This window comes from Paraburkholderia sacchari, from assembly GCF_000785435.2.
GTDB lineage: Bacteria > Pseudomonadota > Gammaproteobacteria > Burkholderiales > Burkholderiaceae > Paraburkholderia > Paraburkholderia sacchari.
On record NZ_JTDB02000019.1, the window covers coordinates 1 to 45942 of the forward strand.

Here is a 45942-nt window from a genome sequence, read left to right on the forward strand (position 1 = left end):
CCCACATCGAACGCGAGCTGATGCTGATCAAGGTAAGGGCGGTCGGCAAGGAACGCGAAGAGATGAAGCGGATGGCGGACATTTTCCGCGGCCGCATCATCGACGTCACCGAAAAGACTTACACGATCGAACTGACGGGTGCGAGCGACAAGCTCGACGCGTTCATCGAAGCGATCGACGCCGCTGCGATTCTGGAAACCGTCCGTACGGGCGGCTCGGGCATCGGGCGCGGAGAGCGCATTCTGAAGGTGTGACACCCGATCTATTGATCGCGCACCGCAACTCGACCGGGTGCAGAGCGCAAGAGCGACGCATCCGGTGCAGCGCAAGCTGATAGCAATACCGAAATTCATCAAGTATCTCGCCAAGGAACCAACATGAAAGTTTTCTACGACAAGGACGCCGATCTCTCCCTCATCAAGGGCAAGCAGGTCACGATCATCGGTTACGGCTCGCAAGGCCACGCCCACGCGCTGAACCTGAAGGAAAGCGGCGTGAACGTCACGGTCGGTCTGCGCAAGAACGGCGCATCGTGGAGCAAGGCTGAGAACGCCGGCCTGCAGGTCAAGGAAGTGGCCGAAGCCGTGAAGAGCGCCGACGTCGTCATGATGCTGCTGCCCGACGAGCAGATCGCCGACGTCTACGCGAAGGAAGTGCACGCGAACATCAAGAACGGCGCCGCGCTCGCATTCGCGCACGGCTTCAACGTTCACTACGGCCAGGTGATCCCGCGCGCGGATCTGGACGTCATCATGATCGCCCCGAAGGCGCCGGGCCACACGGTTCGCGGCACCTATTCGCAAGGCGGCGGCGTGCCCCACCTGATCGCTGTCCACCAGGACAAGTCGGGCGCGGCGCGTGACATCGCCCTGTCGTACGCAGCAGCGAACGGCGGCGGCCGTGCCGGCATCATCGAAACGAACTTCCGCGAAGAAACCGAAACCGACCTGTTCGGCGAGCAAGCCGTGCTGTGCGGCGGTACCGTCGAGCTGATCAAGGCTGGCTTCGAAACGCTGGTGGAAGCCGGTTACGCGCCGGAAATGGCGTACTTCGAGTGCCTGCACGAGCTGAAGCTGATCGTCGACCTGATCTACGAAGGCGGCATCGCGAACATGAACTACTCGATCTCGAACAACGCCGAGTACGGCGAGTACGTGACCGGCCCGCGCGTCGTCACGGAAGAGACGAAGAAGGTCATGAAGGACGTCCTGAAGGACATCCAGACCGGCGAGTACGCGAAGAGCTTCATTCTCGAGAACAAGGCCGGCGCTCCGACGCTGCAGTCGCGCCGCCGCCTCGGCGCCGAGCACCAGATCGAAACGGTCGGTGCGAAGCTGCGCGCGATGATGCCGTGGATCGCCGCGAACAAGCTCGTCGACCAGTCGAAGAACTAAATCTGACGGCGTTGTTCCGGGCGTGCGTACGGAATTGCCCAGTCGCACGCTACTCAGTATCAAAGAAAGCCGCCCAGGTGGGATGAACCCTGGGCGGCTTTTGTTATGCTACGGTTTTTAAAATAACAGCGAAGCCACCATGAATTACCCTCATCCGATCATCGCGCGCGAAGGCTGGCCGTTCATCGCCATTGCGGCCGTCGTTGCGCTCCTGATCCATGCGGTCGCAGGCTTCGGTCTCGCATGGCCGTTCTGGCTGATCCTGATCTTCGTCGTCCAGTTCTTCCGCGATCCGCCGCGCCCGATTCCCACCCAGGCCAACGCCGTGCTGTGCCCGGCCGACGGCCGCATCGTTGCGGTCGAAACCGCGCACGACCCGTACGCCAACCGTGAAGCGCTCAAGATCAGCGTGTTCATGAACGTGTTCAACGTGCACTCGCAGCGCTCGCCCGTGGACGGCGCCGTCGCCAAGGTCGAGTACTTCCCGGGCGCGTACCTGAACGCCGCCATCGACAAGGCTTCGACCGAGAACGAGCGCAACGCCGTCGTGCTCACGATGGCCGACGGCACGACCGTCACCTCGGTGCAGATCGCCGGCCTGATCGCGCGTCGCATTCTCTGCTACGTGCGCGCCGGTGAGCCGCTCTCGCGCGGCCAGCGCTACGGCTTCATTCGCTTTGGCTCGCGGGTGGACGTGTATTTGCCGGTTGGCAGCCGCCCGCGCGTGTCGATCGGCGAAAAGGTGTCCGCTTCGTCGACGATCCTCGCCGAACTGCCGACGCAATCGGCATAAGGAGGGCAGCGATGGCCGGACTCAAACCGCGTCGACCCCGCAATGCCGCTGGCGCGCCGCTGCCGCGCCCGTTTCGCCGCAACAAGGCGGTAGTTCAGGATCCCGTGGGCCTTGCCGCGAGCCGTCGCGCTGCGCGCCAGGACTTCCTGAAAAAGCGCGGCATTTACTTGCTGCCCAATGCGTTCACCACCGCGGCGCTGTTTTGCGGCTTCTTCGCGGTCGTGCAGGCCATGAACGTGCGCTTCGAGGTGGCGGCCATCGCCATTTTCGTGGCGATGGTGCTCGACGGCATGGACGGGCGCGTTGCGCGCATGACGCACTCGCAGAGCGCGTTCGGCGAGCAGTTCGACAGCCTTTCGGACATGGTCTCGTTCGGCGTCGCGCCCGCGCTCGTGATGTACGAGTGGGTGCTCAAGGATCTCGGGCGCTGGGGCTGGCTGGCGGCGTTTGTCTACTGCTCGGGCGCCGCGCTGCGTCTCGCGCGCTTCAACACCAATATCGGCGTGGTGGACAAGCGCTTCTTCCAGGGCATGCCGAGCCCGGCCGCGGCGGCGCTGATCGCGGGCTTCGTCTGGCTCGCCACCGACAACCGCGTGCCCGTGAAGCTTTCATGGCTGCCCTGGACGGCCTTCGCGCTGACGATCTACGCGGGTGTGACGATGGTTTCGAACGCGCCGTTCTACAGCGGCAAGGCGCTCGATGTGCGGCATCGCGTCCCATTCGCGGCCACGCTGCTCGTGGTGGTGGCGTTCGTGCTCGTGTCGTCCGATCCGCCGTTGATGCTGTTCGGCCTCTTCGTGCTCTACGGCCTTTCGGGCTACGTGTTCTGGGCCTGGCAGGGCGTGCGCGGGCGCACTAACCCGGCGCGTTCCTCGCCGCGCGAGCGATAGGGCATGGGCCGGCGCGGGGCGCCAGCGGCTGGCAGCAAGGCCAGCCCAATCTGCAAAGGGCTGCGCTTGCAAATGCGCGGCCCTTTTTATTTTGGTGCCGGCTGCCGGGCCGGTGCAATTGCGCTATCGCCGGATTCCCGCTATAGTCGGCGAATGGACACCATCCAGTTCCCCCTCTCTTCTCTTCAAGCCGGCGCGCGACTAAGCACGCTAGCGCTAGCGCGCCTGCCGCGCTGATCTCGCTCGCCCTCCGTCTGCTTCGTTCATTGTCAGCGTCGCCAACGGTGGCGCGAACACCCAAAATCCGTTTTTAGACACTGAACAAGTCCCCCTGGAGACCCGAAATGGCAGCAGACAAGCTCATCATTTTCGATACGACGTTGCGTGATGGCGAGCAATCGCCCGGTGCGTCGATGACGAAAGAAGAGAAGATCCGCATCGCGAAGCAGCTCGAACGCATGAAGGTCGACGTCATCGAAGCGGGCTTTGCGGCCAGCTCGAACGGCGACTTCGACGCGATCCACACGATCGCCGGCATGATCAAGGACAGCACGATCTGCTCGCTCGCCCGCGCGAACGACAAGGACATCCAGCGCGCCGCCGACGCGCTCAAGCCCGCCGACCACTTCCGGATTCACACGTTCATCGCCACCTCGGCGCTGCACATGGAGAAGAAGCTGCGCATGTCGCCCGAGCAGGTGTTCGAGCAGGCGAAGCTGGCGGTGCGCTTCGCGCGCAAGTTCACGAACGACGTGGAGTTCTCGCCCGAAGACGGCAGCCGCTCGGACATGGATTTTCTGTGCCGCGTGATCGAAGCGGTGATCAACGAAGGCGCGACCACGATCAATATCGCCGATACGGTGGGCTACGGCATACCCGAGCTTTACGGCAACCTCGTCAAGACGCTGCGCGAGCGCATTCCGAATTCGGACAAGGCGGTGTTCTCGGTGCATTGCCACAACGACCTCGGCATGGCCGTCGCTAACTCGCTCGCCGGCGTGCAGATTGGCGGCGCGCGTCAGGTGGAATGCACCATCAACGGTCTGGGCGAGCGCGCAGGCAACACTTCGCTCGAAGAAATCGTCATGGCCGTGAAGACGCGCAAGGACTACTTCGGCCTCGAACTCGGCCTCGACACCACGCAGATCGTGCCGGCCTCGAAGCTCGTCTCGCAGATCACCGGCTTCGTGGTGCAGCCGAACAAGGCCGTGGTGGGCGCGAACGCGTTCGCGCACGCGTCGGGCATCCACCAGGATGGCGTGCTCAAGGCGCGCGACACGTACGAAATCATGCGCGCGGAAGATGTGGGCTGGACGGCGAACAAGATCGTGCTCGGCAAGCTTTCGGGCCGCAACGCGTTCAAGCAGCGCTTGCAGGAACTCGGTATTGCGCTCGAGAGCGAAGCTGAGCTCAACAGCGCGTTTGCGCGCTTCAAGGAGCTGGCCGACCGCAAGGCCGAAATTTTCGACGAAGACATCATCGCGATCGTGACCGAGGAGTCGGCCGAAGCTCAGGAGAAAGAGCACTTCAAGTTCGTCTCGCTCGCGCAGCACTCGGAAACGGGCGAGCGCCCGCACGCTCGTGTGGTGTTCTCGGCGGACGGCAAGGAAGTGACCGGCGAAGCCGCGGGCAATGGTCCCGTGGACGCCACGCTCAACGCCATCGAAACCGAAGTGGGGAGCGGCTCGGAACTGCTGCTGTACTCGGTCAACGCGATCACGACGGGCACCCAGGCACAAGGCGAAGTGACGGTGCGCCTCTCCAAGGCGGGCCGCATCGTCAACGGCGTGGGCACCGACCCGGATATCGTCGCTGCCTCGGCGAAGGCGTATATCTCGGCGCTGAACAAGCTTTATTCGGGCGACAAGCTCAATCCGCAGCGTTCATAAGCGGTGCCAGCGAGGCGGGGCGATTTGCCCCGCATGCGCTACTCCTCTCAAATGTAAAGCCCCCGTGCTCGCGAGAGCGCGGGGGCTTTGTTTTGCCAGGCTGATGGCGATGCGCGAGGGAGCGCTTGCCGGACTTAGAACATGCTGCGCCGGTCGGGATCGTGAAGCGGATCGGGCGTCTTTTGCGTGAGCCGCAGAATGCCCTGGTCGTCGAAATAGAAGCTGTAGAGCATGTACCAGACGCCGTCTTCGAGGTAGCGGTAGGTCCAGGCGTCGCGCTTCATCAGCGGGAAGTAGGCGGTTTCGACCGGGCGGCCGAAGTTCACGAGCACGTCGGTGCGCGTCCATTTGCCGATCTCGGCTTTGTAGAACTCGTTGGGCTGCAGCACCTGGCGCACGCTCTGCACCTTGCCGCTGGCGTCGATGTCGGCGGCGACGGTGGTTTCGCCCATTGGCTGGGTGGGCCACATCAGGCGCTTGCCGCCGTTGGGGAGATCGTAGACTTCGCGCGGCGGGCCGAAGCGGGCGGTCACGGCCTGGGCGTCGTCGCCCGCGTGAAATTGTTGCCACGGCTGCACGCAGCCGGCGAGTGCGAGCGCGCCCATGCTGGCGGCGAGTGCGCGGCGCGTGGCGCGCGGCAGCCGCGCGGCGATGGCGGATGAAAGGCGCTTGAGCATGAAGTCCCCCGTTGGCACGCGTGCGATGGACGCCGTGCGGATTCGAACCTGGGTTCGAACTGTCTGGAACCCTCTCTGGAACCGTTATTTTGACACGTCGGGATCGCGATGGCTTGCCGGGGTGCGCATGGACGTCCTATGATCCGCGCTTCATATGTAGTGGGTAATGGACGAAGAGGCGGGCGCATGAAGACATGCATCAAGACACGATGGACGCGCGCGAAGGCGGTGCTGGCGGCGACAGGGTTGGGCGTGGCGCTGACGGCGGCTGGCGCGCATGCGGCCCGCGCGCCAGCGCCTGCTGGCCAGCCGATCCAGCTTGCGCTCATCGAAGGTATGTCCGGCCCATTCGCGGACGCGGGCGCGGCCGTCGAGCGCAATCTGCGTTTCGGTGTTGAGCGCGTGAATGCGCGCGGCGGCATCATGCTGGCCGATGGGCGCCATCCGCTCGAACTGGTGGTGCTCGACAGCAAGGGCAGCACCGAGGCGGCGCTGATGCAACTGCGCGCGGCGGCGGATCGTCATATCGGCTTCATCCTGCAGGGGAATAGCTCGGCGGTGGCGGCGGCGCTCGTCGCGGCGATCGATCGCCAGAACGCGCGCGAGCCCGATAACCGCGAGCTCTTCCTCAACTATTCGGCCGACGACCCCGCGCTCACCAATGCGAACTGCAGCTTCTGGCACTTCCGCTTCGACGCGCACGCGGGCATGCGCATGGATGCGCTCGCGGACGTGATCGCCGCCGATAAATCGGTGAAGAAGGTCTACCTGCTGAATCAGGACTACAGCTTCGGCCACGACGTGAGCACGCTCGCGCGCGCGGCGCTGGCGAAGCAGCGCCCGGACATCGCCGTGGTGGGCGACGAATTTCATCCGATCGGACGGGTGAAGGATTTCGCACCTTATGTCGCGAAGATTCGCGCGTCGGGCGCGGACGCCGTCATCACCGGCAATTGGGGCAGCGATCTCACGCTGCTCGTGAAGGCCGCGCGCGAGCAGGGTCTCGACGCCCGGTTCTACACGTTCTACGGCAACAGTCTTGGCGCGCCGGCGGCGCTCGGCGAGGCCGGCGTCAAGCGCGTGGTCGCCGTGGCGGACTGGCATCCGAACGCGGGCGGCGCCGCCTCTGACGCGTGGTATGCGGCGTTCCGGGCCCGCTATCCGGCAGCGCAGGACGACTATCCGGTGCTGCGCATGGGCATGTTCGTGGAGATGCTCGCCCAGTCCATGACGAAGGCCGGCTCGGCGCAGCCGGAGGCGGTCGCGAAGGCGCTCGAGGGCATGCGCTACACGGGAGGCGAAAGCAGCTTCCATCCGATGTGGATGCGCGCCGACGATCATCAGGTGATCCAGCCCCTTTACGTGATGCAGATGGACAAGCAGGGCGCGCCGGGCGTGCGCTACGACAACGAGGGCTCGGGATTCGGCTTCCGCACGGTGCTGGCGTTGCCGGCGGAGCGCACTGTGCCGGCGACGGTCTGCAAAATGAAGCGGCCCTGAACCGGGCCCGCGCAGGCCGGGTTCGCGGCGAATTGGGCCTGTGCTACAATGCGCGTCTTGTCGTGATTCACGCCAAGTCCACAACAGTCACAACCACGGCACGGCCATTCTTCCGTGACCGCTTGTTTGTTTTAAAGGAAAGCAAAATGTCCGTAGCAGATATCAAGAAGTCCGACATCGTCGCGCAATTCGCGCGTGGCACCGGTGACACGGGTTCGCCCGAAGTCCAGGTTGCGCTCCTGACGTCGCGTATCAACGAACTGACTGGCCACTTCAAGTCGCACCAGAAGGATCACCACAGCCGCCGCGGTCTGCTGCGCATGGTGAGCCGCCGCCGCAAGCTGCTCGACTACCTGAAGGGCAAGGACGCAGATCGTTACCGCGCACTGATCGAGAAGCTGGGTCTGCGCAAGTAATCGCAAGGTCTTGCCGAAAGATGCCTGTGTCAGTTCCACTGATGCAGGCATTTTGTTTTTGAACGGTCCGCTTCATGCGATGCGCGCCGGATAGCAGTACGAAGCAGCAACAGTAGCGGTAAAGCAGCAGTAAAGAGCAGCAGGGCCGGGCCTCGTGGCAGAGCTTTGTGTCATTCCATCGAATCGTGTGCGACAACACGCCGTAGGCGCGCTGCGTCGGCGTCGCATCCGCGCGGTCCGCTGGAATGGCATAACACTCCTCTACCTGCGCGGTGCCGGATTCTGTCTTGCCGTGTCGCTCGCGTGTGCGGGCGGCGCATAACAAATGAGTAAGGAGTGAGTGACCATGACCATGTTCAATAAAGTCGTGAAGGAATTCAAATGGGGCCAGCACAATGTGCGCCTCGAAACCGGTGAGATCGCCCGTCAGGCGAGCGGCGCCGTCATCGTCGACGTCGAAGACACCGTCGTGCTCGCGACCGTCGTTGGCGCGAAGACCGCGAAGCCGGGCCAGGACTTCTTCCCGCTCACCGTCGACTACATCGAGAAGACCTATTCGGCCGGCAAGATCCCGGGTGGCTTCTTCCGCCGCGAAGGCCGTCCGTCGGAAGGCGAGACGCTGATCTCGCGCCTGATCGACCGTCCGCTGCGCCCGCTCTTCCCGGAAGGCTTCTACAACGAAGTCCAGGTCGTGATCCACGTCCTGTCGATCAACCCGGAAGTCCCGGCTGACATCCCCGCGCTGATCGGCGCGTCGGCTGCGCTGGCGATCTCGGGTCTGCCGTTCAACGGCCCGGTGGGCGCCGCACGCGTGGCCTACATCAACAACGAATACGTGCTGAACCCGACGCGCGCGCAGATCAAGGACTCGCGTCTCGACCTCGTCGTGGCCGGTACCGAGCGCGCCGTGCTGATGGTGGAATCGGAAGCCGATCAACTGCCGGAAGACGTGATGCTCGGCGCCGTGGTGTTCGGCCACGAGCAGATGCAAACGGCTATCGACGCGATCCACGAACTCGTTCGTGACGGCGGCAAGCCCGAGTGGGACTGGCAGCCGGCACCGAAGGACGAGGCGCTCAACGCACGCGTCACCGACATCGCCTACAACAACCTGCTCGCCGCGTACCAACTGCGCGACAAGCAGCAACGTTCGACCAAGCTGAAGGAAGTCTACGCAGCTACGTCGGCGAAGCTCGAAGAAGAAGCGGCTGCGGCCGGCACGACGGCGGCCGACAAGGCCACGGTCGGCAACATCATTTTCGACCTCGAAGCGAAGATCGTCCGCTCGCAGATCCTCAACGGCGAGCCGCGCATCGACGGCCGCGACACACGCACCGTGCGCCCGATCGAGATCCGCACCGGCGTGCTGCCGCGCACCCACGGTTCGGCGCTCTTCACGCGCGGCGAAACGCAGGCGCTGGTCGTCGCGACGCTCGGCACCAAGGGCGACGAGCAGATCATCGACGCGCTCGAAGGCGAGTACCGCGACCGCTTCATGCTCCACTACAACATGCCCCCGTTCGCGACCGGCGAAACGGGCCGCGTGGGTTCGCCCAAGCGCCGTGAAATCGGTCACGGCCGTCTCGCCAAGCGCGCGCTCGTCGCGTGCCTGCCGGGCCCGGACGAATTCGGCTACTCGATCCGCGTGGTCTCGGAAATCACCGAGTCGAACGGTTCGTCGTCGATGGCTTCGGTGTGCGGCGGCTGCCTCGCGCTGATGGACGCCGGCGTGCCGATGAAGGCGCACGTCGCGGGCATCGCGATGGGCCTGATTCTCGAAGGCAACAAGTTCGCGGTCCTGACCGACATCCTCGGCGACGAAGACCACCTCGGCGACATGGACTTCAAGGTGGCGGGCACGGAAGCTGGCGTGACCGCGCTGCAGATGGACATCAAGATCCAGGGCATCACCAAGGAAATCATGCAGGTCGCCCTCGCGCAAGCGAAGGAAGGCCGTATGCACATCCTCGGCAAGATGACCTCGGCGGTCTCTGGCGTGAACACCGAGCTGTCGGCCTACGCTCCGCGCATGATCACCATCAAGATCAATCCGGAGAAGATTCGCGACGTGATCGGCAAGGGCGGTTCGGTGATCCGCGCGCTGACCGAGGAAACCGGCACGACCATCGACATTTCGGACGACGGCGTGGTGACCATCGCTTCGACCTCGAGCGAAGGCATGGCCGAAGCGAAGAAGCGCATCGAGAACATCACGGCTGAAGTGGAAGTGGGCCAGGTGTACGAAGGCGCGGTCCTCAAGCTGCTCGACTTCGGTGCGATCGTGAACCTGCTGCCGGGCAAGGATGGCCTGCTGCATATTTCCGAAATCGCCAACGAGCGCATCAAGGACATCAACGACTACCTGAAGGAAGGCCAGATCGTGAAGGTCAAGGTCATCCAGACGGACGAGAAGGGCCGCGTGCGCCTGTCCGCCAAGGCGCTGCTCAACGAAGCAGCCGCTAACGGCGCACCGCAGGGCGAGCCGCAGCAGTAAGGCGGTTTGCTGAAACGGCCGGCACGCGATGAGCGCGCCGGCCGTTTTTTTATGAGAATGTGAAATTGAGATTTACGCCCTACGGAGACGCGAGATGAAGGCAGTGGAAATTACTGAATTCGGTGCGCCGGACGTGCTCAAGCTGACCGAGCGCCCGATGCCCGAGCCAAAGGCAGGTGAGGTGCTGATCAAGGTGGGCGCGTCGGGCGTGAACCGTCCCGACGTGTTTCAGCGCAAGGGTTCGTATGCGCCGCCGCCGGGAATTTCCGATCTGCCGGGGCTCGAGGTGGCGGGCGAGATCGTCGGCGGGGCGATCGACGAAAAGAGCAATCCGTTCGGCCTGAAGATCGGCGACCGCGTATGCGCGCTGATCGCGGGCGGCGGCTATGCGGAGTACGCGGTCGCGCCCCTCGGCCAGTGCCTGCCGGTGCCGAAGGGGCTCACGGATATTGAAGCGGCTTCGTTGCCCGAGACCTATTTCACGGTGTGGAGCAACGTGTTCCAGCGTGCCTTGCTCGGCAAGGGCGAGGGCGGCGAGAACGAGACGCTGCTCGTGCAGGGCGGCTCGAGCGGGATCGGCGTTACTGCGATCCAGATCGCGCATGCACTCGGTTTTCGCGTCTTCGCGACGGCGGGATCGGACGACAAGTGCCGGGCCTGCGAGCAACTGGGGGCTGACCGAGCCATCAACTATCGCAACGAAGATTTCGTGGAGGTCGTGAAGGCGCTCACGAACGACCGTGGCGTCGACGTGATTCTCGACATGGTGGCGGGCGCTTATGTGTCGCGTGAGCTTTCGGCGCTGGCCAATGGCGGCCGCATCGTACTGATTGCGACGCTCGGCGGCTCGAAGGCGGAGATCAACATGGGCGAAATCCTGCGCCGCCGCCTGACGATTACGGGCTCGACGCTGCGTGCCCGTTCGGTCGAGTTCAAGGCGCAAATCGCCCAGGAGTTGAAGGCGCAAGTGTGGCCGCTGCTCGAAGCGGGTCGGATCAAGCCGGTCGTGTTTCGCGTCTTCCCGGCCGCGCAGGCGGCCGAGGCCCACGCGCTGATGGAGAGCAGCGAACACATCGGCAAGATCATGCTCGATTGGGGACAGGCGGCCTGATCGCGCGGCTGTGAACCCGCGCAGCCCGCTGTATGGGGCAATGGCGGGTTCATGCTTTGATTTTTCGGCATTTTTTTGATGCTTTTTTCGTGTGTCCGGAGCTGGCCGGTTTGACCCGCCTCGATTGCACGCAGTAAAATTCTGCGTTTTGCGTCCGCTTTTAACAGCAACCGGAACAATGACGAATCAACGATCGAAGCTCGTAGTCGGTAACTGGAAGATGCATGGTCGCCTCGCGGCCAATGCGGCATTGCTCGAAGGCGTCGCTCAGGGCGTGCAGTCACTGCCCGCCGAGGTGCGCGTCGGCGTGTGCGTGCCGTTTCCCTATCTTGCGCAGGCTCAGACGCTGCTCGGCGTCAGCCGCGTAGTCTGGGGCGCGCAGGACGTATCCGCGCACGAGCAGGGCGCCTATACCGGCGAAGTCGCAGCGGCCATGGTTGCCGATTTCGAGGCAGGGTTCGCGATCGTTGGTCATTCGGAGCGTCGCGCGTACCACGGCGAAAGCTCCGAACTCGTTGCGCGGAAGACGCAGCGCGCGCTTGCAGCCGGCCTCACGCCGATCGTCTGCGTGGGCGAGACGCTGGAACAGCGCGAAGGCGGCACGACCGAGCAAGTGGTCGGCACGCAACTCGACGCGGTACTGGCGGTGTTGTCGGTCGAGGAGGCGGCGCGCATCGTCGTTGCCTATGAGCCGGTTTGGGCCATTGGCACTGGCAAGAGCGCGACTTCGGAACAGGCGCAGCAGGTGCATGCTTTCCTGCGTGCGCGGCTTGCCGCGAAGGGCGCGCAGGTGGCGGACGTGCCGCTGCTGTACGGCGGCAGCGTGAAGCCGGAGAACGCGGCGGACCTGTTCCGTCAGGCCGATATCGACGGTGGCCTGATTGGCGGCGCTGCGCTGAAGGCTGGGGATTTCCTCGCGATTTGCGCGGCCGCTGGGGTGGGCGCGAGCGTTGCGGAATAAAAAATAAGGCTCGGCACGGCGCCTCTCGTGAGGCTAGTGCCGGCCGAACATGCGTATGCCTTTGGGCTGCGCTCAACAAGGACTCAGGTGAGTGTGATGCTGTATTTGAAAACGTTGATTATCGTCGTCCAGATTTTGTCGGCGCTCGGGGTGATCGGCCTCGTCCTGCTGCAGCACGGCAAGGGCGCCGACATGGGCGCCGCGTTCGGCAGCGGCGCATCGGGCAGCCTGTTCGGCGCGACCGGCGCAGCGAATTTTCTGTCGCGTACAACAGCAATTCTCGCAACGGTCTTTTTTGTCTCGACGCTTGCATTAACTTACTTGGGGTCTTATCATTCGAAGCCTTCGGCAGGCTTGCTGGGCGCTACGGCGCCGGCTCCGGTCGTGGCTTCGGCGCCGGTTGCCGCTTCTGTTCCGGCGGCTTCCGCGGCTAGCGCTCCAGCGGCAGCGCCGGCCGCCGCCAGCAACGACGTACCGAAATAATTCTGAAAAACTTGTTTTTGTGCATTGAACAAAGAGCGGGAACAAGTTAGAATTTAAGTCTTGAAGCGATTCGCGGGTTGCATAAATTGTTGTCCCGGATTGCATGTAGTGCCGACGTGGTGAAATTGGTAGACACGCTATCTTGAGGGGGTAGTGGCGAAAGCTGTGCGAGTTCGAGTCTCGCCGTCGGCACCAATGTTATCTAAAAAATGCCAGCCGCTTGCTTCAGCTTCGGCTGGCATTTTTGCTTTATACGTCGTGTTCGTTTCGTTCGTAGCGCGAAGTACGTAAAGTGATTCCCGCAGCGAGACTTGAAGTTCCTGCGGAACCTCAGAACCAACCGAAAGAGGATAGCCTTGAATCTCGCTACCTATTACCCCGTCCTGTTATTCCTTGTCGTAGGTCTTGGTCTGGGCGTGGCGTTGGTAAGCATCGGCAAGATCCTCGGTCCCAACCGGCCCGACAGCGAAAAAATTTCACCGTACGAGTGCGGCTTCGAAGCGTTCGAAGACGCGCGCATGAAGTTCGATGTACGGTATTACCTCGTGGCCATTCTCTTCATCATCTTCGACCTCGAAACGGCGTTCCTGTTTCCGTGGGGTGTTGCCCTGCGCGATATCGGCTGGCCGGGCTTCCTGTCGATGATGCTGTTTCTGCTCGAATTCCTGCTGGGCTTCGCCTACATCTGGAAGAAGGGCGGTCTCGACTGGGAATAAGGGGTTAATCGCCGGATAGCATGGGTGGCACTGCGGGCACACCGCAGGCCGTCCGTCTGGAGTGGAAAGCAAATGAGTATCGAAGGGGTCTTGAAGGAAGGGTTTGTCACCACAACGGCTGACAAGCTGATCAACTGGACGCGCACCGGCTCGCTGTGGCCGATGACGTTCGGTCTTGCGTGTTGCGCGGTTGAGATGATGCACGCGGGCGCGGCCCGTTACGACCTCGACCGCTTCGGCGTGGTATTCCGTCCGAGCCCGCGCCAGTCCGACGTGATGATCGTTGCCGGCACGCTGTGCAACAAAATGGCGCCCGCGTTGCGCAAGGTCTACGACCAGATGGCCGAGCCGCGCTGGGTGATCTCGATGGGGTCGTGCGCTAATGGCGGCGGCTACTACCACTATTCATATTCGGTCGTGCGCGGGTGTGATCGCATCGTGCCGGTTGACGTCTACGTGCCGGGTTGTCCTCCGACAGCGGAAGCCCTCGTGTACGGGATCATCCAGCTGCAGGCGAAGATCCGTCGTACCAGCACCATCGCCCGTCAATAACGGCCAAGCGCCTCCCCATAATATGGCAAGCAAACTCGAGACCCTGAAAGCGAACCTCGAAGCGGCCCTCGGTGCGCGCGTAGTCAGTCTCACCGAAGCGCTCAGTGAGTTGACCCTGGTCATAAGCTCAAAAGATTACCTCAGCGTGGCAAAGGAGCTCCGCGACAATCCGTCGCTTCGCTTCGAGCAGTTGATCGACCTGTGTGGCGTCGACTATCAGACATACGGCGACGGCGCCTGGGAAGGCCAACGCTTTGCGGCCGTGTCGCATCTGCTCTCCATTACGAACAACTGGCGTCTGCGCCTGCGCGTGTTCGCGCCGGATGACGACGTGCCCATCGTGTCCTCGCTCGTCGACATCTGGAGTTCGGCCAACTGGTACGAGCGCGAGGCGTTCGACCTGTTCGGCATCGTCTTCGAAGGCCACCCCGACCTGCGCCGCATCCTGACCGACTATGGTTTCATCGGCCATCCGTTCCGCAAGGACTTCCCGGTCTCGGGCTATGTCGAAATGCGTTACGACCCGGAGCAGAAGCGTGTGGTTTACCAGCCGGTCACGATCGAGCCGCGCGAAATCACGCCGCGCGTGATCCGCGAGGATCGCTACGGCGGTCTGAGGAAACACTAAGAGGGTCGCATGTCAGAGATCAAGAACTACACGCTCAACTTCGGCCCGCAGCACCCGGCAGCGCACGGCGTGCTGCGCCTCGTGCTCGAGCTCGACGGCGAAGTGATCCAGCGCGCCGATCCGCACATCGGCCTGCTGCACCGTGCAACGGAAAAGCTCGCAGAGAGCAAGACCTTCATTCAGTCGGTCCCGTACATGGACCGTCTCGACTACGTGTCGATGATGGTCAACGAGCACGGCTATGTGCTCGCCATCGAAAAGCTGCTCGGCATCGAAGTGCCTATTCGCGCGAAGTACATTCGCGTGCTGTTCGATGAAATCACGCGCGTGCTCAACCACCTGATGTGGATCGGCTCGCACGGGCTCGACGTGGGCGCGATGGCGGTGTTCCTCTACGCGTTCCGAGAGCGCGAAGACCTGATGGACGTCTATGAGGCGGTCTCGGGCGCGCGCATGCACGCGGCTTACTATCGTCCGGGTGGCGTGTATCGCGATCTGCCCGACGCCATGCCGCAGTACAAGGCTTCGAAGATCCACAACGAGAAGGCGCTCGCCCGCATGAACGAGGCGCGCCAAGGCTCGGTGCTGGACTTCATCGACGACTTCTTTACGCGCTTCCCCGCTTGCGTCGATGAATACGAAACTCTCCTCACCGACAACCGCATCTGGAAGCAGCGTCTCGTGGGCATCGGTGTGGTGACGCCGGAGCGTGCGATGCAGTTGGGCCTCACTGGCGCGATGCTGCGCGGTTCGGGCATCGAGTGGGACCTGCGCAAGAAGCAGCCCTACGAGGTTTATGACCAGTTGGATTTCGACATCCCTGTGGGAGTGAACGGCGATTGCTACGACCGTTATCTCGTGCGCGTGGAGGAAATGCGTCAGTCGACTCGCATCGCGAAACAGTGCATCGAGTGGCTGCGCAAGAATCCCGGCCCGGTGATGGTCGACAACCACAAGGTCGCGCCGCCGTCGCGCGTCAACATGAAGTCGAACATGGAAGAGCTGATTCACCACTTCAAGCTCTTCACCGAAGGTTTCCATGTGCCCGAAGGCGAGGCCTACGCAGCCGTGGAGCATCCGAAGGGCGAATTCGGCATCTACCTGGTGTCGGATGGCGCCAACAAACCGTATCGTCTGAAGATCCGCGCACCGGGCTATGCCCATCTGTCCGCGCTGGATGAGATGGCGCGCGGCCACATGATTGCCGACGCGGTCACGATCATCGGCACGCAGGACATCGTGTTCGGTGAGATTGACCGCTAAGCAGCAAATTGCCGGTGCGCCTGGTAAAAGGGCGCATGGCGAAATACCGGGAACGCCACCTCTGTCGCAGCGAGCAGGTACGCTTCACGCGCGACAGGAGTTTGTGTGGCGGGAATTGCAACGGTAGGAAATGAAAGAGTCGTGTCTGAAAATGATCTCAGCTGAAGGCCTGAAAGAAATCGATCGCGCGTTGACGAAGTACCCCGCCGATCAGAAACAGTCTGCCGTGATGGCGGCGTTGGCCGTTGCTCAGGAAGAGCATCGCTGGCTGTCGCCCGAACTCATGCAGTTCGTGGCCGACTATCTTGACATGCCGCCTGTCGCGGTCCAGGAAGTCGCCACCTTCTACACGATGTTCGAGACGAAGCCTGTCGGCAAGCACAAGATCACGCTCTGCACGAATCTGCCGTGCCAGCTCGGCCCGGATGGCGGCGCGGAAAGCGCGGCCGAATATCTGAAGCAGAAGCTCGGAATCGACTTCGGCGAAACCACGCCCGACGGCAAGTTCACCTTGAAGGAAGGCGAGTGCATGGGCGCTTGCGGCGATGCACCGGTGCTGCTGGTGAACAACCACCGCATGTGCAGCTTCATGAGCCGCGAGAAGATCGACCAGCTGCTCGAGGAGCTTTCGAAATGACTTCGCTGCACGATCGTCACATCCAACCTCTGATTCTCGCGGGCCTGAATGGCGAGAACTGGCATCTCGAAGACTACGTCGCGCGTGGCGGCTACAAGCAGCTGCGCCGCATCCTCGAAGAAAAGATTCCGCCCGAGCAGGTCATCGCCGACGTGAAGGCCAGCGGCCTGCGCGGCCGTGGCGGTGCAGGATTTCCCACGGGGCTGAAGTGGAGCTTCATGCCGCGTCAGTTCCCGGGGCAGAAGTATCTCGTCTGCAATTCGGACGAGGGCGAGCCTGGTACGTTCAAGGATCGCGACATCCTGCGCTGGAATCCGCATTCGGTGATCGAAGGCATGGCCATCGGCGCATACGCGATGGGCATCACCGTGGGCTACAACTACATTCACGGCGAGATCTTCGAGGTTTATCGCCGCTTCGAGGCCGCGCTTGAAGAGGCGCGCCAGGCGGGCTATCTCGGCGACAACATCCTCGGCACGGACTTCTCGTTCCAGCTGCACGCGCACCACGGTTATGGCGCGTACATTTGCGGCGAAGAAACCGCGCTGCTCGAGTCGCTCGAAGGCAAGAAGGGCCAGCCGCGCTTCAAGCCGCCGTTCCCGGCGAGCTTCGGCGTGTACGGCAAGCCCACCACGATCAACAACACCGAGACATTCGCCGCGGTGCCGTTTTTGCTGACCGTCGGTCCGCAGACGTATATGGAAATTGGCAAGCCGAACAACGGCGGCACCAAGATTTTCTCCATCTCGGGCGACGTGGAGCGTCCGGGCAACTATGAGGTTCCGCTCGGCACGCCGTTCGCGAAGCTCATGGAGCTCGCCGGCGGCATGCGCGGCGGCAAGAAGCTCAAGGCCGTGATTCCGGGCGGCTCGTCGGCGCCGGTCATTCCGGGCGATCTGATGATGCAGACGGATCTGGACTATGACTCCATCGCCAAGCAGGGCTCGATGCTCGGCTCGGGCGCGGTCATCGTCATGGACGAAACGCGCTGCATGGTGCGCTCGTTGCTGCGTCTGTCGTACTTCTACTATGAAGAGTCGTGCGGCCAGTGCACGCCGTGCCGCGAAGGCACGGGCTGGCTGTATCGCGTCGTGAACCGCATCGAGCACGGCCAGGGCCGCCAGGAAGACCTGGACCTGCTGAACTCGGTGGCGGGCAACATCATGGGCCGTACGATCTGCGCGCTTGGCGATGCAGCGGCCATGCCGGTGCGTGGCATGCTCAAGCACTATTGGGACGAATTCGAATATCACGTGCACAACAAGCGTTGTCTGGTCGGCGGACATGCCGGCTCGCCCGCGGCCTCGCAGACTGTGGCTGCATAAGGCGGCTTCAGGGCGAATGCAGGCAAAGGCGTGTTGGGCGCGAGCCGCGTGGCGGAACGCAACGGCGATGTGACGGGGCATGCCGCTGGGAAATTGAGCGGTAACAGGTTAGGGACGATTAACCATCATGGTTGAACTTGAAATAGACGGCAAGAAGGTGCAGGTGCCCGAGGGCAGCATGGTGATCCAGGCTGCGCAACGGGTCGACACGTACATTCCGCACTTCTGCTATCACAAGAAGCTGTCCATCGCGGCCAACTGCCGGATGTGTCTCGTCGATGTCGAGAAGATGCCGAAGGCCGTGCCCGCGTGCGCGACGCCGGTGTCGCAAGGCATGGTCGTGCGCACGATGTCGGACAAGGCCGTGCAGGGTCAGCAAGCCGTGATGGAATTCCTGCTGATCAATCACCCGCTCGACTGCCCAATCTGCGATCAGGGCGGCGAATGCCAGTTGCAGGATCTGGCGGTGGGCTATGGCAAGTCGGCCTCGCGCTACAGCGAAGAAAAGCGCGTCGTGTTCCACAAGAATGTCGGCCCGCTCATCTCGATGGAAGAGATGACACGTTGCATTCACTGCACGCGCTGCGTGCGCTTCGGCGACGAAATCGCCGGCGTGATGGAACTCGGCATGCTCGGCCGCAGCATGCATTCGGAAATCAGCACCTTCGTCGGCAAGACGGTGGACTCGGAACTCTCGGGCAACATGATCGACCTGTGCCCGGTCGGTGCGCTCACGAGCAAGCCGTTCCGCTTCTCCGCGCGTACGTGGGAACTGTCGCGCCGCAAGTCGGTGAGCCCGCACGATTCGACGGGCGCAAACCTCGTCGTGCAGGTGAAGAACAACCGCGTGATGCGCGTGCTGCCGTTTGAGAACGAAGCTGTCAACGAGTGCTGGATCTCGGATAAGGACCGCTTCTCGTACGAAGGTCTGAACGCCGAAGACCGTCTCACGCACCCGATGATCAAGCAGGGCGGACAGTGGGTCGAGACCGACTGGCAGACCGCGCTCGAATACGTGGTGAAGGGCATCAAGGGCATCAGCGACGAACACGGCGAAAACATGCTTGCCGCGCTGGTCAGCCCGTACAGCACGACCGAAGAGCTTTATCTCGTGAAGCAGTTCGCGGACGCGATCGGCACGCCGAACGTCGACTTCCGCCTGCGCCAGAGCGACTTCTCGGCGCCGCTCGCGGGCGCGCCGTGGCTCGGCGCCAAGATTGCGGATCTTTCGTATGCCGACTCGGCGTTCGTGATCGGCTCGTTCCTGCGCCGCGACCACGCGCTGTTCGCCGCGCGTCTGCGCCAGGCAGCGAAGGGTGGCGCACGAGTTGGGTTCCTGCAGGCTTCGGCCGACGGTTCACTGATCCCGAACGCGCAGCGTATCGTCGCCGCGCCTTCGGCATGGCTCGACGAACTGGCCGCGATCGCGGCCGCAGCCGCCGAGGCGAAGGGCGTCGCGCTGCCTGAAGGCTTTGCCGGCGCGCAGGCGAACGAAGCCGCGAAGCAGGTGGCCGCCTCGCTCGCGAGCGGCGAGCGCCGCTTCGTGCTGCTCGGCAACGCCGCTGTCCAGCATCCGGAGTTCTCGCGTCTGCACGCCGCTGCTCAATTCATCGCCGAAACGACGGGCGCGACGCTCGGCTTCCTCACCGAAGCCGCCAACACGGTTGGCGCGCACCTCGTGGGGGCTCTTCCCGGATTTGCGGGCGGCAACGGCCTGAATGCTCGCGAAGTGTTCGAACAGCCGCGCAAGGGTTATCTGCTGTTCAACGTCGAACCCGAGTTCGATACGGCCAACCCGGCTGCCGCGCGCGCCGCGCTCGCGCAGGCCGAGATGGTCGCGGTGTTCTCGCCGTTCAAGACCGGCCTCGATTACGCCGACGTGCTGCTGCCCATCTCGCCGTTCACTGAGACCTCGGGCACGTTCGTCAACGCGGAAGGCACGGTCCAGTCGTTCAACGGTGTCGTGCGTCCGCTCGGCGATACGCGGCCGGCATGGAAGGTCCTGCGCGTGCTCGGCACGCTGCTCGGCGCGCAAGGCTTCGAGTACGAGACCTCGGAAGACGTGCGCCGCAAAGCGCTCGGCGACGGCGACTTCACTGCGCGCCTGTCGAACAAGACCACGGCTCAAGTGGCTCGATCCACGCAAGGCAGCCTCGCGAAGGCAGCCGATGGCCGCTTCGAGCGGATCTCCGACGTGCCCATCTACCGCGCCGATCAACTCGTGCGTCGCGGCGAAGCGCTGCAACTCACGATGGCGGCACGCGTGGCGAACACCATCGGCCTGCCGGCCGCGCTCTTCGAGCAGCTTGGCTTGAAGGAGGGTGATGCCGTGCGTGTGCGCCAGGGCGAGCTCTCGGTGACCGCGCCCGCGACGTGCGATGCGAATCTTGCGCCGACGGCGGTGCGCGTGTCGGCGGCAACGCCGGCCGCCGCGCAGCTCGGCAGCCTGTTCGGTGAACTGCTGGTGGAGAAGGCGTAAATGAGCTTGTTCGATACGATCAATGCAGGCGGCAGCCAGCTGCTCGGCGTGGCATGGCCCACCGTCTGGGCGCTGGTGCGCATTCTTGTCGTCGCGGTGGTGATCCTGCTGTGCGTGGCGTACCTGATCCTGTGGGAACGCAAGCTGATCGGCTGGATGCACGTGCGTCTCGGCCCGAACCGTGTGGGTCCCGGCGGCATGTTGCAGCCAATCGCCGACGTGCTGAAGCTGTTGCTCAAGGAAGTGATTCAGCCCGCGCAGGCGAGCCGCTGGATCTACATGGTCGCGCCGATCATGGTGGTGGTGCCGGCCTTCGCTGTCTGGGCGGTGATTCCGTTCCAGGCGGGCGCGGTGCTGGGCGACATCAACGCGGGTCTGCTCTACGTGATGGCGATCTCGTCGTTCGGCGTCTATGGCGTGATTCTCGCGGGCTGGGCCTCGAACTCGAAGTACGCGTTCCTTGGCGCGATGCGCGCCGCGGCGCAGATGGTCTCGTACGAAATCGCGATGGGCTTCGCGCTGGTCGTGGTGCTGATGGTGTCGGGTAGCCTGAACCTCTCGGACATCGTTCGCGGCCAGATGCAAGGCATGTTCGCGAGCCACGGCGTCACGTTCCTCTCGTGGAACTGGTTGCCGCTCCTGCCGATGTTCGTCGTCTACTTCATTTCGGGCCTCGCCGAAACGAACCGTCACCCGTTCGACGTGGTGGAAGGGGAGTCGGAAATCGTCGCCGGCCACATGATCGAGTACTCGGGGATGGGCTTCGCGCTCTTCTTCCTCGCCGAGTACATCAACATGATCGTGATCTCGGCGCTCACGTCCGTGCTGTTCCTCGGCGGCTGGAGCGCACCGTTCGCGTTCCTCGATTTCATCCCGGGCGTCTTCTGGCTGGTGCTGAAGACCTTCTTCTTCCTGTCGGTGTTCATCTGGGCACGCGCGACGTTCCCGCGCTATCGCTATGACCAGATCATGCGTCTTGGCTGGAAGGTGTTTATTCCGGTGTGCGTCGTGTGGCTGATCGTGATCGGCTTCTGGTATATGTCGCCGCTGAGCATCTGGAAATAAGGGGCGAAGGAAACATGACCGCTATCCAAAACTTCTTCAAGACGTTCTTCCTGACCGAGCTGCTCAAGGGGCTCGCGCTGACGGGTCGTTACGCCTTCAAGCGCAAGTTCACCGTGCAGTTTCCGGAAGAGAAGACCCCCATCTCGCCGCGCTTTCGTGGCCTGCATGCACTGCGCCGCTATGAAAACGGTGAAGAGCGCTGCATCGCGTGCAAGCTGTGCGAGGCCGTGTGCCCCGCGCTCGCGATCACGATCGAATCGGAAGTGCGCGCGGACAACACGCGCCGCACCACGCGTTACGACATCGACCTGACCAAGTGCATCTTCTGCGGTTTCTGCGAAGAGAGCTGCCCGGTCGACTCGATTGTCGAGACGCATATTCTCGAGTATCACGGCGAGAAGCGCGGCGATCTGTATTTCACGAAGGATATGCTGCTGGCCGTTGGCGACCGCTACGAAGCGCAAATCGCGGCGAACAAGGCAGCAGATGCACCGTACCGTTGATCTTCAGTTTGACGCTATACCGGCCCGCGGTTCGGGCCGGCTGCGGGGAACGTGTGTGCCTGGGCAAAAGCCGGGTGCCGCGAAGCTGCAGCCCGGGAACCGCGGCGTGACGCCTCCTGGTCTGGCCGCCAGTTTGCGCTGCGCAATCCGCCTTACGATGGCCTCAACGATGAACCAGTAATCATGGAATTCACGACCGTCCTGTTCTACATCTTCGCGCTGCTGCTCACGCTATCAGGCCTGAAGGTGGTCACCTCGCGCAATCCTGTCTCGTCGGCGCTCTTCCTCGTGCTCGCGTTCTTCAACGCGGCCGCGGTGTGGATGCTGCTCGAGGCCGAATTCCTCGCGATCCTGCTAGTGCTCGTCTACGTGGGCGCGGTGATGGTGCTGTTCCTGTTCGTGGTGATGATGCTGGACATCAACATCGACGTGCTGAGCCGCGACTTCAAGCGCTTCGTCCCGGTGGCGACCATCGTGGGCGCGATCATCGTGATCGAGACCGCGCTGATCCTGTGGCACGGCTACGGCGCGACCACCTCGCCGGTGCCGGATACCTCGGCCGCGGCCGCTGCTTCGGTGTCGAATACGCACCTGATCGGCAAGATCATTTATACCGATTACATCTTCGCATTCGAAATTGCCGGCCTCGTGCTGCTCGTGGCGATCGTCGCGGCCATTTCGCTGACCGTGCGCGAGCCCAAGAACGCCAAGCGCCAGAATGTTTCGAAGCAGGTTAGCGTGCGTCGCCAGGACCGCGTGCGCCTCGTGAAGATGCCTGCCGTCAAGGAACTGCCAGAAGTTGCCGAAACCGACCAGGCCGCAGCGGTCGCGACCGGCGTGGCGGCACCGGTGCAGTCCGGCTCCGGCACCAAGAGCTAAGCGTAGAGGAGAGCAACATGTTGACCCTGGCCCATTACCTCGTCCTCGGCGCGATCCTCTTTGCGATCTCGATCGTCGGCATCTTTCTTAATCGGCGCAACGTCATCATCATCCTGATGGCGATCGAGCTGATGTTGTTAGCGGTGAACACCAATTTCGTCGCGTTTTCTCATTACCTAGGTGACGTTCACGGACAGATTTTCGTGTTCTTCGTGCTAACTGTTGCGGCAGCGGAAGCCGCGATTGGTCTGGCTATTCTTGTGACTCTGTTCCGCAGCCTCGACACGATCAATGTCGAGGACCTCGATCAGCTCAAAGGTTAAGGCAGGCTCTGTTTATGGCAACGACACTCAACGAATCCCTATTGCTGGCGATCCCGCTGGCGCCTCTCGCCGGTTCCCTCATTGCCGGTTTGTTCGGCAAAACGGTGGGGCGCGCGGGCGCGCATACGGTCACCATTCTCGGCGTCGCGATTGCTTTCGTGCTCTCGTGCATCACGTTCTTCGACGTGATGAGCGGCGCGAGCTTCAACGCGACCGTCTACGAATGGATGTCGGTGGGCGGCCTGAAGTTCGAAGTGGGCTTCCTGGTCGACTCGTTGACGGCGCTGATGATGATCATCGTGACCTTCGTGTCGCTGATGGTGCACATCTACACGATCGGCTACATGGCGGAAGAAGAGGGCTACCAGCGCTTCTTCTCGTACATCGCGCTGTTCACGTTCTCCATGCTGATGCTCGTGATGAGCAACAACTTCCTGCAGCTGTTCTTCGGCTGGGAAGCGGTGGGCCTCGTTTCGTATCTGCTGATCGGCTTCTACTTCAAGCGTGAAAGCGCCATCTACGCGAACATGAAGGCATTCCTCGTGAACCGCGTAGGCGACTTCGGCTTCCTGCTGGGCATCGGCCTGCTGCTCGCGTACGGCGGCTCGCTCAACTACAACGACGTGTTCGCCAAGGGCAACGAAATCGCTGCGCTGACGTTCCCGGGCACCTCGTGGAATCTGCTCACGGTTTCGTGCATCTGCCTGTTCGTGGGCGCGATGGGCAAGTCGGCGCAGTTCCCGCTGCACGTCTGGCTGCCGGACTCGATGGAAGGCCCGACGCCGATCTCGGCACTGATCCACGCCGCCACCATGGTGACGGCCGGCATCTTCATGGTTGCGCGCATGTCGCCGCTGTTCGAACTCTCGGACGCCGCGCTGTCGTTCATCGTCGTGATCGGCTCGATTACCGCGCTCTTCATGGGCTTCCTCGGCATTGTCCAGAACGACATCAAGCGCGTGGTCGCTTATTCCACGCTCTCGCAGCTCGGCTACATGACCGTGGCGCTCGGCGTGTCGGCGTACCCGGTCGCGATGTTCCACCTGATGACGCACGCGTTCTTCAAGGCGCTGCTGTTCCTCGGTGCGGGCTCGGTCATCATCGGCATGCACCACGACCAGGACATGCGCAACATGGGCGGCCTGCGCAAGTACATGCCTATTACGTGGATCACTTCGCTCATCGGTTCGCTCGCGCTGATCGGCACGCCGTTCTTCTCGGGCTTCTACTCGAAGGACTCGATCATCGAGGCCGTGAAGGCTTCGCACCTCGCGGGCTCGGGCATTGCCTATTTCGCGGTGGTCGCGAGCGTGTTCGTGACGGCGCTGTACTCGTTCCGCATGTACTTCCTCGTGTTCCACGGTGAGGAGCGCTTCCGTAATCCGAAGCATCCTGATTCGCCGATGGGCGCCGAAGCCGCAGCACATGGCCATGGCAACGGCCACGACCACGACGAACACCATGTCCACGTCCCGCACGAGTCGCCGTGGGTGATCTGGGTGCCGCTCGTCCTGCTCGCGATTCCTTCGGTGATCGCCGGCGCGTATGCGATCCAGCCGCTGCTGTTCGGCGACTTCTTCGCGCACGGTGTGGCGTTCCAGAAGGTCATTTTCATTGGCCAAAATCACCCGGCGCTTGCTGAGATGGGTGAAGAATTCCATGGCTGGGTCGCGATGGGCGCGCATGCGTTCTCGGGTCTGCCAGTGTGGCTTGCACTCGCGGGTGTGATCGTGGCCTGGTTCTTCTACATGAAGCGCCCGGACCTGCCGGCCGTCGTGTCGCGCACGTTCTCGCCGGTGTACAAGCTGCTGACGAATGCGTATTACCTGGACAAGATCAACGAAGTCGTCTTCGCTCGCGGAGCGGTCGCTATCGGTCGAGGGCTGTGGAAGGAAGGCGATGTCGTCGTGATCGACGGCGTCGTGAATGGGAGCGCCAAGTTTATCGGCTGGTTTGCATCGGTCATTCGTTTCCTGCAATCCGGCTATATCTACCACTACGCATTTGCCATGATCATTGGCATGCTTGGCCTCCTTACTCTGTTTGTAACGCTCAGCGGCAAATAAGAAGGCGAGGAAAAAAACGCATGCACGCAACTCCGATTCTCAGTATTGCGATCTGGATGCCGATCGTTTTCGGCATCATCGTTCTTATAGTGGGTTCCCTTCGGAGCTCGAGCGCGGACCGCTGGCTCGCGCTCATCGGTTCGGTGCTTAGTTTCCTCGTCACCCTTCCGCTCGTTTCGGGATTCGATACGACCACGGCTGCACTCCAGTTCGAGGAGAAGTCGGTCTGGATCGAGCGGTTCAATATTTCGTATCACCTCGGCATCGACGGCATTTCGTTGTGGCTCGTGGTGCTGACGGCGCTTATCACCGTGATCGTCGTGATCGCGGGCTGGCAGGTGATCCAGAAGAACGTTGCGCAGTATTACGCGGCGTTCCTCATCCTGTCGGGCTTGATGGTCGGCGTCTTCTGCGCGGCCGACGGTCTGCTGTTCTACGTGTTCTTCGAGGCCACGCTCATTCCGATGTACATCATCATCGGCGTGTGGGGCGGTCCGAACCGCGTGTATGCGGCGTTCAAGTTCTTTCTCTATACGCTGGCCGGCTCGCTGCTGATGCTGATCGCGTTGCTGTACCTCTACCGCGAGACGAGCACGTTCGACCTCGCCACGTGGCAGGGCGTGCAGCTTGCAATGACGCCACAGATTTTGCTGTTCATCGCGTTCTTCTTCGCGTTCGCGGTCAAGGTGCCGATGTGGCCGGTCCACACGTGGTTGCCGGACGCGCACGTCGAGGCCCCCACGGGCGGCTCGGTGGTGCTGGCCGCCATCATGCTGAAGCTCGGCGCGTACGGTTTCCTGCGTTTCTCGCTGCCGGTCACGCCCGATGCGAGCCATTACCTGGCACCGGTCATCATCACGCTGTCGCTGATCGCCGTGATCTACATCGGCCTCGTGGCGATCGTGCAGTCGGACATGAAGAAGCTGGTCGCGTACTCGTCGATCGCACACATGGGCTTCGTCACGCTCGGCTTCTTTATGTTCGGCCCGTCGAGCCAACTGGCGGTGGAAGGCGCGATTGTCCAGATGATCTCGCACGGCTTCGTCTCGGGCGCGATGTTCCTTTGCATCGGCGTGCTGTATGACCGCATGCATACGCGCGACATTGCTGATTACGGCGGCGTCGTCAACACGATGCCGAAGTTCGCGGCGCTGGCCATGCTGTTCGCTATGGCCAACTGCGGCCTGCCGGGCACCTCCGGATTCGTCGGCGAATTCATGGTGATTCTGGCAGCAGTGAAGTTCAACTTCTGGATCGCTTTCGGGGCGGCGTTCACGCTGATCCTGGGCGCGGCCTATACGTTGTGGCTGTACAAGCGGGTGTACTTTGGCGCAGTCGCGAACGACCATGTTCGCGAGCTGAAGGACATCAGCAGCCGTGAATACCTGATTCTCGGGGTGCTCGCGCTGCTCACGCTTTTCATGGGCGTCTACCCGAAGCCCTTTACCGATGTGATGCACGTTTCCGTGGAAAACCTCCTCTCCCACGTTGCAGTGTCGAAACTGCCGCTGTCACAGTAATACGAGCGGAGGACTAAGAGATCATGCCAAACGCCCCTTTGAACGCTCTGCTACCCGACGCGCTGGTCATGGCCGGTGTCGTCGTTGCGTGGCTCAACGACACGTTCACCGGTCCTTCGGGCCGGCGCACGACCTATTTCATCGCGCTGCTGACGACCGTGATCGCCGGCATCTGGTTCGCGGTGAACGCGTTCGATCCGCACGTGCACTACTACTTCACGCGGATGTACGTGGTGGACGCGTTCGCCAGCGCCATGAAGTCGGTGGTCACGCTCGGCTACGCAGTCTCGATCGTGTACTCGCGAAAGTACCTCGAAGACCGCGACATGTTCCGGGGAGAGTTCTTCCTGCTCGGCATGTTCTCGTTGCTTGGCCAGATCGTGATGATCTCGGGCAACAACTTCCTCACGCTGTACCTCGGTCTGGAGCTGATGTCGCTCTCGCTCTACGCGGTCATCGCACTGCGCCGTAACGCGACGCAGTCGAACGAAGCGGCCATGAAGTACTACGTGCTGGGCGCGCTCGCATCGGGCTTCCTGCTCTATGGCATCTCGATGCTGTACGGCGCGACTGGTTCGCTCGACCTGGGCGACGTGTTCAAGGCGGTTGCCTCGGGCCACATCAACGACATCGTGCTGCTGTTCGGCGTGGTGTTCATCGTCGCGGGCGTGGCGTTCAAGATGGGCGCGGTGCCGTTCCACATGTGGGTGCCCGACGTCTATCAAGGCGCGCCTACGGCCATGACGCTGCTCACGGGCGGTGGCCCCAAGGTCGCGGCGTTCGCGTGGGCCGTGCGTTTCCTCGTCATGGGTCTGCTGCCGCTGGCCGTGGACTGGCAGGAAATGCTGATCATTTTGGCGGCGCTCTCGATGATCGTCGGCAACATCACGGGTATCGTCCAGCGCAACGTCAAGCGCATGCTGGCTTATTCGGCGATCTCGAACATGGGTTTCGTGCTGCTCGGCCTGCTGGCCGGCATCGTCGACAACAAGGCGACCGGTGCGGCCAGCGCGTACAGCTCGGCGATGTTCTACAGCATCGTCTATCTGATCACGACGCTCGGCGCGTTCGGCATCATCATGCTGCTGGCTCGCCGCGACTTCGAGGCTGAAACGCTCGACGACCTCAAGGGTCTGAACCAACGCAGCCCGGTGTTTGCATTCGTCATGATGCTCATGATGTTCTCGCTCGCCGGCATCCCGCCGACGGTCGGCTTCTACGCGAAGCTCGCCGTGCTCGAAGCCACGATGAATGCCGGCCTGACCTGGCTTGCCGTGCTCGCGGTCATTACGTCGCTGTTTGGCGCGTTCTACTACCTGCGCATCGTCAAGCTGATGTACTTCGACACGCCGCAGGACACCGCGCCGATCGAGAGCCACGCGTGCAATCGCGCGCTGCTCACGCTCAATGGTGTGGCGGTGCTGGTGCTCGGCATTGTCCCCGGACCGCTGATGTCGCTCTGCTTGCAGGCCGTCTCGCATACGCTGCCTCTGTAATGTCGGCAGCAGGGTGGTTTATTGTGTTGTTGGCGCTCGCGGGCGCCAACCTGCCGTTTTTCAATCAGCGGTTGTTCGGCATGGTGCCGTTGCGCGCGCAAAAGAAAAGCGTGTGGATTCGCATTGCCGAAATGATCGTGCTGTATTTTGTGGTTGGCGCGTTCGGCTTCATGCTGGAGGCGCGCGCCGGCAACCGCTTTGACCAGGGCTGGCAGTTCTACGCCATCACGTTCAGTCTGTTTGTCGTGTTCGCGTTCCCCGGCTTCGCCTGGCAATATCTCGTCAAACGCCGCCCGGCGTGATGCGAGTCCCTCGTCGAGGACGAGGGGCTCGCCATTCGATCGCATCGCGGTTTCCCGCGACTTCTCCGTAGAAGCGCTTCCCAGAGGTTGAACATGGCTGCTGAACATCAAAAGCACGACCCGGCGCTCGCCGAGACGTGCGTGGAAAGCACGACGCTCCACGCGGGCAAATTCCTTACGCTCAAGTGCGACACGGTTGCTTTGCCGGACGGCAAGCATGCGACGCGCGAGTATGTCCAGCATCCGGGCGCGGTCATGGTGATCCCACTCTTCGACGACGGTCGCGTGCTGATGGAGCGCCAATATCGCTATCCGCTTTCGCGGGTGATGACCGAGTTTCCGGCGGGCAAGCTCGATCCGCAAGAAGGCGCGCTTGCCTGTGCGGTCCGCGAGCTCAAGGAAGAGACGGGCTACGCGGCGCGCGAGTATGTTTATCTTGCGCAGATCCATCCTGTGATTTCGTACTCGACCGAATTCATCGACATCTATCTCGCGCGCGGCTTGACCGCGGGCGAGGCCAAGCTCGATGACGGCGAGTTTCTCGAGACGTTCACGGCAACGCTGCCCGAACTGCTCGAATGGGTGCGCACCGGCAAGATCACCGATGTGAAGACGATTATCGGCACGTTCTGGCTCGAAAAGGCGCTGTCGGGCGCCTGGCCGTTCGGGCGACCCGAGCAGGGCTAGAAACCCACGCGCCGCCCATGTGCGGCTGCCCTGCGCCAATCCACCCAATACGGCGGTCTTCGGTTTCGAAGGCCGCCGTATTCATATCGGGCGGGCATTTTTGCGCTGAGCGCACCGTGCTGGACGGCGCTACAATCACCGGCAACCCGGCCGTCCGATTCCGGGCAGGGTGGTGAATACCCTGGTCGGAATTTTGCGAACGATCGTTCATAAATTTACGTTTTGAGCTACACTCAACGCAAGCCTCGATTCTCATGAAGGTCCTCGATTTACAGTGCCCAGACGGCCATCGGTTTGAAGGCTGGTTCGCTTCCGCTGACGACTTCGAGTCGCAGCTTTCGCGCAAGCTGGTCGAATGTCCGATGTGCGGCGCCACCAAGGTGAGCCGCGTGCCGTCCGCGCCCCGACTGAATCTGTCGGGTGCGAGCGGGACATCGTCTGCTGCAGGCCAGGCGCCGCAGTCCAACCAAGCGGCACAGGCGGCGCAATGGCAGGCGCATGCCATGCGCGTGATGCGCGAAGTCCTGGAGAAGACGGAGAACGTAGGCGACCGTTTCGCCGAGGAGGCGCGGCGCATTCATTACAACGAAGCGCCGGCGCGCAACATCCGCGGGGTGGCATCCGCGGAAGATGCGCAAGCTCTCGTCGAAGAAGGCATCGATGTGATGCCGCTGCCGGTTCCGGCTGCGTTGAAGGGTCCGCTGCAATAAGGTCATGCGGGTCTTCGCCGTGGCTTGGGATGTGTTCCCCACCAGCCGCGGCCAGGAGACAAACCGCATGGATCTCGACTACACCCCCACCGACGACGCATTTCGCGCCGAAATCCGCGCTTGGCTCGAGGCGAATCTGCCTCAAGCCGTGCGTGAAAAAGTGCTCAATCACAAGCGCCTCAGCCGCGACGATATCGCCAACTGGCATAAGCTGCTCGGCCAGCGCGGCTGGTCGGCGCCCGCCTGGCCGGCCGAATATGGCGGCCCCGGCTGGAACGAAACGCAGCGCCATATCTGGGACGAGGAGTGCGGCCGCATTGGCGCGCCGATGGTCCTCCCGTTCGGTGTCTCGATGGTGGCGCCCGTGCTCATGAAGTATGGCAACGACGCGCAAAAGCGCCGCTATCTGCCGCGCATTCTCTCCGGTGAAGACTGGTGGTGCCAGGGCTATTCCGAACCCGGCTCGGGCTCGGACCTGGCCTCGCTGCGCACGCGCGCCGTGCTGACCAAGGGCAGCGACGGCGACCACTACATCGTGAACGGCCAGAAGACCTGGACCACGCTCGGCCAGCATGCCGACATGATGTTCTGCCTCGTACGCACCGACCCCGCTGCGAAGAAGCAAGAAGGCATCTCGTTCCTGCTCATCGACATGAAGACGCCCGGCATTACCGTGCGCCCGATCATCATGCTCGACGAAGACCATGAGGTGAACGAAGTATTCTTCGAGGACGTGAAGGTGCCGGTCGAGAACCTCGTCGGCGAGGAGAACCGCGGCTGGACCTACGCGAAATATCTGCTTGGGCATGAACGCACGGGCATTGCGCGCGTGGGTGCATCGAAGCGCGAACTCGCGTTTCTCAAGCGCGTCGCGCTGAAGCAGAAGAAACACGACAAGCCACTGCTGCACGATCCGGTTTTCGCGGCGCGCGTGGCTGCCGTCGAAATCGAGCTGATGGCGCTCGAAGTGACTGCCGAACGTGTGATCGCGAGCAGCGGCGATGGTCGCGGTCCGGGGCCCGAAGCGTCTATGCTCAAGATCAAAGGCACGGAAATCCAGCAGGCGCTCACCGAACTGATGGTCGATGCGGTTGGTCCGCTCGCAGCGCCGTTCGATCCGGCGTTCCTCGAGGGCGAGCATGCGCACGCGGCCGGCGGCGACGACGATGCAGCACCGCTCGCGGCTTACTACTTCAACTATCGCAAGACGTCGATTTATGGCGGGTCGAACGAAATCCAGAAAAACATCATCGCGCAGATGATTCTGGGGATTTGAGGAGCGGCGCAATGGACTTCAATTTCACCGAAGAGCAACAGCAACTTGCCGACGCACTGCGTCGCTATCTCGACAAGAATTACGGCTTCGAAGCGCGCCAGGCGATCGTGAAGACGCCCGAGGGCGTTTCACCCACACACTGGAACGCGTTCGTCGAACTCGGCCTCACCGCGCTGCCGGTGCCGGCGGACCAGGGCGGTTTCGACGGTTCGCCGTTCGACATGCTCGTGGTCATGCAGGAACTGGGCCGTGCGCTCGTGATCGAGCCGTACTGGGCGACGGCCGTGGGCATCGAGGCACTGAAGCTTACGAACGCGGAAAATCCGCACAACGCGCAACTGCTGGAGCGCGCGGCGGCGGGCGAGATCAAGCTTGCTGCGGCGTTTCACGAGCCCGATGCGCGCTACGACCTGTTTGCTCTCGACACGCTCGCGAAGGAAACCGGCGACGGCTTTACGCTCACGGGCAGCAAGTCGGTCGTGCAGCACGGTGCGCAGGCCGACTACTGGATCGTGGCGGCACGCCTCGCGGGCGAGGTCGCGCTGTTCGTGGTGGGAAGCGATGCGAAGGGCGTCGAGGTGCGCGACTATCGCACGATCGACGGCCAGCGCGCCGCGACGCTCACGTTCGACGGCGCGAGTGCGAGCCGCCTGGCTGGTGCGGGCGCGGCCACATGGGAGCAGATCGCCGATTACGCGACGTTCCTGCTGTGCGCGGAAGCCGTCGGCGCCATCGACGCGCTCAACCACGCGAGCGTCGAGTACACGAAGACGCGCCAGCAGTTCGGCGTGCCGATCGCGCGTTTCCAGGCGCTCCAGCATCGCATGGCCGAGATGCTGATCCATGGCGAGCAGGCTCGCTCGCTCACGTATCTGGCGGCAGCACGTTACAGTAGCGCTACGGCCGACGAGCGGCGCCGCGCGATTTCGGCAGCCAAGGTACGCGTCGGGCAGGCGGCACGCTATGTCGGCCAGCAGGCAGTGCAGTTGCACGGCGGCATGGGCGTGACCAATGAAGTCGCGGCGGCGCATTTGTTCAAGCGCCTCACGATCATCGAGACCACGCTTGGCGACGTCGATCACCATCTCGAACGTTTCGCTTCGCTGCCCGGGTTTGCGCAGGCAGCCGCTTGAGGTTCAATGCGCGCGCGCGGGTGGCTGCGTTGTGAAGCGCGTTGTGAAGCGCGTCGAGATGCAACATGAAACGGAGAGGCATCGATGGGAGTGAGTTACGAAGATCTCGAAGTGGGCAAGGCGTATGAAATCGGCTCGCACACGTTCGGGCGCGAAGAGATCGTGCAGTTCGCGCAGCAGTTCGATCCGCAGCCGTTTCATTTGAGCGAGGCGGCCGGCGAGGCGTCGCACTTCGGCGGCCTCGTCGCGAGTGGCTGGCACACGTGCTCGGTCATGATGGGCCTGCTCGTGCGCAACTTCCTCGAGGGTTCTACGTCGATGGGCTCGCCCGGCATCGACGAGATCCGCTGGATCAAACCGGTGCGCGTCGGCGACACGATTACGTTGACCAACAACATCGTGAGCAAGCGCGTTTCGCAAAGCAAGCCGGATCGTGGGATTGTCGAGACGCGCTGGGAAGGCCGCAATCAGCACGGTGAGATCGTGGTGACGGTGAGCTCGAAGGGGCTGTTCGGGCTGGCCCATCCCGGGCTGGCCCATCCTGGGCTGACCCATCCCGGAGGTGCGTCTTGAGCGTGGTGGCTGCGGTGGAAATTGCCGACGTCGCTGCCTTGCGCGCGCTCGTAGGTGCGCAACCGCTCCTGAGCGGCTGGCGCACGTTGAGTGAGGCGAGCGTGCTGGGCTTCGCCGATGCGACTGACGATCACCAGTGGATTCACGTCGACGCGGAGCGTGCGCGCCGCGAGTCGCCATTCGGCGGGCCGATTGCCCATGGCTTTCTCACGCTTTCTCTCGTGCCGGCGCTGCTCGCGGAGACGGTCCCGATGCGTCAGCGCATGGGCGTGAACTACGGGCTCAACCGCGTGCGCTTCACGTCGCCCGTGCCTGTGGGCTCGCGGGTGCGCGCGCGTATCGGCGTGAAAGAGGTGAGCGATGTCGAGGGCGGCGGTGCGCAAGTCGTCTGGGACGTCGGCATCGAATGCGAAGGTAGCGAGCGGCCCGCATGCGTGGCCGAATTCATCACGCGGCACTACTTCTGAGCGCCGGAGCGCGCTTTTATATTTGGCGCGCAGGCTGAATGCGAAAGGGGCGTCCGGCTGTGAGCCGGACGCCCCTTCTTCGTTCCATCAGGCGTCGATCATCAGGCAGCCTGCTTACTGTGTTTCGCGTACTGCGTCGCGCCGAACAGGACTTCTCGCGCCTTGTCGTCCGTGAGCGCCTTGCGGGCGTTCGCGAGCACTTGGACGCCGCGCTGGACCGCAGGGCGCGCCGCGATGGTCTCGTGCCAGCGCTTCACGTTGGGCAGCGCGTCGAGATCGATGCCCTGGTTTTGCCACGAGCGCGTCCACGGGAATGCGGCGATATCGGCGATGGTGTAATCGTCGCCAGCCAGATATTCGGATTTTTCCAGTTGCGCTTCCATCACGTTGTAGAGGCGTTTTGCCTCGTTCGTGTAGCGGTTCACAGCGTACTCGATCTTCTCGGGCGCATAGATGCGGAAGTGGTGCGCCTGGCCGAGCATGGGCCCGAGGCCGCCCATCTGGAACATCACCCATTGCAGCACGTCGTAGCGCGCCGCGAGATCTTCGGGCATGAACTTGCCGGTTTTCGCGGCCAGGTAGATCAGGATCGCGCCCGACTCGAACAGCGAGAACGGCTTGCCGTCGGCACGCACGGGGCCTTCTGAATCTGTGATCGCAGGGATTTTGTTGTTCGGGCTGATATCGAGGAACTCGGGCTTGAACTGGTCGCCGGCTCCAATATCGATGGGATGCACGCGATACTCGAGGCCGGTCTCCTCGAGCATGATATGGACTTTGTGGCCGTTGGGCGTGGCCCAGCTATAGACGTCGATCATCGTGGCTCCTTGGCACCTGGACGAAGGCGCCGCCAGACTCCCGCGGCGCGTGAACTGGCGCAAATTAGCATAGATCGGCGGCCCGCGCAGAGGGCGCATGAGCGCCCCTGCTGCGCTTGTGGGCTTGTATCGCGAGCGTGTCAGGAACGGCCCGATCGTCTACGAGCGCGTGATCGGCATCTCCACGAAGCACTACGTGCGGATCGAGTGCTGATCGAATGCCGATCGAATCGATCGGGTGCGAAGTCGCGCTAGCGCCATGTTCGTTTCCTTTCTCGTCGAAGCGTTACAGGAACGACGATGCGCTTGTCACTTATAGACCGGTTGCCGCTTTTCGAGGAACGCGGTGATGCCTTCGAGCCCGTCGCGGTGATGCAGCGAAGTCACGAAGCTCTCGCGTTCCGCAATGAGGTGATCGTCGAGCGATTGCATGTCCGCTGCGCCCGTCAGCCCCTTGATGCGCGTGACTGCGTTCGGCGAGATCTTCGCGAGATCGTCAGCCCAGGCGAGCGCCGTATCGAGCGCCTTCTGCGGTTTTGCGATGCGGTTCACGACGCCCAGGTCCGCGAGGCGCGATGCGCCGATCGGCTTGCCTTCGACCATCAACTCGAAGGCAAGCGCACGCGGCAGCGCGCGCGCGAGGAACCACGAGCCGCCGCCATCGGGCGTGAGGCCCACGCGCGAGTATGCCATGACGAATTTTGCGTCGTCGGCGGCGACCAGCAGATCGGCTGCGAGTGCCAGCGAGAAGCCCGCGCCCGCAGCCGCGCCTTCGACTGCGGCAATCACGAGCTTGCTCGACTGGCGCATGGCGGTGATCCATTGCGCGAGCATGTCGATGGCGGCGGCCTGCACGGAAGGATCCTTGGCGCGGTTTTCGAGCAGACGGTTCAGGTTGCCGCCCGCGCAAAAGAAGTTGTCGGCGCCCGTGAGGACGATCGCGCGTAGCGAGTTGTCGCGCTCGGCGGCGTCGAACGCTTCGATGGCGGCGGCGTACATGTCGGGATGCAGCGCGTTGCGCGCGCCTGGGTTCGATAGCGTCAGCACGAGCGTGGATTCATGGTCGTGCGGGCGAGTGCTGCGGAGTTCTGCGCTCATTGCGATGCCTTGTTTGTTGCGTTGATGTCTGCCGCGTCGGGCTGCGTGAGAGCAAGGCCGAGTTGTGCGCGACGCGCGAGCCATGGCGACGGGCGATAGCGCGGGTCGCCGAGCACGGCGTGAATGTTGTTCAGGATGGTGAGGATCGTGCGTGCGCCCAGTGCGTCGCCGAGTGCGAGCGGCCCGTGCGGATAGCCGAGCCCGAGCGTGACAGCCAGGTCGATATCGCGCGGCGACGCGATCTGCTTTTGTGCGATGTCGCAGCCGATGTTCACGATCGTAGCGACGATGCGCTGCGCGACGAAGCCCGTGGAATCGCGGATCACGGTGACCGGCACGCCGTCGGCGGCGAAGAGCGCGTGGCCCGCGTCGCGTGCGGCGCGCGTGGTGGCGGGCGTCGTCATCAGCGTGCGGCGCTTCGCGCCGGCGAGCGGGAACAGCGTGTCGATGGCGACGACGCGGCTCGCGTCGAGTTGTTCTTCGAGTGCGGCGGTGGTGGCGTCGAGCCCAAGCGGCGCGACCACGATGAGCGAGTCGGCACCAGGAGTGTCGCCTTCGTCGATGGCGACGCCCGCCTGAGCAGCAAGCGCGACCACGGCCTCGCGCGCGGCGGCATTGCTGCGGCTCACCCAGACGCTTGCGGGAAGCGCCGCGGGCGCGGCGGGTTCTTCCGGCACTTGCTGCTTGCCATCGATATAGCGATAGAAGCCTTCACCGCTCTTGCGGCCAACGAGTCCGCCCGCGAGACGCACGCCGGTGATGGGCGAGGGCGTGAACCGTGGCTCCTCGTAGAACTGGTGATAGATCGACTCCATCACGGGATGCGAGACATCGAGCGCGGTCAAGTCCAGCAGTTCGAACGGCCCGAGTCGAAAACCGGCCTGCTCCCGCATGATGCGGTCGACATCGGCGAAGCTGGCCACGCCTTCGCCGGCCACGCGCAAGCCTTCGGTGTTCATGCCGCGGCCCGCGTGATTGACGATGAAGCCCGGCATGTCCTTCGCTCGCACGGGCGTGTGGCCCATGCGGCTCGCGAGCGCCATGAGCGCGTCGCCGGCGGCGGGGTCGCTGCGCAGGCCGTCGATTACCTCGACCACCTTCATCAGCGGCACAGGGTTGAAGAAGTGATAGCCCGCAACGCGCGAGGGATCGCCGCAGGCGGCGGCGATCGCCGTGATCGACAGCGACGAGGTGTTCGAGGCGAGCAGGCATTTGCCGCTCACCACGGTTTCGAGTTCACGAAAGAGGACGCGTTTGGCGTCCAGGTTCTCGACGATCGCTTCGATCACGAGATCGCAGCCGGCAAGCCCGTCGATTGTGTTCACGCCCGTGACGCGCGCGAGCGCAGCGTTGGCATTGGTCTCGCTGAGCTTGCCTTTCGTGGCGAGTTTCGCGAAGGTGTCGGCGAGATACGCGCTCGCTGCGGCAACTGCTTGCGCATTGGTATCGTAGAGGCGCACCGCGAGGCCCGCCTGCGCGGCAATCTGGGCGATGCCGCGGCCCATTGCGCCGGTGCCGACGATGCCAATTGTCTCAATGTTGAAATGATGGGAAGTCATTGGAAGCCTGGCTCCATGATTGGCCTAAGATAGCACGGTCGTACAGTTCAACGAAAACGATTCAGCGGGTTCAAGACGGACGCCGCTGCCTGCAAGGAGGCAATGAGAATGATCAAGCTGCATGGTTTTGCGCTGTCGAACTACTACAACAAGGTCAAGTTCGCGATGCTCGAGTATGGCATTGCGTTCGAGGAAGTGACGGCGAAACTCCCGCTTTCCGAGGCGCAACTGGCGCAGTCGCCCATGGGCAAGGTGCCGTTCGTCGAGACCGAGCACGGTTTTCTGTGCGAGTCGGAAGTGATCGTCGAATATCTGGCGGCTTGCTATCCCGAGAAGCACATTTTCTCCGCCGACCCATGGAAAGCGGCAAAGGAGCGTGAGCTCATTGTCGTGATCGAGACGCATCTGGAACTCACGGTGCGCGAACTCTATGCCGAAGCGTTCTTCGGCGGGACGGTGAGCGCGGACGTCAAGGCCAGCGTCGAGAAGCGGCTGAATCGTTACATTCCCAGCTTCAAGCGGCTCGCGAAGTTCGCGCCGTATGTGGGCGGGGACCAGTTCGGGATCGTGGACATCGCGGCGTTCGCGAGCTTGCCGCTCGTCGCGATGGCGACGCAAAAGATTTACGGCCGTGACTTTGTTTCGGATGCAGGAGTCGACTGGAAATCGTACCTGAAGCTCGTGGGCGAGCGGCCTGCGGCCCAGCGCGTGGCCGCCGGGCGCAAGGCCTATATTGAGGCCAATGCATAAGCTTGGCGCCTGCATGGCATAGGTGGCCTGGCAGGCGTCATTGCGGCGCGATGCAGCGTGCGGGAATGTGCGCCGCGCCGCCTTGCGCGATGCTCGGGAACGCCTTGCCGTTCGCTGATGCATCGCGCGTTGCAGGTCGTCAGAGCCGCGCGAGGCGTTCGAGTGCGGTCGCGAGCGTGCTTTCTTGCTTGGCGAAACAAAAGCGCACGACGCCCGATTCGTGCGGCTCATGATAGAACGCCGACACCGGAATGGCGGCCACGCCAACCTCCGCCGTGAGCCACTTCGAAAATTCGGCTTCGGGCAAGTCGCTGATTGCCGAATAGTCCACGCACTGGAAGTACGTGCCCTGGCACGGCAGCAGCTTGAAGCGCGAATTCGCGAGGCCGGCGCGGAAGAAGTCGCGTTTCTTCTGATAGAAAGCGGGCAGTTCCAGATACGGTTTGGGATCGCGCAGATATTGCGCGAGACCGACCTGCATCGGCGTATTCACCGTGAACACATTGAACTGGTGCACCTTGCGGAATTCGGCGGCGAGCGGCGCCGGCGCCGCCACGTAGCCGACCTTCCATCCCGTCACGTGAAAAGTCTTGCCGAAGCTCGACACGATAAAGCTGCGCGCCGCGAGTTCCGGATAGCGCGCGACGCTTTCGTGCGGCTGGCCGTCATAAACCATGTGTTCGTAGACTTCGTCGGAGAGGATCAGCACATTGGTGCCGCGCACGATCTCTTCGAGCTTGCGCATGTCCTCGGCGCGCCACACCGTGCCCGTGGGATTGTGCGGCGTGTTGATGAGGATGAGGCGCGTCTTTGGCGTGATGGCAGCGGCGAGGCGGTCGAACGGAATCGCATAGTCGGGCGCTTCGAGCGTCACGAACACGGGCTTGCCGCCCGCCAGTTCGATCGACGGCAGGTAGCTGTCGTAGGTCGGTTCCACCACGATGACTTCGTCGCCGGGATGCACTGCGCACAGAATCGCCGTGAGCAGCGCCTGGGTGGCGCCCGCCGTCACGGTGATTTCGGTGTTGGCGTCGTAGCGATGGCCGTAGATATTCGCGATCTTCTGCGCGATGGCTTCTCGCAGCACGGACATGCCGGTCATCGGCGGATATTGATTGTGGCCGTCACGCATGGCCTGCGCGACTGCATCGACGATGCGCGAATCGCAGTCGAAATCGGGAAAGCCCTGGCCCAGGTTCACCGCGCCTTTTTCGGCGGCGAGCGCGCTCATCACCGTGAAGATCGTCGTGCCGACGTTGGGCAGGCGCGAGGGGAAAGAGGGCGAGAGCAGCGGGGTTTGCGACGGATCTTGCGAAGGATGCGATGCGTTCATGGCGCGGGCGGATGGAAGACGGTGGAACGGCAAAACTCGATTGTAGGCAAATCGGTCGGGCCGCTATCGGTCGGGCCGCGATCGGTCGAGTCACGAGCAGTCGGGGCGTGAGTTGCTGATTCGCTGGTCATACGCTGGCCCAGGCCGCCGAGGCTTCGGCGACAAAGGCATCAGGTGTGCCAATGCGAAAGCCGAAATCGCGCGCGATGCGCTTCGCGAGCTTGAGCACCGCGCGGTCTTTCGATACGAGCCACGCAGCGCCGCTGGCCCGCGCAAGCTCCAGGAACTTCTGGTCGTCGCGATCGCGGCATTGGGGTAGCGCACGGGCGTCGGCGGGCGGCGCCGGCGGCTCGATCTGCCGCACGAGCGTTGCCAGCGTGGCGAGCGCGGCCGCCTTATCCGTGCCGCGCCCCTGGAATTGCGGATAGTCGAGCACGTGCGCAAGCTCGGCATGGCAACGTGCGTCGATCAGCGCATCGAGCGCGCCACGTTCGAGCGCCGTGCGAATGGGGCGCGTATGCGGGTCGTCGAACACGAGAATGTCGAGCCACACATTCGAATCGAGCACCACGGCGAGTGCATTTTGCGCGCCGGTGGCGGGGGATGGGTCGGAGAAGCTGTCTGAGGGCGTAAAACCGGTCATTCGTGAATTCGCTACAATCGGGCTTTCGCCTTTGAACATCGGCACGCTCGTGCCTGCAAGCCTCTATGATAATCGTTCTGTCGCCGGCCAAATCGCTCGACTATGACACGCCAGCGCACATCGAAACCCACACCATCCCTGATTTTGTCGACGACGCAGCCGAGCTGATCGATGGCTTGCGCCGTCTTTCGCCGCAGCAGATCGGTTCGCTCATGAGCATCTCGGATCCGCTCGCCAGCCTGAACTTCCAGCGCTACGCCGACTGGTCGAAGCACTTTAGCGAGGCCAACGCGAAGCAGGCCGTGCTAGCGTTCAACGGCGACGTGTACGAAGGCTTCGACGCGAAATCGCTCACGCACGCCGATCTCGATTACGCCCAGCAGCACGTACGCGTGCTGTCCGGCCTGTACGGCGTGCTGCGTCCGCTCGATCTGCTGCAGCCTTATCGGCTGGAGATGGGCACACGCTTCGAAAATGCGCGCGGCAAGGACCTTTACGCGTTCTGGGGCGAGCGCATCACGCACGCGCTCAACGCGCAGTTCGAGCTCAACCAGAAAAAAGCGAAGAAAGGTGCGCGCGTGCTGGTGAACTGCGCATCGACCGAGTACTTCAAGGCCGTGAAGCCCAAGGCGCTCGCGGTGCCCATCATCACGCCGGTGTTTGAAGACTGGAAGGGCGGCCGCTACAAGATCATCAGCTTCCACGCGAAGCGCGCGCGCGGGCTGATGGCGCGCTACGCGGTCGAAAACCGCATCGCCGAGCCCGAGGCGCTCAAAGCCTTCGATATGGAAGGTTACGCATTCGATGCAGAGGCGTCGAACGATTCGACGTATGTGTTCCGCCGGCGTCTGGCCGATTAAGCGGCCGGATTGCCGACCCAGCGAAGGAAACAGACATGACGATTTCCATTTCCAGCCAGTTCGATGCGGGCGCGATTGAAGTGCTCTCGTGCGAGCAAGCCGACGATATCCGCCTGCGCGTGCGCGCCGACAGTCAATCGGATTTCGCGCAGTGGTTTTATTTCCGCCTCACGGGCGGGCGCGGCGAGCGTTGCGTGATGACGTTCGAGAACGGCTCGGCGTGCGCGTTTCCCGAAGGGTGGCGCGACTATCAGGCCGTGGCGAGCTATGACCGCGTGAACTGGTTCCGCGTGCCGACCTCGTACGACGGCACGGCATTCGTCATCGACCATACGCCCGAGTTCGACAGCATCTACTACGCGTACTTCGAGCCGTACAGCGAGGAGCGCCATTCCGAGTTTCTCGGCGCGCTCCAGCAGCTTCCGCACGCGACGCTGAGCGAACTCGGCCGGACGGTCGAGGGCAGACCGATGACGCTACTTTCGCTCGGCATGCCGGGCGACACCACGCCGGAGGGCAAGCCCAAGAAGACGGTCTGGATCATCGCTCGCCAGCATCCGGGCGAGGCGATGGCCGAATGGTTTGTCGAAGGGCTCGTGAAGCGTCTGGCGGGCTGGGGCGACTGGTCGGGCGATCCGGTCGCGCGCATGCTGCTCGAGCGCGTGATCTTCCATATCGTGCCGAACATGAATCCGGACGGCAGCGTGCACGGCAACCTGCGCACCAACGCGGCGGGCGCGAACCTGAACCGCGAATGGATGGAACCCGATGTGAAGCGCAGCCCCGAAGTGCTCGTCGTGCGCGATGCAATCGAGACAACCGGCTGCGATCTGTTCTTCGACATTCACGGCGACGAGACGCTGCCCTATGTGTTCGTGGCGGGTTCAGAAATGCTGCCTGGCTTCACCGAGCAGCAGCGCGTCGAGCAGGCCGCGTTCATCGAAGCGTTCAAGGTGGCGAGCCCGGACTTCCAGGACAAGCACGGCTACGAAGCAAGCCGCTATCGTGAAGATGCGCTCAAGCTCGCATCGAAGTACATCGGGCATCGCTACGGTTGCCTGTCGCTCACGCTTGAAATGCCGTTCAAGGACAACGCGAACCTGCCTGATGAGCGCGTGGGCTGGAACGGTGAACGTAGTGCCGCACTAGGCGCCGCTATGTTGCAAGCGATCTTGCAGCACGTCATCAAGTTCGCCTGACGCGAAGGCGCTTACCTTCGCGGGAAGCACCATGACAACGGGGGAAGCGGTGTGAGCCGCTTCCCCCGTTGTCATGGGCGGCGCATACCGTATGGGCAGCGCTGGGTCATCATTGCGTCGTCGACTTCTTTTTCGTGCCCGTTTTCCTGGCTGTCGACGTGGTGGTCGATTTCGTGGTCGACTTGCTGCTGCTTGTCGCGCTTTTTGTGCTCGTAGCCGGGGATTTGTGGCCCGATTTGCTCGAAGATGCCGCTTTCTTGCTCTTGCTGGTGGTCTTCTTCGACTTTGCGCTGTGCTTGCCGCTGGCGTGGGCCGCAGTGCCGCCTGCCGAGGCGCGGGACTCGCTGCGCGCGCGCAGTGGCGGTACGGGATCGTTCCAGCTGAATGCGAGAATCTGTTGGCCGATGTAGCCGCAGCGGAACTTCAGATCGTAGGGTCCGTGGCTGCTGTCTTTGGGAATGCCGATGCCATCGACGGTCACGATCGTGTCGACTTTCACGCGCTGCTTGCCTTCGTCGAACGCATCGTTCCAGGGCGTGACGGTAGAGTGTGCGCTGTCGAAAGAGCTGGGTGGAAACTCGACATGGTCGAGTGCGTCCGAAGTGCTGGCAATGAAGTTGCCGTGGGCTGCGCAGCTTGCGACCAGCGGGTCGGCATGCATCTGGGTCACGAAGGTATTCGCGAGATCGCTCTGCCGGCTGGCAAAATCTCCTGGTTGATCGATGGGGCCGGCTTGAATGGCCTGATTCTGATCGACCTGATCGGCCTGTGCGGGCAGCGTACAAACGAAGGTGAGACTCACGGCGCAGGCGGCCAGCCGGCCAATTACAGTCAGCAACTGGCGAGATGCGTTGTAGCGGTCCATCTGATTATTCTGGATATTCTGGATGAGGGTGGGACATCAGGCACCGTAAGATGCTGCGCTGCATGGATGAGTTCCGGATCCGGACAAATATTTCGCGGAGCCGGCTGGCGGAATAGTTTCCTGGCGTGGCTGCCGTGCATGCTGCGGCTTGTAGCCGCGGTGTGCCTGGGTCAGGTGCGCGGGCCGCCCAGCCGATAGCGCCGCACGTCGTAGGTCGTGACCCACGCGGGGCGATAGACAGCGATCAGTGCCGTGGCCATCCCCGTAAACCAGGCCTCGCCGGACGCGAGCAGGAATACGCTGAAGGCATAGCCTGCGGGCACAGTGAGCATCGAACTGCCGTTGAGCGCGACGTGGGTTCCCAGTGCCAGATAGGCTGCCGCCGAGACCGCGATGGCGGGCGAGACAAAACCCTGGCCGACGATGAACATGAAGAGATTGCGGGGCAGCCATGCAGTGCAGGCGCGCTGCATCAACGCAGAGACGGCTACAGGGAACGCGCCGAATACGAGGAAGGTGAGCGCGACGCCGTCCCAGGGCGTGTCGAAGATGACCGCGGCCAGCACAACGACCACCGCCATGGCGACGAGTGCGAGCCCCCAGTCGAACAGCGTGACCACGAGGGTGGCGCCGAGCAGATGCAGCACGGTGCCGTCCTCGAGCCAGGCATTGCTCGCCCACAGCACGGAAACCGCCACGATGATGGCAAGCCACACGTGCTGGAGCGTGGCGTCTTGCAGACGCTTGAACGGGTTGTTCCATAACGCGAGCGCGAGCAGACCCCCGGCTGCAATCCATGCACCGACGATGACCCACAACGGAAGCGGCGTATACAGGAACCCCATGTGCTTCATATTACTCGTTGGAACGCAAAAGGTGTGCGCAGCCGGGCGGCGTCTCCTGTTCTTCGTTGTTCAAGTTTGCTTCGGAGCGAGGCTCGAGCGAGGCTGGCGCCGCGTCGCCGTAAGGAACCCCCGGTTCCGCGGCTATCGGCAGGGCATCCTCACTGTCGTCTTGTCGCAACGGATAGCGGAAGGAGCGCTTGGCGCGCGCACGTAGCGGCACCGGGCCGGGTTCACCGTACGCAGGCTTGGGCGCGCTGTCCCGGCGTGTGCGCAGCACTTGCAGCTGATTTGCCAGCAAGCCGTTGTAGATCGCGACGGCCGCAGCGCGATTGGGGGCGCCGAGTTGCTGGAAGATGCTCGCCAGATGGACTTTGACGGTGCCCTCGCTAATGCCGAGCGCTCTGGCGATCATCTTGTTCGTGGCGCCCATGTGGACGCAGCGGAGGATCTGTTCCTGGCGCGGCGAAAGGCTTACCTTGAGGTGCGCCTTGGCCACATGCGCCGCGCTTTTGCCGGGGCGGCGCTGTGGCACTGGCCACGAGCCAGATGGACCGAACGAAGGACCGAAGATGTCGGCGGGCAGGTGGTCGCCGCCGAGCAGAATAAGCTCGAGCAGCTTGACGATCAGGATTGAGTCGGTGGTGCGCCTGATGATGCCGCGTGCGCCTTCGGAAAGTACCGCTCGAAGAGAGTGTGGTGGCTCGGAGCGGTCCACGAGCACTGCGACCGGTAGCGTCTGATGCCGGCTCGCGAAGTTGTGCAACTCGCCTGGACGGATACCGTCGTGCCAGTCGATCACCAGCAGGTTTGGTGTGAAGCGCTGCATCGCACGTTCGGCACTGCGCCAGTCCGGCGCGTCATTAAAGCGTGCGCGCCGGTCAATTTGTCGTAGCAGCGCCTTGAGCCCTTCGCGCCGTTCAGCGTCCGGATTGAATACCGCAAACCGCATAGCATAGCCCTCCTCTCGTAAATGGCCCCTCTCGAAATGTTGTGCAGCACATGCCCTGCACGCACTGCTTAAAACCGGGCCAACGGCACCATGATGACAAAAAGCTTGCGTCGCGGCGGCCTGTCCAGATGGCGTAGGACATAGGGCAAAAAAAAGCCCCGCATTCAGGCGGGGCAGCGTAGGAATATGTCGTGTTGCTTAGTGGAAATGTGGCTGAACGGGCTCAGCATCTTCCGGCATCTCGGCATGAACAATCTCACCGAGTGGGTCTGCGTACAGAGGCACGCCGCAGTCGTCGCAGTATTCCGGCTCGAAACGGCCGGCATGGCGGCGGATGTCGGTGATACCCGACTCCTTCAGCAGCGCGACGATCTCTTCGAGCGGACCGGTGCCGATATTTTCCTCGGACGGCTCTTCGTCGATGTCGGCATCGCCGTTCTCGCGGCCGTAGAGCGGCCAGACTACGCCGTACAGGACGTCGTTGCTGCCGCGCTTCGTGAATCCGACGCGGTATTCGTCGATCCGCCGTTCGCCAAAGCCGGCGACAACGGCGCGCAGGTCCTGGGCGCTTGCGTCGATCGTATCGAGCAGGTAGCGCACCGCGGTGCGGATGGTGTGGGACGAACGCGTTCGTCGGCGTCGCGGCAGGCCGAGTAGTAGGCGTCCGGCAGCAGGCATTCGAATTCGCAACCGGGCATCACGACAGCAAGATTGGCGCCGCCCTGCGTGGCCCATTGCTCGAGACACTGGCCACGCTCGATGCGCGAACCGTGCTCCTCTTCCTGCCAGCGGAACAACGGCGCGCCGACCGGCGCGGCAACCACGGCCAGCAGGAAGCGCGGGTCGGCGAGGATCGGTGAAGTCTCGGGCAATTCGCCCGCGCTGATCTTCGCTGCGGTGCCGTTCAGGGCAGCTTGCGAAAGCTGCTGTGCGAGGCGCCAGGTCTCGACGTGGTGGCGGGGCAACTGGTCGATGCTGTACAGATAGGGGGCCATCGCTACGCGCGTGCTGCTCGCTAGCACATGTGCCTGCAGGTGCGTCCGCAGTGCGTCCGAAGCATCCGATTTGAGCGGCCCCGACGGAATGACATAGCGGGTCCAGGCAAGGACGGGCGCCGCGACGAGCAGTGCTTCGTATTGTGTGCCGTCGTGCTCGATGAGAAACGATTCGCTGTGGGTCTCGGCCATATCGGCGAGCGCGCCATAGGCGTCGGGGTGATTCTGCTGAAGATGGTCGAGCGCGGCGTCGAGCGTAGTCTGGTTGCCGTTGCGCACGACCTTCGCGAGCAGCGTGTCGAGCTTGGCCTCCCAGAAGCGGTCTTCGGTGCGGCTGCCCGAGGCGAACAGGGCGAGCGACAGGCCGACGAGCTTGTCGGCATCGGGAGGAAGGCGTTTGGCGATTCGCGAGCGCATAAATCCGTGAGTTGGGGGGCAGAGAACCCCATATTCTAGTCTGTTCCGCGCAGGCCATCGGTTTGCCCTACAGAGAGGCTGGAGGCAAGGGTACGAGATGGGGCATTGCGCTTCGCCACAGGCGAGTGGAACGCGTTGCCGATATCGGTGGCTGCGACTCAAAAACCCCTTGCCAGATCGCATCCGCGTGACTAGAATTCCGCTCCTTCGCTAGCCGATGTATGCCAGCGAAGCCCGCCGCGAGAAACGGCGGGGGGCGGGAAAGTCTTCAGTTTTTAAACGGTGACGTTAAAAAAGATGTTGACGAAACGCCAGAGAGTCTGCATAATCTCGTTTCTCTGCTGCTGACGCAGCAACGCAGAAAGCGCCGGGTAGTTCGAAGTTGTTCCGGTGCCTTGTGCGA

44 protein-coding genes, 1 tRNA gene and 1 pseudogene are annotated in these 45942 nt (G+C 62.8%); 36 read left to right on the forward strand and 10 right to left on the reverse strand.

The features are described from left to right. From ilvN to NH14_RS32795, 5 genes are all read left to right on the forward strand, one after another. The coding region (gene ilvN, locus NH14_RS32775) for an acetolactate synthase small subunit (RefSeq protein WP_168727181.1) at window positions 1-254 on the forward strand (254 nt) is incomplete at its 5' end. A 93-nt stretch (window positions 255-347) separates the two neighbouring features. Then, window positions 348-1394 (forward strand): ketol-acid reductoisomerase, encoded by a 1047-nt coding sequence (gene ilvC / locus NH14_RS32780; RefSeq protein WP_167556521.1) that lies wholly within the window; start codon window positions 348-350, stop codon window positions 1392-1394. A gap of 139 nt (window positions 1395-1533) precedes the next feature. Further along, window positions 1534-2187 carry a phosphatidylserine decarboxylase gene (locus NH14_RS32785; protein WP_035534386.1) on the forward strand — a complete coding sequence of 218 codons (654 nt, stop codon included), beginning with the start codon at window positions 1534-1536 and terminating at the stop codon, window positions 2185-2187. Window positions 2188-2198: 11 nt separating this feature from the next. Further along, window positions 2199-3077, forward strand: coding sequence for a CDP-diacylglycerol--serine O-phosphatidyltransferase (gene pssA / locus NH14_RS32790; RefSeq protein ID WP_035534387.1), 879 nt, complete (start codon window positions 2199-2201; stop codon window positions 3075-3077). 344 nt (window positions 3078-3421) lie between these two features. Then, the gene (locus NH14_RS32795; RefSeq protein ID WP_035534388.1) at window positions 3422-4966 is read left to right on the forward strand and encodes a 2-isopropylmalate synthase; all 1545 of its coding nucleotides are present in this window, start codon (window positions 3422-3424) and stop codon (window positions 4964-4966) included. 134 nt (window positions 4967-5100) lie between these two features. Here the strand turns inward: NH14_RS32795 and NH14_RS32800 are convergent, their stop codons facing one another. Then, window positions 5101-5571 carry a hypothetical protein gene (locus NH14_RS32800; RefSeq protein WP_237179849.1) on the reverse strand — a complete coding sequence of 157 codons (471 nt, stop codon included), beginning with the start codon at window positions 5569-5571 and terminating at the stop codon, window positions 5101-5103. A 258-nt stretch (window positions 5572-5829) separates the two neighbouring features. On the opposite strand from NH14_RS32800, the gene NH14_RS32805 reads away from it, so the two are divergent. The 28 genes from NH14_RS32805 (at window position 5830) to NH14_RS32940 (ending at window position 33208) form a co-directional block, all read left to right on the forward strand. After that, window positions 5830-7143 (forward strand): branched-chain amino acid ABC transporter substrate-binding protein, encoded by a 1314-nt coding sequence (locus NH14_RS32805; RefSeq protein ID WP_176329298.1) that lies wholly within the window; start codon window positions 5830-5832, stop codon window positions 7141-7143. 146 nt (window positions 7144-7289) lie between these two features. Next, window positions 7290-7559, forward strand: a complete 270-nt coding sequence (rpsO, locus tag NH14_RS32810; protein ID WP_035534390.1) for a 30S ribosomal protein S15 — start codon at window positions 7290-7292, stop codon at window positions 7557-7559. Between the two features lie 346 nt (window positions 7560-7905). Beyond that, a complete protein-coding gene (gene pnp / locus NH14_RS32815) occupies window positions 7906-10053 on the forward strand; it encodes a polyribonucleotide nucleotidyltransferase (RefSeq protein WP_035534391.1) in 2148 nt (715 codons plus the stop codon). A 94-nt stretch (window positions 10054-10147) separates the two neighbouring features. Continuing rightward, the gene (locus NH14_RS32820; RefSeq protein ID WP_035534393.1) at window positions 10148-11164 is read left to right on the forward strand and encodes an NAD(P)H-quinone oxidoreductase; all 1017 of its coding nucleotides are present in this window, start codon (window positions 10148-10150) and stop codon (window positions 11162-11164) included. 178 nt (window positions 11165-11342) lie between these two features. Next, window positions 11343-12125, forward strand: coding sequence for a triose-phosphate isomerase (gene tpiA, locus NH14_RS32825; RefSeq protein ID WP_084226002.1), 783 nt, complete (start codon window positions 11343-11345; stop codon window positions 12123-12125). A 96-nt stretch (window positions 12126-12221) separates the two neighbouring features. Beyond that, window positions 12222-12608, forward strand: coding sequence for a preprotein translocase subunit SecG (secG, locus tag NH14_RS32830; RefSeq protein ID WP_035534397.1), 387 nt, complete (start codon window positions 12222-12224; stop codon window positions 12606-12608). A 110-nt stretch (window positions 12609-12718) separates the two neighbouring features. Continuing rightward, window positions 12719-12803 (forward strand) — tRNA-Leu (locus NH14_RS32835). Between the two features lie 161 nt (window positions 12804-12964). Beyond that, window positions 12965-13324 carry an NADH-quinone oxidoreductase subunit A gene (gene ndhC / locus NH14_RS32840; protein ID WP_035534399.1) on the forward strand — a complete coding sequence of 120 codons (360 nt, stop codon included), beginning with the start codon at window positions 12965-12967 and terminating at the stop codon, window positions 13322-13324. Between the two features lie 72 nt (window positions 13325-13396). Further along, complete coding sequence (locus NH14_RS32845) at window positions 13397-13876, forward strand: NuoB/complex I 20 kDa subunit family protein (protein WP_035534401.1); 480 nt, start codon at window positions 13397-13399, stop codon at window positions 13874-13876. Window positions 13877-13898: 22 nt separating this feature from the next. Continuing rightward, window positions 13899-14504 carry an NADH-quinone oxidoreductase subunit C gene (locus NH14_RS32850; protein WP_035534402.1) on the forward strand — a complete coding sequence of 202 codons (606 nt, stop codon included), beginning with the start codon at window positions 13899-13901 and terminating at the stop codon, window positions 14502-14504. 9 nt (window positions 14505-14513) lie between these two features. Further along, window positions 14514-15767 (forward strand): NADH-quinone oxidoreductase subunit D, encoded by a 1254-nt coding sequence (locus tag NH14_RS32855; protein ID WP_035534403.1) that lies wholly within the window; start codon window positions 14514-14516, stop codon window positions 15765-15767. A gap of 151 nt (window positions 15768-15918) precedes the next feature. Next, window positions 15919-16404: an NADH-quinone oxidoreductase subunit NuoE gene (gene nuoE, locus NH14_RS32860; protein ID WP_035534405.1), complete on the forward strand. Its 486-nt coding sequence runs from the start codon at window positions 15919-15921 to the stop codon at window positions 16402-16404. After that, the gene (gene nuoF, locus NH14_RS32865; protein ID WP_035534406.1) at window positions 16401-17729 is read left to right on the forward strand and encodes an NADH-quinone oxidoreductase subunit NuoF; all 1329 of its coding nucleotides are present in this window, start codon (window positions 16401-16403) and stop codon (window positions 17727-17729) included. The genes nuoE and nuoF overlap by 4 nt, the downstream gene beginning before the upstream one ends. Before the next feature lie 127 nt (window positions 17730-17856). Then, window positions 17857-20208 carry an NADH-quinone oxidoreductase subunit NuoG gene (gene nuoG, locus NH14_RS32870; RefSeq protein ID WP_035534407.1) on the forward strand — a complete coding sequence of 784 codons (2352 nt, stop codon included), beginning with the start codon at window positions 17857-17859 and terminating at the stop codon, window positions 20206-20208. Next, window positions 20209-21273 carry an NADH-quinone oxidoreductase subunit NuoH gene (gene nuoH / locus NH14_RS32875; protein ID WP_035534409.1) on the forward strand — a complete coding sequence of 355 codons (1065 nt, stop codon included), beginning with the start codon at window positions 20209-20211 and terminating at the stop codon, window positions 21271-21273. It begins immediately after the preceding gene. 14 nt (window positions 21274-21287) lie between these two features. After that, window positions 21288-21776, forward strand: a complete 489-nt coding sequence (gene nuoI, locus NH14_RS32880) for an NADH-quinone oxidoreductase subunit NuoI (RefSeq protein WP_035534411.1) — start codon at window positions 21288-21290, stop codon at window positions 21774-21776. Window positions 21777-21959: 183 nt separating this feature from the next. Then, a complete protein-coding gene (locus tag NH14_RS32885; protein WP_035534412.1) occupies window positions 21960-22655 on the forward strand; it encodes an NADH-quinone oxidoreductase subunit J in 696 nt (231 codons plus the stop codon). A gap of 17 nt (window positions 22656-22672) precedes the next feature. Next, entirely contained in the window at window positions 22673-22978 is a 306-nt protein-coding gene (gene nuoK / locus NH14_RS32890) for an NADH-quinone oxidoreductase subunit NuoK (RefSeq protein ID WP_006052894.1), read from the forward strand. Between the two features lie 14 nt (window positions 22979-22992). Continuing rightward, complete coding sequence (gene nuoL, locus NH14_RS32895; protein ID WP_035534414.1) at window positions 22993-25044, forward strand: NADH-quinone oxidoreductase subunit L; 2052 nt, start codon at window positions 22993-22995, stop codon at window positions 25042-25044. A 20-nt stretch (window positions 25045-25064) separates the two neighbouring features. After that, complete coding sequence (locus NH14_RS32900; RefSeq protein ID WP_035534415.1) at window positions 25065-26564, forward strand: NADH-quinone oxidoreductase subunit M; 1500 nt, start codon at window positions 25065-25067, stop codon at window positions 26562-26564. Window positions 26565-26587: 23 nt separating this feature from the next. Continuing rightward, the gene (gene nuoN / locus NH14_RS32905) at window positions 26588-28060 is read left to right on the forward strand and encodes an NADH-quinone oxidoreductase subunit NuoN (RefSeq protein ID WP_035534417.1); all 1473 of its coding nucleotides are present in this window, start codon (window positions 26588-26590) and stop codon (window positions 28058-28060) included. Continuing rightward, window positions 28060-28362, forward strand: coding sequence for a DUF2818 family protein (locus NH14_RS32910; RefSeq protein WP_035534418.1), 303 nt, complete (start codon window positions 28060-28062; stop codon window positions 28360-28362). Before nuoN ends, NH14_RS32910 begins: the two co-directional genes overlap by 1 nt. A 93-nt stretch (window positions 28363-28455) precedes the next feature. Continuing rightward, window positions 28456-29049 (forward strand): NUDIX domain-containing protein, encoded by a 594-nt coding sequence (locus NH14_RS32915; protein ID WP_035534419.1) that lies wholly within the window; start codon window positions 28456-28458, stop codon window positions 29047-29049. Between the two features lie 254 nt (window positions 29050-29303). After that, window positions 29304-29759 carry a DUF1178 family protein gene (locus NH14_RS32920; protein WP_035534421.1) on the forward strand — a complete coding sequence of 152 codons (456 nt, stop codon included), beginning with the start codon at window positions 29304-29306 and terminating at the stop codon, window positions 29757-29759. Between the two features lie 67 nt (window positions 29760-29826). Further along, the gene (locus tag NH14_RS32925) at window positions 29827-31035 is read left to right on the forward strand and encodes an acyl-CoA dehydrogenase family protein (protein ID WP_035534422.1); all 1209 of its coding nucleotides are present in this window, start codon (window positions 29827-29829) and stop codon (window positions 31033-31035) included. Between the two features lie 11 nt (window positions 31036-31046). Beyond that, complete coding sequence (locus NH14_RS32930; protein ID WP_035534424.1) at window positions 31047-32168, forward strand: acyl-CoA dehydrogenase family protein; 1122 nt, start codon at window positions 31047-31049, stop codon at window positions 32166-32168. An 84-nt stretch (window positions 32169-32252) separates the two neighbouring features. Continuing rightward, window positions 32253-32741: a MaoC family dehydratase gene (locus tag NH14_RS32935; protein ID WP_052148596.1), complete on the forward strand. Its 489-nt coding sequence runs from the start codon at window positions 32253-32255 to the stop codon at window positions 32739-32741. Continuing rightward, complete coding sequence (locus NH14_RS32940; RefSeq protein WP_035534426.1) at window positions 32738-33208, forward strand: MaoC family dehydratase; 471 nt, start codon at window positions 32738-32740, stop codon at window positions 33206-33208. Before NH14_RS32935 ends, NH14_RS32940 begins: the two co-directional genes overlap by 4 nt. A gap of 101 nt (window positions 33209-33309) precedes the next feature. Here the strand turns inward: NH14_RS32940 and NH14_RS32945 are convergent, their stop codons facing one another. From NH14_RS32945 to NH14_RS32955, 3 genes are all read right to left on the reverse strand, one after another. After that, complete coding sequence (locus NH14_RS32945; protein WP_035534428.1) at window positions 33310-34026, reverse strand: glutathione binding-like protein; 717 nt, start codon at window positions 34024-34026, stop codon at window positions 33310-33312. A 309-nt stretch (window positions 34027-34335) separates the two neighbouring features. Beyond that, entirely contained in the window at window positions 34336-35124 is a 789-nt protein-coding gene (locus tag NH14_RS32950; RefSeq protein ID WP_035534429.1) for an oxepin-CoA hydrolase, alternative type, read from the reverse strand. After that, window positions 35121-36683: a 3-hydroxyacyl-CoA dehydrogenase gene (locus tag NH14_RS32955; protein WP_035534432.1), complete on the reverse strand. Its 1563-nt coding sequence runs from the start codon at window positions 36681-36683 to the stop codon at window positions 35121-35123. The genes NH14_RS32950 and NH14_RS32955 overlap by 4 nt, the downstream gene beginning before the upstream one ends. Window positions 36684-36791: 108 nt before the next feature. Here NH14_RS32955 and NH14_RS32960 point away from each other — a divergent pair, with 108 nt between their 5' ends. After that, window positions 36792-37433, forward strand: a complete 642-nt coding sequence (locus tag NH14_RS32960; RefSeq protein WP_035534433.1) for a glutathione S-transferase family protein — start codon at window positions 36792-36794, stop codon at window positions 37431-37433. Between the two features lie 139 nt (window positions 37434-37572). On the opposite strand, the gene NH14_RS32965 is transcribed toward NH14_RS32960, so the two are convergent. Together NH14_RS32965 and NH14_RS32970 are read right to left on the reverse strand one after the other, a co-directional pair. Next, a complete protein-coding gene (locus tag NH14_RS32965; RefSeq protein ID WP_035534434.1) occupies window positions 37573-38766 on the reverse strand; it encodes a pyridoxal phosphate-dependent aminotransferase in 1194 nt (397 codons plus the stop codon). 127 nt (window positions 38767-38893) lie between these two features. After that, on the reverse strand, window positions 38894-39409 hold the full coding sequence (locus tag NH14_RS32970; protein ID WP_052148597.1) for a putative toxin-antitoxin system toxin component, PIN family: 516 nt from the start codon (window positions 39407-39409) through the stop codon (window positions 38894-38896). 65 nt (window positions 39410-39474) lie between these two features. Between NH14_RS32970 and yaaA the strand changes: the two genes are divergently transcribed. Both yaaA and NH14_RS32980 read left to right on the forward strand, forming a co-directional pair. Further along, window positions 39475-40269, forward strand: a complete 795-nt coding sequence (gene yaaA / locus NH14_RS32975) for a peroxide stress protein YaaA (RefSeq protein WP_035534435.1) — start codon at window positions 39475-39477, stop codon at window positions 40267-40269. 35 nt (window positions 40270-40304) lie between these two features. After that, the gene (locus NH14_RS32980; RefSeq protein WP_035534436.1) at window positions 40305-41468 is read left to right on the forward strand and encodes a M14 family metallopeptidase; all 1164 of its coding nucleotides are present in this window, start codon (window positions 40305-40307) and stop codon (window positions 41466-41468) included. A gap of 109 nt (window positions 41469-41577) precedes the next feature. On the opposite strand, the gene NH14_RS32985 is transcribed toward NH14_RS32980, so the two are convergent. The 4 genes and pseudogenes from NH14_RS32985 to NH14_RS33000 all read right to left on the reverse strand — a co-directional run bounded on the left by NH14_RS32985 (window position 41578) and on the right by NH14_RS33000 (window position 45539). Beyond that, window positions 41578-42333, reverse strand: coding sequence for a BspC domain-containing protein (locus NH14_RS32985; RefSeq protein WP_035534438.1), 756 nt, complete (start codon window positions 42331-42333; stop codon window positions 41578-41580). Window positions 42334-42503: 170 nt separating this feature from the next. Beyond that, on the reverse strand, window positions 42504-43178 hold the full coding sequence (locus NH14_RS32990; RefSeq protein ID WP_035534445.1) for an energy-coupling factor ABC transporter permease: 675 nt from the start codon (window positions 43176-43178) through the stop codon (window positions 42504-42506). 10 nt (window positions 43179-43188) lie between these two features. After that, complete coding sequence (locus NH14_RS32995; protein WP_084226003.1) at window positions 43189-44127, reverse strand: helix-turn-helix transcriptional regulator; 939 nt, start codon at window positions 44125-44127, stop codon at window positions 43189-43191. Window positions 44128-44325: 198 nt separating this feature from the next. Further along, window positions 44326-45539: pseudogene (locus NH14_RS33000) on the reverse strand (DUF2863 family protein). Between the last annotated feature and the right edge of the window lie 403 nt (window positions 45540-45942).

What these genes read in the sequence shown, in the direction of transcription:
- NH14_RS32950 (WP_035534429.1), bottom strand. Translation starts at nt 35,124, where the DNA reads ATGAGCGCAGAACTCCGCAGCACTCGCCCGCACGACCATGAATCCACG.
- tpiA (WP_084226002.1), top strand. Translation starts at nt 11,343, where the DNA reads ATGACGAATCAACGATCGAAGCTCGTAGTCGGTAACTGGAAGATGCAT.
- NH14_RS32935 (WP_052148596.1), top strand. Translation starts at nt 32,253, where the DNA reads ATGGGAGTGAGTTACGAAGATCTCGAAGTGGGCAAGGCGTATGAAATC.
- NH14_RS32945 (WP_035534428.1), bottom strand. Translation starts at nt 34,026, where the DNA reads ATGATCGACGTCTATAGCTGGGCCACGCCCAACGGCCACAAAGTCCAT.
- NH14_RS32995 (WP_084226003.1), bottom strand. Translation starts at nt 44,127, where the DNA reads ATGCGGTTTGCGGTATTCAATCCGGACGCTGAACGGCGCGAAGGGCTC.
- NH14_RS32985 (WP_035534438.1), bottom strand. Translation starts at nt 42,333, where the DNA reads ATGGACCGCTACAACGCATCTCGCCAGTTGCTGACTGTAATTGGCCGG.
- nuoI (WP_035534411.1), top strand. Translation starts at nt 21,288, where the DNA reads ATGACCGCTATCCAAAACTTCTTCAAGACGTTCTTCCTGACCGAGCTG.
- NH14_RS32930 (WP_035534424.1), top strand. Translation starts at nt 31,047, where the DNA reads ATGGACTTCAATTTCACCGAAGAGCAACAGCAACTTGCCGACGCACTG.
- NH14_RS32965 (WP_035534434.1), bottom strand. Translation starts at nt 38,766, where the DNA reads ATGAACGCATCGCATCCTTCGCAAGATCCGTCGCAAACCCCGCTGCTC.
- nuoN (WP_035534417.1), top strand. Translation starts at nt 26,588, where the DNA reads ATGCCAAACGCCCCTTTGAACGCTCTGCTACCCGACGCGCTGGTCATG.
- NH14_RS32925 (WP_035534422.1), top strand. Translation starts at nt 29,827, where the DNA reads ATGGATCTCGACTACACCCCCACCGACGACGCATTTCGCGCCGAAATC.
- rpsO (WP_035534390.1), top strand. Translation starts at nt 7,290, where the DNA reads ATGTCCGTAGCAGATATCAAGAAGTCCGACATCGTCGCGCAATTCGCG.
- pssA (WP_035534387.1), top strand. Translation starts at nt 2,199, where the DNA reads ATGGCCGGACTCAAACCGCGTCGACCCCGCAATGCCGCTGGCGCGCCG.
- NH14_RS32990 (WP_035534445.1), bottom strand. Translation starts at nt 43,178, where the DNA reads ATGGGGTTCCTGTATACGCCGCTTCCGTTGTGGGTCATCGTCGGTGCA.
- yaaA (WP_035534435.1), top strand. Translation starts at nt 39,475, where the DNA reads ATGATAATCGTTCTGTCGCCGGCCAAATCGCTCGACTATGACACGCCA.
- NH14_RS32795 (WP_035534388.1), top strand. Translation starts at nt 3,422, where the DNA reads ATGGCAGCAGACAAGCTCATCATTTTCGATACGACGTTGCGTGATGGC.
- NH14_RS32885 (WP_035534412.1), top strand. Translation starts at nt 21,960, where the DNA reads ATGGAATTCACGACCGTCCTGTTCTACATCTTCGCGCTGCTGCTCACG.
- NH14_RS32855 (WP_035534403.1), top strand. Translation starts at nt 14,514, where the DNA reads ATGTCAGAGATCAAGAACTACACGCTCAACTTCGGCCCGCAGCACCCG.
- NH14_RS32850 (WP_035534402.1), top strand. Translation starts at nt 13,899, where the DNA reads ATGGCAAGCAAACTCGAGACCCTGAAAGCGAACCTCGAAGCGGCCCTC.
- NH14_RS32845 (WP_035534401.1), top strand. Translation starts at nt 13,397, where the DNA reads ATGAGTATCGAAGGGGTCTTGAAGGAAGGGTTTGTCACCACAACGGCT.
- NH14_RS32910 (WP_035534418.1), top strand. Translation starts at nt 28,060, where the DNA reads ATGTCGGCAGCAGGGTGGTTTATTGTGTTGTTGGCGCTCGCGGGCGCC.
- NH14_RS32900 (WP_035534415.1), top strand. Translation starts at nt 25,065, where the DNA reads ATGCACGCAACTCCGATTCTCAGTATTGCGATCTGGATGCCGATCGTT.
- NH14_RS32960 (WP_035534433.1), top strand. Translation starts at nt 36,792, where the DNA reads ATGATCAAGCTGCATGGTTTTGCGCTGTCGAACTACTACAACAAGGTC.
- NH14_RS32785 (WP_035534386.1), top strand. Translation starts at nt 1,534, where the DNA reads ATGAATTACCCTCATCCGATCATCGCGCGCGAAGGCTGGCCGTTCATC.
- nuoH (WP_035534409.1), top strand. Translation starts at nt 20,209, where the DNA reads ATGAGCTTGTTCGATACGATCAATGCAGGCGGCAGCCAGCTGCTCGGC.
- NH14_RS32915 (WP_035534419.1), top strand. Translation starts at nt 28,456, where the DNA reads ATGGCTGCTGAACATCAAAAGCACGACCCGGCGCTCGCCGAGACGTGC.
- NH14_RS32820 (WP_035534393.1), top strand. Translation starts at nt 10,148, where the DNA reads ATGAAGGCAGTGGAAATTACTGAATTCGGTGCGCCGGACGTGCTCAAG.
- nuoL (WP_035534414.1), top strand. Translation starts at nt 22,993, where the DNA reads ATGGCAACGACACTCAACGAATCCCTATTGCTGGCGATCCCGCTGGCG.
- NH14_RS32970 (WP_052148597.1), bottom strand. Translation starts at nt 39,409, where the DNA reads ATGACCGGTTTTACGCCCTCAGACAGCTTCTCCGACCCATCCCCCGCC.
- NH14_RS32800 (WP_237179849.1), bottom strand. Translation starts at nt 5,571, where the DNA reads ATGGGCGCGCTCGCACTCGCCGGCTGCGTGCAGCCGTGGCAACAATTT.
- secG (WP_035534397.1), top strand. Translation starts at nt 12,222, where the DNA reads ATGCTGTATTTGAAAACGTTGATTATCGTCGTCCAGATTTTGTCGGCG.
- NH14_RS32980 (WP_035534436.1), top strand. Translation starts at nt 40,305, where the DNA reads ATGACGATTTCCATTTCCAGCCAGTTCGATGCGGGCGCGATTGAAGTG.
- nuoG (WP_035534407.1), top strand. Translation starts at nt 17,857, where the DNA reads ATGGTTGAACTTGAAATAGACGGCAAGAAGGTGCAGGTGCCCGAGGGC.
- nuoF (WP_035534406.1), top strand. Translation starts at nt 16,401, where the DNA reads ATGACTTCGCTGCACGATCGTCACATCCAACCTCTGATTCTCGCGGGC.
- nuoK (WP_006052894.1), top strand. Translation starts at nt 22,673, where the DNA reads ATGTTGACCCTGGCCCATTACCTCGTCCTCGGCGCGATCCTCTTTGCG.
- NH14_RS32955 (WP_035534432.1), bottom strand. Translation starts at nt 36,683, where the DNA reads ATGACTTCCCATCATTTCAACATTGAGACAATTGGCATCGTCGGCACC.
- NH14_RS32805 (WP_176329298.1), top strand. Translation starts at nt 5,830, where the DNA reads ATGAAGACATGCATCAAGACACGATGGACGCGCGCGAAGGCGGTGCTG.
- NH14_RS32920 (WP_035534421.1), top strand. Translation starts at nt 29,304, where the DNA reads ATGAAGGTCCTCGATTTACAGTGCCCAGACGGCCATCGGTTTGAAGGC.
- pnp (WP_035534391.1), top strand. Translation starts at nt 7,906, where the DNA reads ATGACCATGTTCAATAAAGTCGTGAAGGAATTCAAATGGGGCCAGCAC.
- nuoE (WP_035534405.1), top strand. Translation starts at nt 15,919, where the DNA reads ATGATCTCAGCTGAAGGCCTGAAAGAAATCGATCGCGCGTTGACGAAG.